Origin of the sequence: Nonomuraea sp. NPDC047529 (assembly GCF_040642995.1) — a bacterium.
Lineage (GTDB): Bacteria > Actinomycetota > Actinomycetes > Streptosporangiales > Streptosporangiaceae > Nonomuraea.
This window is the reverse complement of record NZ_JBEYTJ010000026.1, coordinates 55,867-111,268: the sequence shown is the minus strand read 5'-3', so window position 1 is coordinate 111,268 and position 55,402 is coordinate 55,867. Positions and strand designations below refer to the sequence as shown.

Sequence of the window (55,402 nt, the reverse complement as noted above, 5' to 3'; positions counted from 1 at the left end):
CGGGCAGCACTTCGAGGGCCGCCAGCCGCCCGTCGGCGAGCTCCTGCTCGACGCAGTGCTCGGACACCAGCGAGACGCCGAGCCCGGCGGCGACCGCCTGTTTGATCGTCTCGGGGCCCCAGATCTCGCTGCGGCCGGCCTCTTCGAGCCCCCACGTCTCCAGCGCCTGTTCCTGCAGCTCGCGGGTGGAGGAGCCGGGCTCGCGGATGAGGAAGAACTCGCCGGTCAGGTCGGCGGGCTCGGCTCGGCCCCTGCTGGCCAGCCGGTGGCCCGGCCGGGTGATGACGACGAGCCGGTCCTCCAGGATGGGCTCGCTGACGAGCTGCGCCGCGCCGGGCTCGCCGGCCAGCACCGCGACGCCGATCTCGCCGTCCACGAGCCCGCGTTCGACTCGCTGGCCGTTGCCGACCTGGATGCCGATCTCGATGCCCGGGTGACGGTCGCGGAAGGCCGCCAGCAACGGCGGCAGGAGGTACGTGCCGACGGTGGTGGTGCCTCCCGCGACCAGCTTGCCGGTCTGCAGCCCGGAGACCTGCCGGATCGCGGCCACGGCCTCGTCGGCCAGCAGGAACACGCGCCTGGCGTACTCCAGCATCACCTCGCCCTCGGGGGTGAGCCTGATGCGGGCGCCGCTGCGGTCGATCAGCGTGGCGCGCAGCGACTGCTCAAGCTGCCTGACCTGGTGTGACACGGACGGTTGGCTGAGGTAGAGCTTCTGCGCCGCGGCCGAGAAGCCGCCGCACTCCACGACCGTCATGAAGATCCAGAGCCGGTGCAGGTTGAGCTGCATGTCGTCGTTAACCCCTAGCTGCCTCGATCGACTCTCGGAGCGCGTCCTCGAGCTGTTCCAGCCGGTGCCAGGGGATCTCGCCCATCGTGCAGATCCTGAAGAAGTCCGCCGAAAGTTGCCCCTGACCGGCGTAGATAACGTAACCGCGCTTTTTGAGCTCATCATGAAGCGCCGCATAAGTTACGTTTTCGGGGAGATGAAGCATTGTTACGGTGTTTGACCTGAATTGTTCATCAACGAGGATTTTTAGGCCCAGACGGGTGAACTGGCCGCGGACCAGGTCGGCCCGCTCGCGGTACAGCCGGGTGCGCGCCGCGAACCCGCCCGCCTCCTCGTACTCCTTGATCGCCTCGTCGAGGGAGTAGCAGACCTGCACGGCCGGGGTGAACGGCACGTCGCCCTTGCGCTGGCCGGCCAGGTAGCTGGCGGCGTTGAGGTACAGGCTGCGCGCGGGCGCCTCCTGGATCCGCTCGATCGCCGCCTCGCTGCACAGGATGAACGACATGCCGGGCAGCCCGTGCAGGCCCTTGTTGGCGGTGCCGCAGACGACGTCGGCCTTGACCTCGGCCAGGTCCTGGTCCTCGATCGCGGTGCCGCTGATCGCGTCGATCACGAACAGGGCGCCGTGCTCGGCCACGACCTCGCCGATCTCCTTGATCGGGTTGATCAGGCCGGTCGTGGTCTCGTGGTGCACGCAGACCACGGCGTCCACGTCGTCGCGCCCGGCCAGCGCCGCCCGGACGGCCTCGGGGTCGGCCGGGACCGTCCAGTCGCTCCTGACCTCGTGGAACGGGATGCCGTGCGCCTTCGCGATCTTGATCATCCGGTCGCCGTAGACGCCGTTGTTCACGACGAGCACGCCACGTCCCGCGCGGACGGAGCTGATGACCGCCATCTCCATGGCCGCGGTTCCCGACCCGGTGACCAGCAGCGCCTCGTGCGTGCCGCCGAGGTTCAGGCACCGGGGCAGGGCCTCACGGATCCTGAACAGCAACTCCGTGAACTCGGGCTCGCGGTGGCAGAGGTCGCCGCGAAGCAGGGCGTCCTTGACCCGCTTCGACGTACATGCGGGCCCGGGATTCAACAGAATGAGTTCTTCGTCCATCAATCCACTCGATCTTGGGTAGTTATCGGGCATTACGGACGCTATCCGGGGTGGCGCCGCATGGGACAGCCGCCTTTCCCCTATGGGGGCCATAAGGGAAACGGGCTTGTCCGTGCTGAACAGCGCCGACTGGGATGGAGCACGTGCCGTTGGAGACCGTCGTACTGATCGGGGTCGCGGGGCTGTTCGCCGTCGTGTCCGGGATCAACGACGGCGGGGCGCTGCTGGCGACCGGGCTCAAGCTGCCGGTGATCCGGCCGGCCGTCGGCATCCTGACGCTGGTGCTGCTCGTCACGGTGATCCCGTTGATCACGCACCGGGTGGCGCTGACGTTCGTGAACCGGCTGGCGGCCTTCCACGCCCCCGGCGGTCAGGCCGCGATGACCGTCGCCGTGCTCTGCTCACTGGCCGTGGTGTTCACGCTCAGCGCCAAGGGGCGGCCGACCAGCCTCACGCTGGCCGTGGTGGGCGGGCTCACCGGGGCGGGGCTGGGGTGGGGGCTGCCGGTGTCGGGCGGCTCGGTGGCGCTCGTGCTGGCCTTCGGGCTGGCCGCGCCGTTCGCGGGGGCGCTGCTGTCGTGGCTGCTCATCCGGCTGCTCGTACGGGTGACCGACGCGCCCGGCCTGGCCCGCTGGCACTGGGCCGGGTTCCTGCTCCAGACGCTCGCCTACGCGGCCAACGACGGGCAGAAGATGCTGGCCGTCTTCATGATCGCACTCGGTTTCCAGGGCGCGCCCCTGGCCTGCACCTCGCTGGTGGCGATGTTGTTCGGGCTCGGCGCGCTGTACGGGCTGCCCAGGGCGGGCCGCACGCTGAGCCGCGAGATCATCGTCTCCCGTCCCGCGCACGGCGTCGCCGCCGAACTGGCCGCGGGCACCGCGGTGATCGCCTGCGCCGCCGTGGGTATGCCCGTGAGCATGACCCAGGCCGTGGCCGGCGGGCTGGTCGGCGCGGGGGTCGCGCAGGGCGGCGGCCGGGTCCGCTGGTACGCCGCCGTCAAGATCGTCGTGGCCTGGCTGCTGACGCTCCCGCTGAGCGGGCTCTTGGCCGCGACCGCGGCGTTCGTCCTGAAGGGGCTGAGGGGGACGTGGTGAAGCGATGGCGCCGGATCCGGGACCTCATGACCGGCCGCATGGACGGCGCGCTCAGCGGGGCCCTGCTCGGCCAGCTCAAGGCCACCAAGCAGGGCGCCTGGCTGGCGATGGCCATGATCGGCGGCGAGGTCGGCAGGACCGGCGCGCACGAGCAGATGCGCGCCATCGAGCACCTCGGCGACGAGGAGCGCGCCCGCCTGGTCGAGGAGCTCAAGACGGCGCTGGTCACGCCCATCGACCCCGAGGACCTGTTCCGCCTGTCACGCTCGATCGACGACGTGCTGGACTCGCTGCGGGACTTCGTGCGCGAGTCGCACCTGTACCGGGTGCCCGACCAGATCCGTTTCACGCCGCTGCTCGACCAGGTCATCGTGGGCATCGACGCCCTGGAGAGCGCCGTACGCGGCCTGGCCTCGCGGCCCTCGGCGGTGGTGCAGGACGCCCTGGAGGCCAAGAAGGCCGGCGGCGCGATCCGGCGCATGTACCAGTACGAGATCTCCCGGATCTTCTCGGCCGAGGTCACCTCGGACGCCCTCAAGCAGCGCGAACTGGTACGCCGCCTGGAGATCGTGGGCATGGCCATCGGCGACGCCGCGGACGCCATCGCCGACGGCGCCATGAAACGCTGACCGTCAGCCCGGTGAGACCCCGCCTCTCAGTACCGCGCGACGCCGCCGCCCCTCAGGACCGCGCGGCGAAGGCGTCGACACCGGTCAGCTCGGCCGACAGCCGCCACAGGCGCGCGGCCTGCTCGGGGTCGGTCGCGTAGGAGTGGACGCCGCCCCCGGCTGCACCGGCCTGCTCGGCGATCTCGCAGTCTTCGCAGTAGACGCCGCCCATGTCGTCGAGCTGCGGCGAGGTGGCCGCCCACACCTGGGTGGCCGCGCCCTGCTCCGGCGTCTTGAAGCTGGTGTTGAGCTGGTTGCCCTGCTCGTCGATCCAGCCGGCCTCGACCATCTCCTGCCTGGTCAGGTGGCGCTGGAGCGGGGTGAGGATGCCGCCGGGATGCACCGCGAACGCGCGCACCCCCGCGTCCTTGGCCAGGGCGTCGAGGTGCACGGCGAACAGCACGTTGGCCGTCTTCGCCTGGCCGTACGCCTGCCACTTGTCGTAGCCGTGCTCGAACATCACGTCGTCCCAGCGCATGCCGGAGCGCCGGTGGCCGGCGGAGGAGACGGCCACGACCCGGCCGCCGCCGCGCTCGACGGCCGGCCACAGGCGGTTGACCAGGGCGTAGTGGCCGAGGTGGTTGGTGGCGAACTGGGCCTCCCAGCCGGGGCCGACCCGCGTCTCGGGGCAGGCCATGATGCCCGCGTTGTTGATCACGAGGTGCAGGTCGCGGCCGGTCGCCAGGAACCCGTCGGCGAAGCGGCGCACGCTGTCGAGGTCGCCGAGGTCGAGCTCGCCCACCTCGACGCGGTCGATGCCGGCCAGGGCCTCCTCGGCCGCACCGGGACGCCGGGCCGGGACGATGACATGGGCCCCGGCCCTGCTGAGCGCGCGCGTGGTCTGCAGGCCCAGGCCGGAGTAGCCGCCGGTGACCAGCGCGATCCTGCCGGTGAGGTCGATGCCCTGGAGCACCTCGTCCGCCGTGCTTCTGGCGCCGAAACCCGAACCGATCTTGTGCTGAGGCGTTGTCATGGGACCGACGTTACGAATTGAAGTGCGCTCTAAGTCAAACCGACCCGCCGGGGCCCGCCCCTCGATCAGAGGCCGAGGGCCGGCGCCAGGCGCTGGAGCTGCTTCAGGGCGTCGTCGAGGTCGGGGGCGCCCGGCGAGAGCGGCTGGACGGCCACGTGGTCGGCCCCCGCGTCGAGGTGGGCCCGCAGCCGCGCGGCGACCCGCTCCTCGTCGCCCCAGGCCACGATGGCGTCGGCCAGCCGGTCGCTGCCGCCGCCCGCGAAGTCGTCGTCGGTGAAGCCGAGGGCGCGCAGGTTGCCCAGGTAGTTGGGCAGGGTCAGGTAGTAGGCCAGGTGGGCGCGGGCGATCTCGCGGGCCCTGACCGGGTCGGCCTCCAGCACCACGGCCTGCTCGGGCACCAGCAGCCTGTCGGCGCCGAGGACGCGGCGGGCCTGCTCGGTGTGCTCGGGCGGCACGAAGTAGGTGTGGGCGCCGTCGGCCCGGTCTCGGGACAGCTCCAGCATCCGGGGACGCAGCGCCGCCAGCAGCCGGGGGGCGCGCGCCTCGGGCAGGCCCTCCTCGGCGGCGTCCATGCCGTCGAGGTAGGCGCGCATCGCGCTCAGCGGCTTGTCGTAGGCGTGGCCGCGGCTGCCGACCAGCGGGCCGTGGCTGACCCCGATGCCCAGCAGGAAGCGGCCCGGAAAGGCGTCGGCCAGCGTCTTCGTGCCCGCCGTCATGCCCGTCGCGTCGCGGCCCCAGATGCTGGCGATGCCGGTCGCGACCGCGACGCGGGTGGTGGCGGCCAGCAGGACGGCCGCCGTGGTGAGCGGCTCCTTGCTCTGCCGGCCCTCGTTGATCCACACGGAGCCGTAGCCCAGCCGCTCGATCTCGGCCGCCGCCCGCCGCGCCTGCTCGGCGGGGGCCTTGCCGATCAGCGGGTGCCACACTCCGAAGTGCCCGGTCTCCATGACCGCTCCCTCGACTAGGATGTTCGATCGAGATGGAACACTACACCAATGTTCGACCGGCATCGAACAGGACGCGCGGCCTGACCCACGCCTCTCCCGCCGAGGTGTCGTTGCAGGCCGCCCTCGACGCGCTCGGCGACCCGGTCCGCCGCCGCATCGTCCGCGAGCTGGCCGGTGAGCCCGACTGGGCCCGCGCCTGCGGCACGTTCGCCCACCTGCGGGTGGCCAAGTCCACGCTCAGCCACCACTTCGGGGTGCTGCGCCAGGTCGGCCTGCTGGAGCAGCGCGACGAGGGCGCCCGCCGGCTCAACCGGCTGCGCCGCGAGGAGTTCGACGAACGTTTCCCCGGCCTGCTCACCCTCGTGGTCGAGGAACCCGAGGGCGCCTAGGGCATGCGGCGGCACTGGCGGGTAGGGGCAGGCCCATGCAGATGCGCCCGTTCGCCCGTAACCTCCTCGCCACCACGGCCGCGGTCACCGTCACGGCCACGCTCGGCAGCCTGGCCACCTCCTCCGGCTCGGCCTGGTACCGCCGGCTGCGCAAGCCGCGCTGGCAGCCGCCCACGCGGGCGTTCGGCCTGGTCTGGACCCCGATCTACGGCCTGATCGCCTACGCCGGCGCCCGCGCGCTGACCTCGGGCGACGACCGGGCGGGCCTGACCCGCGCGCTGGGCGCCAACCTCGCGCTCAACGCCGCCTGGACGCCGCTGTTCTTCGGCGCCCGCTCCCCCCGCCTGGCCCTGGCCGACATCGTGGCGCTCGACGCGGCCAACCTGGTGCTCCTGCGCCGCTTCCTGCGCGCCGACCGCCGCGCCGGGCTGGCCCTGCTGCCCTACGTCGGCTGGACGGCCTTCGCGACAGCGCTCAACGCCTCCATCGCCGCCCGCAACCCCTGACCGGGAGCCCCGTCCCAGGACGAGGCTCCCGGCCGCACCCGGCCGCACGGTCAGGAGACGCGCAGGTCGTCCACCGCCCAGTACCAGTTGTTGGTCGCGTCGAAGTAGTGGAACTTGACCCTCATCGACGTAACCCCGGCCGGCACGGTCACCCTGAGCGACTCGTTCCTGGCGATCGCGTCGGCCGTGTAGTTCTTCACCAGCGTGTCCGCGCCGCCGTCGAACGAGACGAGCACCTGCGCCTTCTGGGCGCCGTCCACCCGGTAGTGGGTGGCGTAGGCGAGGGTGACGGACGCGCGGCCGGTCACGGTGTAGGCGGGCGAGACGAGCGTCGAGTCGAACGTCCCGGTCCCGTGGGACTTGTCGTCCCATTCGTCGGAGTCGGCCACCGCGAAGACGCCCCTGGACCGGACGTTCAGCTCCCGCTGCTGGTCACGGGCCGCCCGCGACCAGAACTCGTCCGTGGTGAACGCCCAGCCGCGCCACTCCTGGACGCCCCCGGACGGCATCCTGGACGCGTCCGCCGACCAGCCCGAGGGCGGCGTGTGCGAGTAGCCGAGCACGCCGGCCGGGATGCCGGTCTCGTCGGTCCTGCCGGACAGCGTCACGCCCTCGAACGGGTCGCCGGTCCTGGTGTCGACGCGCCTGCCGTCGATCCCGCCCGGCACGGCCAGCCGCAGCCCGGTGAAGACCGCGGCCGTCACGTCCACCAGGCGCGTGTCGGCCGGCCGCGCCCCGGCGGCGAGGCCGGGCCCGGAGGCCAGGACGAACGTGCGGCGCTCCTCGATCGAGGACCCGCCGTGCCCGCCCGCGTCCGTGTGACCATGGTCGGTGGCCACGACCACGGTCCAGCGCTCGCTCGCGTACGACGGCCTGGCCCTGACCGCGGCCAGCAGCCGGCCGATCCGGGCGTCGGCGTCGTGGATCGCGGTCAGGTAGGCGGCCGAGCCGGCGCCGCTGCCGTGCCCGGCGATGTCGATCGCGCCCAGGTAGACGAAGGAGGCGTCCGGATTCCTGGTGCGCAGGACGGTCTCGCTGACCTGGGTGACGCGCTCGTCCTCGGCCGGGTAGCCGTCGGCGTCGCCGTCCAGGGCCACTCTGGCGTCGATCCGGGGGCCGAACGTGCCCTGGTCGGCGAGCGGCTTCCAGTCGAGCGCGGCGTAGGTGGAGTAGGCGGCGTTCGTGTTCTCCAGCCTGGTCAGGAAGTCGGGGTACTGGTCGTAGTGCTTGCCGGCGAAGGTGTTGTCCTTCACGCCGTGCAGGTCGGGCCAGACGCCGGTGGCGATCGTGGACCAGCCGGGGCCGCTGGAGGTGGCGGCCATCGGGCTGGTGTAGAGCAGGCTGGTGCCGAACGTGCCGCCGCTGATCAGGGCGTCGAGGTTCGGGGCGTCGGCGGGGGCGATGCGGTCGTGGCGTAACCCGTCCAGGCCGATGACCAGGACCTTGTCGGCGCTGATGCCGTTCGGGACGTCGGGGACGGGCACGGGCGCGGCCAGGGTGGTCGCGCCGTTGAGGACCTTGCCCTCTGGGGCTGGTGCGGGATCGGCCACGGGATCGGCCACGGGATCGGCCAGGGCGGCGGGGGCGGGGACCGACACGGCCGCGGCCACGAGAGCGGGCAGGATGCGCCATCGTTGCATGGACGTACTCCTCGCTGAGTGCTGGGATGATCCGGCTGAAGGATCTCCAGCGTCAGGCGGGTGCGTGAATAGCGTCTTTCCGATGGTCGCCATAGAGGAAAAAGGGGGCCCAAATGGGCAGTAGCCAACGTCCTGCCGCCCGCGTCGTCTGCCTCGACCGCGACGGACGCGTCCTGCTCATGCACTGGTACGACCCGATCAGCGGCAGGGACGTCTGGGAGCCGCCGGGCGGCGGCCTCGACCCGGGCGAGACGCCGCTGGAGGCCGCCAGGCGCGAACTGGCCGAGGAGACCGGGCTGCCCGGGTCGGCGGTGCGCGATCACTCGGTGGACGTCGAGCGCGACTTCACCTGGCTGGGCGTGCGCTACGTGAAGACCGAGCCGTTCTTCCTGGCCACCTTCGACGAGGCGCGCCCGCGGGTGACCCCCGCCGCGCTCACCGAGGAGGAGCTCGGCGTCTACCGCGGTCACACGTGGGCCGAGGAGATGCCGTACGGCGTCGAGCCGCCGGAGCTCGCCGCCGTGGTGACCGCCCTGCGCACGCCCCCGCCACGCTGAGCCCGGTGCGTCACACCTCGATCGTGAGGCCCGCCGTGGCCACCGCGAGGTCGCCCGCGTAGGACCTGGCCGCCGCGTCGAGCGCCGGCTCGGGCCGGGTGCCCGGCCACAGGTGGGTGAGCAGCAGCCGGGCGGCCCCGGCCGCGGCGGCGGTGCGGCCCGCGTCGAGGGCGCTGGACAGGTAGGGCGCGTCCTCGTCGGGCACCCGCTCGGGGTAGGTGGCCTCGGCCACCAGCAGGTCGGCGTCGGCGGCCAGCGTGACGAGGTCCGCGGACGGCCCGGTGTCGCCCGTGTAGGCGATCGCCCGGCCGCCCGCGCTCAGCCGCAGCCCGGCGTTGGGCACGTGGTGCGGCAGCGAGAAGGCGTCGAGCCGGAACGGGCCGATCTCGCGCGGCGTGCCCGGCTCCAGGTCGTGCAGCTCGAAGCTGCCGGCCAGCATGCCGCGCCGGTCGAGCGCCAGCACGGCGTCGAGCGCGCCGGGCGGCGCGTGCACGGGCAGCGCGGCCGGCGGCGCGTCGCCCAGGGCGCGGGCGCGCAGCAGCGGGTTGAGGTCGGAGCAGTGGTCGGGATGGCCGTGGCTGACCAGGACGGCGTCGACCCGCTCGGCCGGCGTGCTTTCGAGCAGCCGCGGCAGCGTGGCGTAGCCGGGGTCGACGAGCACGCGGAACCCATCGTGCTCGACGAGGTAGCCGCTGCACGCCTGGCCTGCCGCCGGCCAGGCCCCGCATCCGCCGAGCACCGTGATCCGCATGATCCCCGACTCTAGCGGGGCCGGTGGCCCAGCTCGGCCAGCGTGGTGGACATGAGACCGCGCAGCAGCGACCCGGCCAGGCCCTCGTGCACGGACTCGACCGGAAACCCCTGGGCGATGCGGGCGTGGTACGCCTCGCGGTCGCGCTCACCGGTGTAGGGCAGCGCGGTCATCGCCACGACCACGGTCGCCCGGGTGCCGCCGCGAGGCAGGACGGCGACGGCGTGGGTGCGCAGGCAGGTCTCGTCGGGGGCGCCGTACCAGCCGCACTTGATCCCGGCGTCGGGCGAGCCGAGCGCCTCGCGGGCGCCGAACGTCTGCTCCCCCGCCACCTGCCGCATCCACTCCAGGACGGTGGCCGCCACCGGGTCGCCCGCCGCCGCGGCCTGCGCGAACACGGTGTAGGCGGCGGCGACCTCGTCGGCCGACACCTCCACCGAGCCGAAGCGCGACGGGTCGCCGCCCGGCTGGGCCCACCGCACGCCGGTGCGCCGGTAGAGGTCCTCCAGCAGGACGCGCGGGCCGATGGACAACCACAGGCTCAGCGTGTCGGCGTTGGAGGAGAGGACCACGGCGGGCTCGGCGTGGCGGCGCCAGCGCTCGGCGTCGTCGATGTGGTCGGCGGCCACCCAGGCGTAGAGGGGCTTGAGCAGCGAGGCGCAGCGCAGCCGGGCCGGGCCCGAGCGCACGCTCATCGTCCGGGCGGGCGGGCCGCCGTAGCCGCGTCTGATGCCCGCGGCCTGCGCTCCGGCGCTGTGGTCGAGGTCTTTCAGCAGGTCATTGAAGGCCACCGTCCCACCGTAGACCTACGGGGCGGTCCGCCAGCGCCCTTCGTACCACTCCGTGCTCGGCGGATCACCGGGCAGCGGGGTCGTGCCGGGGGCGCGCAGGCCGTCGAGCGTGACGGCCAGCAGGCGCTGTTTGACCCGCTGGTGCTCCTCGCCGGGCGGGCCGGGGGCCGGCCTGCTGAACTGCTCGATGAGCAGCGAGACGTCGAGCGTGGTGACGTCGGGTCTGAGCGCGCCGGCCTCGCGGGCCTTCGTGACGAGCTCGTCGGCCAGCTCGGTGGCCCGCCGGGAGGTGCGCCACATCTCGTCGGTGACCTCGATCGTGCCCGCCACCGGGGCCAGCGCGCCGGAGCGGCCCTCCACGCAGGCCCGCACGTACGCCTCCAGCCCGGTCCACGGGTCGGGTTCGGCCAGGGCCGACTCCAGGGCGTCGACCACGCGTTCCATGGCGATCAGGCACAACCGCTGGAGCAGCTCCTCCTTCGTGCGGTAGCGGCGGTAGAGGCTGCCCATGCCCACGCCCGCCTGCTTGGCGATGGCCGACACCGGCGCGTCGAACCCCTGTGTCGTGAACACCTCGTGGGCCGCCTGGAGCAGGCGCAGATCGTTCCGCGCCGCCTCGGCCTGTCTGCCGCGTCCTGCCATGCCGTACAGGATATTGCGGAGCGGAGCGCTCCGATATACCGTACTTAGTCGGAGCGCAGCGCTCCGACTAAGGAGGATTGTCATGCGTGCGGTGGTGCTGCGGCGGTTCGGTGGTCCCGGGTCGCTGGTCGTGGAGGAGGTGCCCGATCCCGTCGCGGGGCCGGGGCAGGTGCTGGTCGAGGTGGCGGTCGCGGGCATCACGTTCGTGGAGACGCAGGTGCGCGCCGATCGGGGGCCGCGACGGGCCGAGCTGCCCGCGATCCTGGGGAACGGGGTGGCGGGCACCGTCCTGGCGGTGGGCGAAGGCGTGGACGCGGCGCTGGTGGGAACGCGGGTGGTCACCACGCTCGGCGGCCGGGGCGGCTACGCCGAGCTGGCGGTGGCCGCCGCCGACGACCTGATCCCGCTGCCCCCGGGCCTGTCGGCGCTGGACGCCGTGGCGCTGCTGGCCGACGGGCGCACCGCCGTGGGGCTGACCCTCGCCGCCGCGCCGCGGCCCGGCGAATGGGTGCTGGTGGAGGCCGCCGGAGGCGGGGTGGGCAGCCTGCTGGTGCAGCTCGCGCGCGCCGCGGGGGCACGCGTGGTGGGCGCGGCGAGCAGTGCCGCCAAGCGCGACCTGGCCGCGCGCCTCGGGGCCGAGCTGACGGTCGACTACACCGTCCCGGGCTGGGCCGACGAGGTACGCGCCGCGACCGGCGGCCTGGACGTCGTCTTCGACGGCGTGGGCGGCGAGGTCGGCGCCCAGGCGCAGGCGCTGTTGAAGGACGGCGGGCGGCTCAGCGCGTACGGCATGGCCGGCGGCCCGATGACCACCCCCGACCCCCGCGTGACCGCAGTGGCCTGGCCCTCGGCCGACCCGCGTGAGCTGGCCCGCGAGGCCCTGGAGCTGGCCGCCGCCGGCCGCCTGCGTCCCACGGTCGGCAACGTGCTGCCCCTGGAGTCGGCGGCCGAGGCGCACGCCGCCGTCGAGGCCCGCAAGGTCACCGGGAAGTCGCTGCTGCTGCCCGCCCGTGCCAGGACGATCCTGGTCACCGGCGCCACCGGCAACCAGGGCGGCGCGGTGGCCCGGACGCTCCTGGACCGCGGCTGGACGGTCCGCGCCCTGGTCAGGGACCCGGCCTCGCCCGCCGCCCGCGCCCTGTCCGCGCTCGGCGCCACCCTGGCGAAGGGCGACCTGGACGACCCCGCCTCCCTGCGGGCCGCCATGACGGGCGTGCACGGCGTGTTCAGCGTGCAGGCCCTCGCCCTGACCGAGGAGGAGCTGGCCCGCGAGGTGCGCCAGGGCGTCGCGGTCGCCGACCTGGCCGCCGGGCTGGGCCTGGCCCACCTGGTCTACAGCTCGGTCGGCGGCGCCGAGCGCGACACCGGCATCGAGCACTTCGCGAGCAAGTGGGCGATCGAGCGGCACCTCGCGGAGCTGGGCCTGCGGGTCACCGTCCTGCGGCCGGTGTTCTTCATGACGAACCTGCTGTACTACGCCGAGCCCGCCGGGGAGGAGCGGGTCATCGCGCTGCCGTTCCGGCGCATGCAGCTCGTCGCGCCCGAGGACATCGGCCACTTCGCCGCGGAGGCGTTCGAGCATCCCGACGAGTACGCCGGCCGGGCGCTGGAGCTGGCGGGCGACGAACTCACCGGCCCGGAGCTCGCCGAGATCTACCAGCGCGTCACCGGCACCCCCACCCGGTTCGAGCAGACCCCGACCGGCGGGGAGCGCATGTACGAGTGGTTCCTGGAAGGCGGCTACCAGGCCGACGTCGCCGCCCTCCGCGCCCGCCACCCCGGCCTGCGCACGTTCGAGGGCTTCCTGCGCGACCGCCTGGCCCGCTGAGTCCCGGTCAGTCCCGTCAGCCGAGCGCCGCCTCGAAGCGGGCCCGCAGGTCCGACAGGCGCCCGACCGGCTCGGCGCTGTAGACGAGGCGGACGTACCGGGGGGCGACGCTCTCGCCCCAGGCCGTCATGGGGGTGGCCGCGACGCGCCCGCGTTCCAGCAGGCGGGCCGACAGGTCGGCGGCGGTCAGCCCCATGGCCTCGGCGTCCACCAGGACGGACCAGCCGCCGCCCGCCCGGACCACCGGCAGCCCGTCGAGCTGCGCGACCACGGTGTCGTGGCGGGCCTGGTACTCGGCCGCCGCCTCCGCCACCCCCGCGCCGGCCGGGTCGGTGAGCGCGGCGGCGGCGCCGTACTGGTGGTAGCCGCTGGCCACGGTGGTGTTGTAGATGGTCGCGACCATGATCCGGGACATGATGTCGGCCGGGCCGGCGACCCAGCCGATCCGCCAGCCGATCATCCGGTACTCCTTCGACATGGACCCGATGATGATCGTGCGCTCGGCCAGGCCGTCCACCTGGCACGGGTTGACGCGCGGGTGGCCGTCGAAGACGATGCGCTCCATGGCGGCGTCGTAGATCAGGTACGCGCCCGTACGCTCGCAGACCCGCGCGACCGCCTCCCAGTCCTCCCGGTCGAACACCACGCCCGACGGCATCGACGGGCTCATCAGCAGCAGCGCCGCCGCCGCGGGCACCCGGCCGAGCGCCTCGCGGTCCAGCCGCCAGCGGCCGCCCTCCACCCGCAGCGGCACCAGGTGCGGACGCGCGCCCGACAGCCGCACCCGCTGGAGCAGCCCGGCGTAGGTGGGGTCGGTGAGCACCACGGGCTCGCCCGGCTCGGTCGTGGCCAGCAGCACCGGCATCACCGCCGACGTGCCGCCCGAGGTGATGCACACCTGCCGCAACGGGTCGTAGTCGACCCCGGTACGCGCCCGCAGCTCGGCGGCGACCGCCTGGCACAACACCGGCAGGCCGGTGAACGGCAGCCAGCTGTTGCCCGTCCTCTCCTCCAGGGACCGCCTGGTCGCGGCCACCGCGACCGGCGGCGGCGGGACGTCGGTGTCCAGGTTCTCCAGGCGCAGGACGTCGGGGTCGGCCCCGGCGGCGGACGCCACCTTGTCGATGTCGAACGGCTGCACCTGCGCGAACCGGGAGTTGGGCCGCATGACTGCACCTCCACGCTTGTTCCGTATACGGAACACCACCTTGAACCTGGAGAACACGGGTGTCAAGGGTCGGCGCGGAGGTGCCGGCGGCGGTCCGGCCGGTGATCCGGCCGGTGGTCAGGCCAGGGCGCGGTCGGCCGGGCCGTCGTAGTGGTCCGGGCCCTGCATCGACAGGTCCAGCGGCTGGACCATGTCGGAGTTGGTGGAGGCCCGCCAGCCCTTCTCCCTGGTCATCTCCTCGATCGAGTGCGCGCACAACGACAACGACCTGCACACGATGAACATGGCCTTGAGCTGCAACGGCTCGTACCCCATGTCGAGGCCGACGCAGCCCATCGAGCCGGGGCCGTTGATCCAGATCCGGCGGCCGAAGACGTCCTCGGTGGCGTCCTCCATCGCGCGGGCGATGCGGACGTACCGGCCGGTGACGCCCAGTTCGTCCGACAGCTCCAGCAGGCGGGCGGTACGCGGGTCGCGGATGTGCTGGGCGTGGTGGAACCCGGGCATGCGCTCGCGGCGTTCGCGCATCTCGGCCACGACCTTGGCGGCGGCCTCCTGGTCGCTCAGCCCGTCGCGCTCGGCCCGCTGCCCGACCGCGAGGAACAGCTCGGCGGGCCGGTCGGCGGTGCCGTGCAGGCGGCCGATGCCGGCGACGCCCGCCGCGACGGCCGCGTTCAGCTCGGCGCCGCCGGAGGTGGCGAAGCGCACGGTGGCCGAGGACGGCGACATGGCGTGCTCGGCCATGTTCACCAGGATCGCCTCGGTCATCCGGCCCACCTCGGGGGTCGGCAGCTCGCCGCGCAGCACCAGGTGGAAGTGCTCGGCGAAGGAGATGTTGCCGGTCAGCTCGTTCACGTCGTACCCGCGCACGACGATCCGGTCCTTGTTCTTCCAGGCGATCGCCGTCTCCCAGGCGAACGGCTTCTTGTCGGTCAACGGGCTTTCCTTTCAGGGAAGTACACGCACGCCGGGTCGATCTCCTCGCGCAGCAGGCAGAGGTCCTCGGGGTCCGGCGGCACCACAATTTCCAACGAATCCCGAAATTTCGGGGTAAAGCCGGTGTTTTCTAGTACGTCCGCAACACTCGCCCCCGGCATGAGGGCCGTCACGGTCAGCGCCGAGTCCTCGGCCTCCATCACGCACAGGTCGGTGACGACCTTGACGCGCAACGGCCCGAGCCCGGCCTTGGCCCGCTCCCCCGGCCCGCCCAGGAACCCCGGGCTGGTGACGTAGTCGCAGCGGGCGGGGAAGCGCCGCCTCTCGTGGTCGGTCAGGATCACCACCTGCCGGCAGTGGCTGGCGATGTCGTTGGCCCCGCCGCTGCCGGGCAGGCGCACCCGCGAGCCGTCCGGTCTCGGGACCCAGGTGGAGTTGATGTTGGCGTACTCGTCCACCTGGGCCCCGCCGAGGAAGCCCGTACGGACCAGCCCGCGCTGGACCAGCCCGCCCAGTGCCTCGAACAACGACCCGTGCCGCGCGGCGCCGTGCATCAGCCGCGGATCGACCACGGACACCGGCGTCGGCACGACCTTCGGGAACATCACCCCCGACTCGATGACGAGCTTGGCCTCCGGCGCGTGGGTGCGCTGGGCGAGCGTGGCGGCCAGCAGCGGCAGGCCGGTGCCGACGATCACCAGGTCGCCGTCGCGGATCTGCCGGGCGCCCTCGACGACCAGCAGCTCCCTCGGCAGGGCGGCCCACTCCCCGGACGCGCTCACACCAGCCTCCTCATCTGCTCGGTCAGCCCGTCCCGGAGCGTGCCCGCCGGGTCGCGGGCCTGGAGATGATCGTCGAAGGACGCGCCCAGGTTGGCCCCGATCCACTCGCGCAGCTCGGCGTCCCCGGCCCGGCCCAGCGCCTGGTACTCCTTGATCTCCGGCTCGGCGAAGTCGTACTCGCGGTAGACGGAGGTCGGGAAGGCGCCGAAGGGCTGGTGGACGACCGCGGTCACGTACGCCTCCGGGATCGTGACCCGCTCGGGCCGGTCGGCGAACGCCCCGGCGGGCAGCACCTCCTCGGCCGACACGATCGTGGCGCGGGCCGCCCGGACCATGTCCACCTCATGGGAGGTAACCCCCTCGATCACGACATTTCCGGATAGGTCGGCGCGGTTCGCGTGGATGATCGCCACGTCCGGCGTCATCGCCCGCAGCAGCACCACCGGCTGCCCCGTCCACGGATCGGCCGACTCCACCGCCACGCCCTCCGACACCAGGTCGGCGAGCAGGTCGGTGCCGAGCAGGCTGCGCGTCGGCAGGAAGGGCACCCCGATGGCCCCCGCCGCGAAGCGGGTGGCCATCGCCAGGTGCGAATGGTCGCCGACGCCGACCTCGCCGCGCTCGACGGCCCGGCGCCAGGCGAACAGCGTGCCGTAGCGCTCCAGGTTGCCGGTGCCCTGCTCGGTGCGGACCACCAGGCCCGCCGCGACCAGCATGTCGAGCGGCAGCGACAGGTTGCAGCCGACCACGGTCAGCCCGCCGATCCCCTGCCTGATCACCTCGTGCACCAGCGCCATCGGGCAGCGGTTGATGTTCTGGCCGCCCATCCCGACGACGGCCCCGGCGGGGACGTGCCGGGCGACGGCCTCGGCCGCCGTCAGTAACTTATGCACGCCGACCGCCACTCGGTGTAGAAGTCCCAGACCTGCGGCGAGCACTCGGGCGGGCCGAACTGCGACAACTTGGCGCCCATGTGGGGCAGGTGCGCGTACGCGCCGACGCCGGGCCGGTTGACGTGCAGCATGCCCGCCTCGAAGCGGTCCAGGGCCTCGAAGATGGTCGCCGGGTCCTGAGTGAAGATCGTGCCGCTCATGCCGTACCGGACCGAGTTGGAGATGCGCATGGCGTCGTCGAAGCCGTCGCAGTCCACCACGGACAACACCGGGCCGAAGATCTCCTCCTGGGCGATCTCGCTGTCCCAGGGCACGTCGCGCAGCACGGTCGGCTGCACGTAGCAGCCCTCGGGCACGCCCTCGGTGTGCCGCTCGCCGCCGATGGCGACCTTGGCGCCGGACTCCTGCGCGGCCTTGACCGCGTCCAGGCAGGCGCGCATGCGGGCCTCGTTCACGACCGGGCCGATCGTGGCCTCGTCCGACAGGCCGGGGCCCACCTTGAGCCCGGCCACCTCGGCGACCAGCCGCGACAGGAACTCCTCCTTGACGGAACGGTCGACGATCACCCTGGACGTGGCGCTGCACCGCTGTCCCGACTGCCCGAACGCGCCGAACACGGTGGCCTTGACCGCCTTGTCCAGGTCCGCGTCCGCGAGCACCAGGACCGCGTTCTTGCCGCCCAGTTCGAGCTGCGTGCGCAGCAGCCGGGGCGCCCCGGCCTGGTGGATGGCCAGGCCCACGGGCAGCGAGCCGGTGAAGCTGATCCCGGCCACGCGCGGGTGCGTCACCAGCGCCTCGCCCGCCGCGATGTCGCCCTGCACGAGGTTGAGCACCCCGGCGGGCACGCCCGCGTCCACGAACGCCTCCACCAGCAGCGCGGAGGTCAGCGGCGTGAACGGCGACGGCTTGAGCACCGCCGCGCACCCGGCCAGCAGCGCGGGCGCGACCTTCCACATGGGGATGGCGAGGGGGAAGTTCCACGGCGTCACCAGGCCGACCACGCCGATCGGCGCTCGGAAGGTGTAGGAGAACGTGCGCGGCTCCTCGGCGGGCAGCGTCTCGCCCTTCAGCCTGCGCCCCTCGCCCGCGGTGAAGTCGAGGATGGCCAGGGCCCGCCTGACCTCGCCGCGCGCCTCCTTGATCAGCTTGCCCTGCTCGCGGGTGATCGCCTGGGCGAAGTCCTCGGCCCGCTCCTCGATCAGGCGTTCGGCGGCGCGCAGGAACTCGGCGCGCTTGATCGGCCCGAGCCCCTTCCACTCCGGCATCGCCGCGGCGGCGGCCTCCACGGCCAGCTCGACGTCCGCGCCACCGGACTCGGCGAAGTCCCCGATGTGGTCGGAGAGGTCGCCGGGGTTGATGTTCGGCCGGGTCTGCCCGCTCTCGGGGGCACGCCATTCGCCGCCGATGTGGTTGAGCAGGTAGCGACTCGGGATCGTCGCCATCGGGTTCCTTTCCGGTCAACTTCTAGTAGGGCAAAGCCTCATGGCCAGGGATGTTCCGGACAAGGGGGATTAGACCGATGCCCCCGATAGGCAGCCGTTATATGAGTCTGCCTATAGCGGCGATAGGCAAATCACACGTTGGCCGGACCGTTCCGCTGCACTAGACATGCCGGGGAAAAGACCTGCTCACGGCACTTGTCGAATTTACCGGGAATTAACCGAGGGTCCATATGAAGCATCGCACATGGGCGGTAATTGCCGCCTCATCCCTTTTCGCCCTCACCGCGTGCGGCAGTTCGGCCGGCGCCGGTGAATACGACTGGTCCGCCGCCCCGGACACCGGCAAGATCGCCGCCCAGGGCAAGGACCTGCCGACCTACGGCCTGGCCCCCGACTGGGCCAACTACGGCGAGGTCGTCAAGACGTTCTGCGCCAAGTACCAGGGCGCCTGCGCCCACAAGGACACCGACATGTCCTCCTCGGAGGAGATCGTCAAGTTCGACGCCGAGAAGGACAACCCGATCGGCACGGCCAGCGACATCGGCCTGATGTGGGGGCCGGTGGCCGAGGCCAAGGGCGTGGTGCCGGCGTACCTGCCGCCGTCGGCGGGCAAGCTCAAGGACTGGCAGAAGGGCAAGGGCGGCTGGGTCGCCACGTTCGTGGGCGCGCCCGCGTTCGTCGTCAACACCGACAAGGTGAGCATCCCGCCCAAGAGCTGGCAGGACCTGCTCAAGCCCGAGTACAAGGGCCAGATCGCCATCAAGAACCCGGCCTCGTCGGGCACCGGCCAGGCCATGGTCGTCGCCGCCGCGGTCGCCAACGGCGGCTCGGTGGACGACCTGACCCCCGCCTACACCTACTTCAAGAAGCTCAAGGACGCCGGCAACCTCAGCGACGTCAAGATGAGCGAGGAGACCCTGGAGAAGGGCGAGGCCCCCATCCAGATCAACTACGACTTCAACGGCCTGGCCCAGAAGGCCGCCCTGAAGGCCAAGAACGTCAACGTGGACGTGGTCATCCCCTCCGACGGCTCGGTCTGGTCGCCGTCCGGGATGATGATCAACAAGTACAACACCGCCAAGGGCGACTTCCTCAAGGGCCTGCTCGACTACGTGCTCTCCGACGAGGCCCAGACGCTGTTCGCCAAGTTCGGCGCCCGGCCGATCCGCGCGCTCAACGGCGACCTCCAGCTCCCCGCCGACGCCAAGGCCAACTGGCTGCCCGAGGAGTCGTACGCGCCGGTCAAGGAGATCGAGATCACGAAGGTCAATCCGGAGCAGATCGTCGCCGACTGGGAGGCGAAGGTCCTCGCGTGACGTCCCACATCACGGAGTCCGTGGCGGCTCCACCGGCCGCCCGTCGCAGGGCCCCGGGCAAGCTGTTCACCGCCTGGGGCCCGGCCCTGCCGCTGCTGCTGTTCACCCTGGCCACGCTGGTCCTGCCGGCGCTGCGGCTGCTGCACGACACCTTCGCCCTGCCCGACGGGAGCTACGGCTTCGACCACATCGTCAAGGTGGCCGGGAACCCGGTGGACCGCCAGGCCATCGGCGGCTCGCTCGCGCTCGGCCTGACCCAGGCCACGCTGGCCACCGCGCTCGGCGCGCCCGCCGCCTGGCTCATCACCCGGATGCGCCTCGGCGGCCGGGCCTTCTGGCTGTCGCTGATGAACGTCGCCTCGAACTTCGCCGGCATCGGCCTGGCCTTCGGCTTCGTCGCGCTGATCGGCTCGACCGGCATGCTGACGCTCGTGCTCAAGGGCCTGTTCGGGATCGAGGACAACCCGTTCCCCTCGCTCGGCTCCTTCAACGGCATGAACGTCGTCTACCTGTACTTCAACATCCCGATGTTCGTGCTGCTCACCCTGCCCGCGCTGAGCGTGCTCAAGGACGACTGGCAGGAGGCCGCCGCGGTCTGCCACGCCACCAGATGGCAGTTCTGGCGGTACGTCGGCCTGCCCGTACTCTCCCCGTTCGTGATCGCGGGCTGGCTGCTCGTCTTCACCTGGACGATCGGCGTCTACGCCGTCGCGTACGCCATCGGCTCCTCCCCCAGCGCGACCAAGCTCATCACCCTGCAGATCGGCACCACGCTGGAGTCCTCGGTGTTCGGCCTCGGCCGCGCCGCCGTGCTGTCGGTGCTGCTGATGATCCTGGCCATCGGGGCGACCCTGCTCTACCGGCTTTCGCTGAGGCGCGCTGCGAGGTGGCTGTGAGACGCCGCGTCTTCCTCGGCCTGCTCGCCGTCTACTTCGGGCTGCCGCTGCTGGCCGCCCTGCTGTACTCCGTGGCCACCCGCTGGACCGACACGCCGCTGCCCGACGGCTACACCCTGGCCCACTGGACCGGCGTGTTCGCCAAGCCGGACGTCATGGCCGCGCTCGGCCGCTCGCTCGTGCTCTCGGCGGTCGTCGTGGTGATCGAGATCGTGCTCGTCGTGCCGGCCGCGTACTGGTCGGTCGTGCACAACCCGCGCATCGGGTCGATCGTCCAGACGATCTCGGTGATCCCGTTCGCCATCCCGTGGGTGGTCGTCGGCGCGGGCCTCCAGCTCGTCACCAAGTCGGTCGCGCCCGAGCTGTTCGGCACGTTCTGGCTGCTGGCCGCCGCGACCGCGGCGATCGCGTTCCCGTTCATGTACCGGGCGGTGGAGAGCTCGCTGCTGGCGGCGGGGGCCGTGCGGCTCAGCGAGGCCGCCGCCACGTGCGGCGCCGGGCCGGCCGCCACCCTGATCAGGGTGATCCTCCCGGCGATCCGCGGCGGCGTGGTCTCCGGCGCGCTGCTGGTCATCGCGACCGCCATGAACGAGTTCGCGCTCGCCAAGATCCTCACCGGCGTCAGCTACGAGACGCTGCCGCTCTGGTCGGCCAGGCAGTTCGTCTCCCGGACGCTCGGCGACCCCAACGCGCTGGCCGTCGTCACCATCTTCACCTTCGGCCTGCTGTTCGCGCTGTCCGCGCTGGTCGTCTGGCTCGGCCGCGGCCGGGTGAGCGCGTCCATGGCCACCGCTCCGGTCCAGAAGGGCACCACTCCATGAGCCACGTCGTACTCGACCGCATCACCAAGCGCTACGCCGGCCACACCGCGCTCAACGGCGTGAGCGTCAGCGTCGAGCAGGGTGAGATGCTGGCCCTGCTCGGGCCGTCCGGCTGCGGCAAGACCACGCTGCTGCGCTGCATCGCGGGCCTGACCGGGTTCGACGGCGGGCGGCTGACGATCGGCGGCGCCGACATGGCGGGCGTGCCGGTGCGCAAGCGGCCCATCGGCATGGTCTTCCAGTCGTACGCGCTGTTCCCCAACCTCACCGTACGCGGCAACGTCGCCTTTCCCCTGACCGTCAGGAAGCGGCCGAAGGAGGAGGTCAGGGCCCGCGTGGACGAGATGCTCGACCTCGTCGGCCTCGACCACCTCGGCGACCGCCTGCCGAACCAGCTCTCCGGCGGCCAGCAGCAGCGCGTCGCCCTGGCCCGCGCGCTGTCCCCCCGCCCCGAGGTGCTGCTGCTGGACGAACCCCTGTCCGCCCTGGACGCCCAGGTACGCCACCGCCTGCGCGACGAGGTCCGCCGCATCCAGCACCAGGTCGGCATCACCACCGTCTTCGTCACCCACGACCAGGCCGAGGCGCTGGCGATCTCCGACCGGGTCGCGGTGATGAACGCCGGCGACATCGAGCAGTGCGGGCCGCCCGCCGAGATCTACACCGCCCCCTCCACCCGTTTCGCCGCCGGCTTCGTCGGCAACCGCAACACCCTCGAACTCGACGCGGTGGAGGGCCGGGTCACCGCGGGCGGCGCGTTCGACGTCGAGGCGCCCGCCCCCCGTGTCCTGTGCATGTTCCGCCCCGAGGACGTCGAGCTGGCCAAGGACGGCCCGGGGGCGCGGGCGGTCGTGGACGTGACGGTGTTCCTGGGCGCGACCACCCGCGTGTACGCCCAGGCGGGCCCTTCGGTGATCTTCGCCGACCTGCCGTCCAGGGCCGCCGCCGGCCTGTCCCCCGGCGACGAGGTGCACCTGCGGGTCGCCGCCGACCACGTCCAGGTGTTCCCCGCCTGACCACTCCCAGTCGTCAGCCGCCGAGGCCGAACCAGAGCACGGCGAACACGCCGCACGGCAGGGCGGCCAGGGTCAGCGCGATCAGCACCCGCCAGCGCGGCGCGACCCCCGGCCCGGTCACGAACGCCGCGACGGCTCCCGCCCCGGCGAAGACGACCGCGGCGCCCACGGCGTGCGCGGCGGTGGACGGCCACGACGGCAGCAGCTTCCCGGTGGCCCAGAACGCCACCGCCGCCCCGGCGGCCACCAGGGCCGCCCGCCGCGCGGGCCGCACGTCCACGCGGTCCAGCACGTACGCGGCCCCGGCCAGCATGACCAGGCTGATCGCCAGGAGGAGGCCGAGGGCCGGGGCCAGGCAGTCCCAGTCGGCGCAGCCGACGCCCGCCCACGTCAGCCGGGCGGTGGCCCACCACAACACCCCCAGCGCCCCGCACACCCCCGCAGCTCGCCCAATACGCCCCGTCATACATCAATCGTCCCACCGCCAGAAGGAACAGACCGCTGCCAGGTGAAACGGGCCGCTTGCCAGGTGAACCGGCCGCCCTCAGGAGGAACGGGCCAGGCGAGCGGCCGTGGTCAGGAGGAACGCGTCGCTGCCAGGCGAAGCGGCCGTGGTCAGGAGGAGCGGGTCGCGCGGAGCTCGTCGGCTTCGGCCTCGGCGGTTCTGCCCAGGGCGCGCAGGGCGACGGCGCGGTTGGCGTACAGGTCGGGCTGCCGGTCCAGCTCGACGGCTCTGCTCAGATCCGCGACCGCGCCCTCGGCGTCGCCCGCGGCGTAACGCAGCACGCCCCGGTTCCCCCAGGCGGCGGCCAGCTCGGGAGCGCGTTCCAGGGCCAGGTCGAGGGCCGCCGCGGCCTCCTCGAAGCGGCCCGCCGCCGTCTCCAGCTGACCGAGCACGGTGAGCAGGTGCGGGTTCTCCGGCGCGCGGGCGAGCCCGGCCGTGACGTCGGCCCTGGCCTCCTCGTCCCGGTCCGCCGCCGCCAGCAGCCCGGCGCGGTTGACGTAGGCGTCCAGGTAGGCGGGGTCCAGCTCGATCACCGTGCCCAGGTCCGCCAGCGCCCCCGCCACGTCACCCCGCACGGTACGCAGCTCCGCCCGGTTGTAGTACGCCTCCGGCAGCGGCGGCCCGGCCCGCATGGCCCGTTCGTAGTCGGCCAGCGCCTCCTCGGTCAGCCCCAGCCCGAACAGCAGGTTCCCGCGCTCCAGATAGGTGTCGGGGAAGGCCGGGTCGATGGCGATGGCGGCGGTGTAGTCCTCCAGGGCCTCCTTGGGGTGGCCGAGCGCGGCGAGGAGCTGGGCCCGGTTGGCCAGCAGCACCATCCGGTGCACGGGGTGCCGGTCGCCCAGCTCGGCGGCCAGCTCGATGGCCGACTCCACCAGCGACAGCGCGGCTTGCGGCCGTCCGTTCCGCAGCTCGATCAGCGCCAGGCCGTTGCGGTCGAAGCCGAGTTTGAAGGCCCGTTCCAGGGGGTCGGGCAGCAGCCCCGCGATGGCGATGGCCTCGTTGATCCAGCGCCGGGCCCGGCCCAGGTCGCGCCGCGCGGGGTCGGGGTGGCGGGCGTCGAGCATGGCCGTCCCGTACGCGGCGGCGGCGTGCACGACCGGGTCCTGGCTGGCCGCGCGTACGTGGTCCCACAGCGCCCGCGCCTCCTGGACGCGGCCGAGGCCGCCGAGCGCGGTGGCGGTGCGCTGGGCGAAGCGCCACCACCGGGCCTCCCCCGGCTCCGTACGATCCAGGCCCCGCTCGCCCAGCTCGGCCGCGGCGTGCAGGAAGCCCTCGCGCATGCAACGGTCCACCAGGGGCCACAGCTCGTCGGCGGCACGCTCGTCGGGGGGCGGCTCGGGCCCGTCGGCGTACACCAGGACGGTGAGCGTGCCGGCCGGGACGCGCCGGGTCAGGACGTCCAGGAGCTCGGTGTCGGTCGGGTCGGCGTGCGCGCCGTTGCACACCGCGAGCGTCGAGCCCGGCGGCACGGCGGCCCGGACGAACTCGGCGATCCCGTTGGCCAGCCTCAGCGTCCGGCGGGGCGCCGGCACCAGGATGCGCTCCTCGTCGGGCAGCCCCGCGTCGATGGTCATGCGCCGGGCGGGCACCTGAGCGGCCAGCTCGGGTGCGGCCGCCCGGATCTCGATGTCGTACGCCGCGACCAGCTCGGGCGGCGCGCCCGGCACCAGACGGCGCAGCAGGGCGGCGCCCACGGTGTAGGGGCCGCGCGGCCGGCGATGCGCGTCCATCACCGGCATCAGCAGCCGTACGGCCCCCCATCGGGCAGGTGGCCCGCCCTGGACGCTGAGGTGGGACCTGTCCCCGGTCACCCCTTGTGGATGACGCCTGCGGTCCCTGCGAGCCTCGCGGTGCCTGGCTTACGGACGACGATGCGCTTCATGACGTGCCTCTCCGATGGGTGTGATTTCCCATTATTCGGACACTCAACCGGATATCAAGATTTATAGGGAATAGGTGGTGGTTTAACGAATAAGTAGCACCTGGCTTTTGTGCGCGTCCCGCAGCCTATTGAGACCGAAACCAATGTTCGACCGCCGCGACCCGCGTCTGTTCCGATTCCTCCATCAACGTGCACAGGCACCGCCCGACCAGCGTGACGGACTGGCAGCAGCCGGGCCCCGGCAACTTCTTGGCGCGGACGATCGCGGTCGCCCGCTCGATCAGCCGCTCCAGGCTCGGCTCGCCGCCGCCCTTCAGCGCGTGCGCGTTCCACGGGCACGACTCGACGTCCCCGCACGCGCTCTTGGCGATGAACGGCGCCGGCCCCGGCTCCAAAGGCAGCCGTTCCTCACGCTTGATCCGCAGGTCGGCCAGCACCAGTGCGGCACGGCGGGAGACCGCCAGCAGGTCGCGCCTGCCCGGCTGGTCCACTTTTCCCTTGGCGGCCCTCTCGGGCAGGGCCAGCAGCATGGCCGCGGCCATGAGCCCGCCGCCCATCACCATGCTCCAGCCCACCTGCTCGTGGAACCAGATGACCGCGATGGCGGCCACCCAGAGGGGCTGCGAGGACATCATGATCGCGCTGGGCACCGCCGGCACGTGCTTCTGCCCGTACGAGCGGGCCAGGAAGCCCAGGGCGCACGACACCACGGCCAGATGGGCGAGGATCGCCCAGTCGGGCAGGCTGGACGGCAGCGTGATCCCGCCGCGCAACGCGAAGCCCCCTGTGAGCAGCCCGATGGTGAAGAGCTGGATCGTGGTCAGCGCGTACGCCTGGAAGCGCTCGCCCTTCTTGGACAGCTCGGCGAGCATGAGCGTGTGGGCCGAGTAGAGCGCCGCGGCCGAGAGCGTGACGCCGAGCGCGAGCAGCGAGACCTCGTGGTCCTCGACCCCGCGCAGCAGCGTGAACACGGTCATCCCGGCCATGGCGAGCACCACGCCCGCCCACACCCGCCGCGGCGCCCGGCTCCTGAACATCACCAGGGCCAGGACGGGCGTGATCACCACGCTGCACCCCACGGCGAACCCTGACACCGCGGAGGGCAGGCTGTGCAGCGCGAGCGCCTGAGCGGTCTGTCCGACACCGAACAGCAGCCCCAGCACGAGCCCGTTGACCCACGTCCTGCGCGACAGCCCCCGAAGGCAGCGAGGCCGGATGAGCAGCAGCGTCAGCGCCGCGACGAGGTACCGCTCGGCCAGCAGGTCCTCGACAGGTAACCGGAGAATGAGGTCCTTCATCAGCGGGAACGCCGACCCCCAAGCGGCGCTGACGAACAACAGAAGCACGGCTCCCAAGAGGGGTCGGGGAGCGGGCACGACTGCCATGGAGCAGAGCATGCCACTACTAAGAGCATTCGCCAGGGCACGTGACGAAGCCGGTGAGGCTCCTGTTCCACTCGGAGTTAAGAGCCTCACTCGCAGGCCCGAAACATCCATACCGGCGTCGGCGAAAACTGTTCTTTCCTGCGGTTACTACCTAGTAAGGCGAGGTTCTCACCATTCGCACGATGTGCCGGCGCGTACGCGGACCGTGCGGGCGAACCGATGCCGCACCCCGGGGCCGTCACTCTCCGCGAGCGCCGCGAGGCGGGATGGACACGCCTGAGCGTAAAAGCTCGCAGGAGCCCTGCGGGGACGGAAAGGGAGAACGAGCCAGGGCAAGCCAGGGCCCCAGGAGGGGATGGGGCGTGCCGCCGGGTCCGGAAGCGTCGGACCCTCGACGTGTGGGAGCTAGAGCTCCATGGCCGGCGCGCGCGCCAGCCGTTTCTCGCCGTAGATGACGACGAGGTCGCCCACCTGGCAGCGGGAGAGCTCACGCCAGCCCTGACGGGCGTAGAGCGCGAGGGCCGCCCCCTGGTTGAGCGTGGTGTCGCCGCGCAGGCTGCTGAAGCCGAGCTCCAAGGCGCGGTCTTCGAGGGCCGAGAGCATGGCGCCGCCGTAGCCGCGCCGCTGGAACTCGGGATGCACCCTGAGCCTGCACACCTCGGCGGTCTCCCGGTCGACGGGTTTCAGGCCGCCCATGGCGACCACCCGTGAGCCGGTCTCGCCGACGATGAAGTCACCTCCGCAGGCCAGGTAGATCTCCTGGATGCGGGGGAAGTCGTCGTCGTAGTAGACGCCGTCGCCGGGGTGGAGGCCCACCTCGGCGAGGCAGATCCGGTGTAGCGCGAGGATGGTGTCGAGATCGGACCAGCGGTACCGCCGGATCTTCAACGTCATCCACCGCTCCCTTCCTTCTGGGCCGACCTTCGACGCAACTCGGCGCTGAATTCGGCCAGCATGTGATGTTTGTCGACCTTTTTCATGATCGCCTGCTCCAGAGCGAGCGCCGGGCGGATGATGAGGTCCGTAAGGTATTCATCCCCCAAAGCGCGCAAGGCTTTCGTGCCGATTTGAAGGGCTTCGTCGACGTCGCCCTCCAGGAGGCGGCACTGGGCCTGGTCGAGCCTGATCAGGGTCTGGTCGAGGATGTGGTCCTCGTACTTGCCGAGCGCCTGGTCGAGCACCACCTCGGCCTCGATGGTCTGGCCGAGCTTGGTGAGCACGTCGCCCTGGTAGAAGTAGAGCTGTTTCTCGGTGTAGCCGAAGGCCATGTCCTCCTGCTCCTCGCTCTTCATGTGCGCGAAAGCGCTCCTGGCCCTGGCCAGCGCCCGTTTGGCCTGGTCGACCACCTCTTTCTTGCTGTCGGTGCCCGAGAGCATGGCCAGGGCCCGCGCCTCGACGACCGGCGCCATCGCCTGGGCCACGCACGGAACGGTGCCCGCCAGGTCACGGCTCTTCTTGGCGAGGTTGAGGGCTTCGCGGGCGTCGCCGTAGTAGAGGGGTACGAGCGACTCCCTGGCCGTGATCCACGCCCGCAGCGCACGGTCGCCGGTCTCGTCGGCGGCGATGCGGCCGGTGCGGAAGAACGACCGGGCCAGCCGGTGGTCGCCGAGATTGATCATCACCATGCCGCTCAGGCCGGCCAGCTGCGCGGCCATGCGGCACAGCCGGTCCTGGAGGTCGATCGGCTGCCGCTGGGACAGCGCCGTACGGACCGCGCTCAGCTCCAGCAGCACGTCGCACAGCAACCGCAACGGGGGCGTCGTGGTGTACTGGCGGCCGAAGGCGAGCGTCGCCTCCTCCCACTGGTCGAGCATCCCGCCCGAGACGGTGGCCGAGACCAGCGTCTGGTCCATCCGCCGCCGGATGCCCTCGCACGCGCCCAGCATCGCCCCGTCGAACTGCTGCTTGAACGAGACGTCGGTGTCGAGCAGATTTAACAACGTGCGCCGCAGGATGTTCTCGTCCTCCTGGGCGTCGGCCTCGACGGTCACCGGTTGCAGGACCAGGTCGCGAGGGAGCGACGCCGACCCCATGCGCTGGGTGATCTCGGCGAGCGCGCCCGGCATGCGGTGGCCGTGGCCGCAGATGCAGGGGCCGTCGAAGCCGAGCTCGATGGGCTCGACCCGGTAGACCGTGCACAGGTAGTGCAGGTATTCGGGACCCGGGCGCTTGAGCCCGCTCTCGTACGCCGACAGCAACGTCTCGCCGATGCCCGGCGGCGCCTTGGCGTCGCGCTCGAACAACGCGCGCACCTGTTCGATCACGTCCGCGAGTGCGATGCCGTAGGACAGGCGGTGCGCTTTGATGCGGGTCGTGCTGAACTGTGGTGAGCACGCTTCGTGGATCTCTTCAGCTATCTGGGCGGAGGTGCGCCCGGTGGCAAGGCCCTTGGCCCTGACCCGCCGGGCTATCTCCGTTTCCCTGTGCTGCCTGCCGGACATCCCGGCCCCTCTCCCGATGTCTCGACCCATCAAGACTGGTGACTCAGCGTAGCCCTCAGGTAGCTCTTCGCCTAGAGATGACTATGAGGCAGTGAGGACCGTTTGAAAACGTGCTCATCAAGCCTACGGTTAAGGATCGTCCTCCGAGGGGTCGTTTCTTACAACCCACGAGGGAATAGCCACTCCCTGTGATCACCACAGTGGCGTTGCGTGTGCTGTTGACTTGAGCCATGTTTGGCCCACCAGCAACGATTCCCAGGGAGGACGAGAAGGTGACGGACGACAAGAACGGACATCTGCAGCGCCTCGTATCCGAGCTCGGCGCTCGCGGTCTGCTCGCACGAGTGGTCCAGACCCAGAGCGGCCGGCAGTTCGTACGCGTCATCAACCCGAAGGCGACGAGCCTGTCCGAGAACGTCACCTGCCGCCCGGCGAACGCCTCGGACCTTCCCGACTGGTGGTACTGCTGGTCCTGGGGCGAACCCATGCACACGGCCGACGACCCGGCCGGTGCCGCGACCAAGGTCGCACGCGTGCTCGCCGCGGTGGGAGAGTGACGACGCGGTGATCCGGGTGGAGCGCAGCCACCACGGGTCACCGTCCCCACGGCGGCCTCGCGGGGCCGGCGGGACGATCGGTGCGGAGGGCGTCCGGGTTCCCGGGCCCCTGATCGTCCCGCCGGTTCCGGCCCTTTCGCGCGGGCGGGTGCCCGTGCGCGCAGGACAGCCCGGCGGGTGCCCCCGCCGGGTGCCGGGGGGATCACCTCCCCCCTTGGAACCGGAACGGGACACGCTTCCGGGTGCGTGGCCCGTCCGAGCCGTCCGTCATCGGAGCGTCCGGTCTCTCCCTCCGCGGCCCAGAGACCTGGCGACCCCGTCTTCCCCGGCGTGATGTGACGGCGGCCGGTTCGGTCAGCGGTATTTTTAGATCCAATTGGACTGATTTGCCGCTGACCGAACCGCTTCCTGAGGGGGAATCCACCCAGTGTTCCTGTTGGTGACATCGGGGCCATCACCGACGCCCGCGCCGACGGAGTCGTCGCTCGTGCAGGACTTGGACAAAGTGAGCTCGCAGATGGCGCAAGCCTGTCAAGGTGACACAGTGATCTGTGGTCCCCTGGTCGACTGGCTGGGCAACGTATCGTGGGCGCCGTTGCTGGCGAGCTTGATCACCATCGTCCTGATCCTGATCTTCGGGTTCGTCGTGCGGAACATCTCGCACCGTGTGATCACGAAGGTGGTGACCCGGGCGGCCACCGGCGGCTCGCTCGCCAACAGGTTCCGCCGCAACGCCGCCACCGACGGCATCGACGCGCTGCTGCACGAGCGCCGCAAGCAGCGGGCCGAGACCATGGGCTCGGTGCTCAAGCACATCGCCTCCATCGTCGTCCTCGGCACCGCCATCCTGACCGTGCTCGACCGGCTGACGATCCCCATCGCTCCCCTGCTGACCAGCGTCGGCATCCTGGGCGTCGCGATCGGCTTCGGCGCCCAGGAGCTGGTGAAGGACTTCATCGCCGGCATGTTCATGCTGCTGGAGGACCAGTACGGCGTGGGCGACGTGATCGACGCGGGCGCCGCCGTCGGCACCGTCGAGGCGGTCACCCTGCGCGTCACCCGGCTGCGCGACGCCGACGGCCGCGTCTGGTACGTGCGCAACGGCACGATCACCCGCGTCGGCAACGAGTCGCAGGGCTGGTCGCGGGCCTACTTCGACGTCCCGGTGGCCTACGACGCCGACATCACCGCCGTGCGCGCGGCGCTGGAGATCGTGGCCGAGGAGATCTGGGCCGACCCCGAGTTCCGCGAGAGCGTGATCGTGGAGCAGCCTCAGGTGTACGGCGTGGAGCAGCTCTCCGACAGCGCCCTGGTGTTCCGCATCACCGCCAAGACGCTGCCCTCCCACCAGGCCGAGGTCGCCCGGGAGATCCGGCTCAGGGTGAAGTCCGCCCTCGACTCGGCCGGCATCCCCATGGTCGCCCACGCATAGGCGCCGCCCCTGCCACCTGCGGTTGGCCGCCGAACGCGGCCGACCGTAGGCTGAGAGCGTGACTGAGACCTCCTTCTACGACGCCGTAGGCGGCGAGGAGACCTTCCGCCGCCTTGTCCACCGTTTCTACGAAGGTGTCGCGGAAGACCCGCTGCTGCGGCCGCTCTACCCCGAGCCCGACCTGACGGGCGCCGAAGACCGGCTGCGTGGATTCCTGATCCAGTATTGGGGCGGCCCCAACACCTACAGCCAGGAGCGCGGCCATCCCCGGCTGCGCATGCGCCATGTGCCGTTCGTGATCGGGGAGGCCGAGCGCGACGCCTGGCTGCGGCACATGCGTGACGCGGTCGACTCGCTCGACCTGTCCGAGGAGCAGGCGACCCGACTTTGGGACTATCTGGTGTACGCGGCCCAGAGCTTGGTGAACTCGCCGACATAACGGGCATGACGCCCACATGGATATCCCCTGGTGGCGCGATGCCGTCGTCTACGAGATCTACGTTCGCAGCTTCGCCGACGCCTCCGGAGACGGCGTCGGCGACCTGGCCGGGGTACGGGAACGGATTCCGTACCTGAGGAGGCTGGGGGTCGACGCCATCTGGCTGACGCCGTTCTACCTGTCCCCGATGGCCGACGGCGGTTACGACGTGGCGGACTACCGCGGCGTCGATCCGCTGTTCGGCACGCTGGCCGACTTCGACGCGCTGGTGGCCGAGGCCCACGGGCACGGGCTGAAGGTGCTCGTGGATGTCGTCCCCAACCACAGCTCCTCCGAGCATCCCTGGTTCCAGGCCGCGCTGCGGGGCGAGGGCCGCGACCGTTACCTCTTCCGCGACACGATCAACAACTGGCAGTCCACGTTCGGCGGCCCGGCGTGGACCCAGACCCCCGACGGGCAGTGGTACCTGCACCTGTTCGCCCCCGCCCAGCCCGACTTCAACTGGCGCAACCCCGAGGTGCACGCGGAGTTCCTCGACGTCCTGCGGTTCTGGCTGGACAAGGGCGTCGACGGGTTCCGTATCGACGTCGCGATGGGCCTGTACAAGGCCGAGGGGCTGCCGGACGTCGGCGACCAGTCGTTCAAGTCGGTCTCGCCGGTCTGGGGGCAGCCCGAGGTGCACGGCGTCTACCGCGACTGGCGCAAGGTGCTCGACGGCTACCCGGGCGAGCGCATGGCCGTCGGCGAGGTCTGGACCGACAGCGCCGAGGACCTCGCCCTCTACGTGCGGCCCGACGAGCTGCACCAGAGCTTCAACTTCGCCTGGCTCCAGGCGCCCTGGTCGCCGACCGCGTTCAAGAAGGTGATCGACGACACCCTGGCCTCGGTGCCGTACGCCACCTGGGTGCTGTCCAACCACGACGTCGTACGCCATCGCACCCGCTACGGGACCGCCGATCCCGGCACGGGGCTGGCGCGGGCCAGGGCGGCGCTGCTCACGATGCTGGCGCTGCCCGGCTCGGCCTACCTCTACCAGGGCGAGGAACTGGGCCTGCCCGAGGTGACCGACCTGCCGGACGAGGCCAGGCAGGACCCGGTGTTCGTCCAGTCGGAGGGCAAGCTGCCCGGCCGCGACGGCTGCCGGGTGCCGCTGCCGTGGTCGGCGGAGTCCCCCTCCTACGGGTTCTCGCCGCCCGGCGTGCGGCCGTGGCTGCCGCAGCCGTCCTCCTTCGCCGAGCTGACGGCCGAGAAGCAGGAGGGCGACGCGGACTCGACGCTGGAGTTCTACCGCCGCGCCCTGGCCTGCCGCCGCGAGCTGGCGGGGGACATTCCTTACACCTTGGAGTGGCTGGATTCCCCCGAAGGAGCACTTTTCTTCTCCCGGGGCCCGCTGATCTGCGCGATCAACTGCGGCACGGAGGCCGTACGGCTGCCGGCGCACGACACGGTGCTGCTGTCCAGCGCCCCGGTCCAGGCGGGGACGCTGCCGCCGGACACCGCCGTGTGGCTGCGCCGGGAGTCATGAGCGAAGGCCGGCCCGCTGCTCGCCGCGGACGGGGATGACGGGCAGCGAGAGCAGCGCGCAGGCCAGGCCCGCCGCGTACGCCGCCCAGTACCCCGTCCCGGTGATCAGCGCTCCGGCCAGCGGGGTCACCGCCAGGGCGACGACGTTCTGGACGGTGTTGTGGGTGCCGAGCACCTTGCCCGCCCAGGCGGGTCCGGCCAGCTCGCCCGCCCTCAGGTAGGCCAGCCCGTTGCCGGACACGGTGAGCACCGACGCCGTCGCGAGCGCCGCCGGGCCGAGCAGGCTGTCCGTCGCCGTGCCCACGACCAGCAGGGCGAGCACGGCCAGGCAGGCGCAGGTGAGCAGCAGCAGGGGACGCATCCGCAGGCCGACCCGGTCCGACCAGCGGCCCACGGCCACGCGGACCACGGCCCCGGCCACGGCCGACAGGCCGAAGAGCTGGCCCGCCGCCACGGCGTCCCAGCCGTACAGGCCGACGAGGCAGGTGACGCCGTACGTGCTGACCACGATCTGCGGGACCGCGTGCAGCCCGCTGGTCGCGTGCACCCGCCAGAGCGCCGGCTGCCGGTACGGCGAGCGCGCCTGCTCAGCGCTCCCCCCGGAGATCGAGTGCGGCGGCTCGGCCAGGAACAGCGCGGCCAGGACGGCGGCCAGCAGGCTCACGGCGGAGCAGACCAGCAGCACGCCGGGCAGCCCGTGCGCCCGCGCGACCGGCGGCAGCACGAACGCCGCGACGGCCATGCCGAGGGTGTAGGAGACCTGCCGCAGGCCCATGGCGACCCCGCGCTCGGGCGGCTGGAACCAGCGGAGCACGATCCGGCCGCCGCCGACCATGGCCGCCGAGCCGGCCGCGCCCGCCAGCGCCAGCAGCGCGATCACCGCCCAGGCCGGCCCGGCGAAGGCCACGGCGGCGAGCAGCACGGCCGCCAGGCTCACGCCGATGCCGAGCACGAGACGCTCGCCGTGCCGGTCGGCCAGCGCACCCCAGGCGACGAGCGCGATCAGAACCCCGATTCCCGGAGCGTTCCCAATGATTCCGGCCACTGCCAGCGGAACCCCGAAATGTCGCTCGATTTCCGGCATGACGAGCGGCAGGCCGAAGAGTCCTAAGGTGACGCTCGCGTGGGCGTTGACGCCCAACGCGAGCATCAACCAGCGCTTCCTGCCGGGGCCGGCGGGCGGCTGCGGTTCCAGGGCGGTCAGCCCTCGGCCGCGTAGCGCTTGAGCACGACCAGCTCGTCCTCGGTGAGCCGGCGCGGCGCGGCCCGTTCGACGTCGTAGGCCACGATCACCGAGGTGGCGGTCACGTAGATCTCGTCGTCGTCGCGGATCTCGTAGGACAGGGTGAAGCGGACCGGTCTGATCCCGGTGACCCAGGTCTCGACCCTGACCGGGTCGGGGCGCAGGCCGAGCGGCCGCCGGTAGTCGATCTCGTGGCGGGTCACCACGAGCCCTCCGAAGGGCGCCTCGCCCGCCCGCACCGGATCGATCGCGAACATGCCGAAGCGGGCGTCCTCCAGGTAGTCGAGGAAGCGCACGTTGTTCACATGCCCTTGGGAGTCGATGTCGGCGAATCTGACCATGCGGGGGAAGACGTGCCGGTGCGCCGAGGAGGGTTCTGCCACGTCCGCCACGGTACCCGTACCGTCCGGTCCGCCGGTCACCGGGCCTTGCGGCGGGCCAGGCAGGCCAGCACGGTCAGCACCGAGATCGAGGCCATGCAGGTGAGCGCCCAGCGGTAGCCGGTCACCAGCTCGCCGACCGCCTCCCCGGAGACCTGCGAGAGCGTCCCGGCGAAGACGCGCTGGTGCAGCGCGGCGGGGAGGGGCGCGGTGATGATCGACAGCACCAGGCCGGTGCCGACCACGTTGCCGGTGTTCTGGAGCATGAGGCGCATGGCGTTGACGATGCCGAGGCGGTCAGAGGGCAGGCCGTCCAGGATGGCGGTGGTGTTGGAGGGCAGGAAGACGCCCGAGCCGAGCCCGATGAGCACCAGCCCGGCGGTCACCGCCGCGTACGGCGTGCTCGCCGACATCGTGGCCAGCAGCACCAGCAGCCCGCAGGTCGTGGTGGCGGCCCCGGCCACCGCCAGGGTGCGCGCGCTGGTCAGCCGCTGGAGGAACCCCGACGCCACCGACGCGGCCATGGCCGCCACCGCCAGCGGCAGCACCTTCAACCCGGCCTGTACGGGATCGTCCCCCCGCACGGCCTGGAAGTAGAGCGCGACGAGGAAGACCATGCCCATGCGCGCCACGGCGTTGAGGAAGGAGGCGAGCGTGCCGAAGGCGAAGGCGCGGTCGTGGAACAGCCGCAGGTCCACGACGGGATGGGCGGCCCGCCGCTCCCTGGCCACGAACAGCGGCAGCCCCACGGCGAACGCGCCGAGCCCGGCCAGGACCGCCGGATGCCCCCAGCCCAGCCTGCCGAACTCCGACAACGCCAGCAGCAGCCCGCCCAGCGTGACCAGCACGAGCACGCTGCCCGGCAGGTCGAGCCCGCGCTCGCGCCCGGCCGGCTCGGTCCGCCGCAGCGTGACCGCGCCCCACACCAGGCAGATCACGCCGATGGGCACGTTGAACCAGAACACCCAGCGCCAGCCCAGGTTCGAGGCGAGCACACCGCCGAGCGTCGGGCCGATCAGCCCGGCGATGGAGAAGGAGGCCACGTAGACGCCCATGCCCTCGCCCAGCCGCTCGCGCGGGAAGGCGTCGCTGACCAGGGCGGCGCTGTTGGTGAGCAACATCGCGGCGCCGACGGCCTGCACGACCCGCATGGCCACGATCACCCACGCGCCGGGCGCGAACCCGGCGAGCAGGGCGGCCGCGGTGTAGACGGCCAGCCCGAGCAGGTACATCCTGCGCCTGCCGAACATGTCGGCCAGACGACCGAATACCACCATGAGAACGGTCGTGGTCAACTGGAAGCCCAGCAGGATCCAGCCCGCGGCCGTGGCGTCGGCCCCGGTGTGCCGGGCGATCTCGGGCAGCGCGACGTTGATCGAGCTGCCGCCTAACCCGGTCAGCACGCTGGCCAGGCTCACGACCGAGAGCGTGCGCCAGGCGTGGCCGACGGATTCGGTGGTCGTCGTCACCAAGGGCCTGTCCTTTCTAGATTTTAATACTAGAATCCAGTTCAAGTCGTCGGCAGGTCAAGGATCGAGGTGTCGGATGAGCGGGATCGTCGAAGGTCGCGTGGTGATCGTCACGGGTGCGGCCAGGGGCATCGGGCGCGGGCACGCGCTGGAGTTCGCCAGGCAGGGTGCGAAGGTCGTGGTCAACGACCTGGGCGCGGAGGTGGACGGCACCGGTTCGTCCGGGGCCGCCGCCGAGGTCGTGGCCGAGATCGAGGCCATGGGCGGCCAGGCGATCGTCAACGGCGAGGACGTCTCCGACTTCGAGGGCGCCGAGCGCCTGATCAGATCGGCCGTCGAGCATTTCGGCGACCTGCACGCGCTGGTCAACAACGCCGGAATCCTGCGCGACCGCATGCTGGTCAACATGACCGCCGACGAGTGGGACGCGGTGATCAGGGTGCACCTGCGCGGCACGTTCGCACCCCTGCGGCATGCCGCCGCCTACTGGAGGGCCAAGGCGAAGTCCGGCGAACGCCTCGATGCCCGGATCATCAACACGACGTCGTCCTCCGGCATCTACGGCAACCCGGGCCAGGGCAACTACGGCGCCGCCAAGGCGGGCATCGCGGGGCTGACCGTGATCGCCGCCAGGGAGCTGGAGCGCTACGGCGTGACCGTCAACGCCGTCGCCCCCGCCGCGCTCACCCGCATGACGGAGAACCTGATCCCGGCCGGGGCGACCGGCGCCGACCCCGACGACATCGCGCCGCTGGTGGTCTGGCTGGCCAGTGCCGAGGCGCGGGCCGTCACCGGACGGGTGTTCAACGTGCGCGGCGGCATGATCAGCGTGGCCGAGGGCTGGCACGCCGGGCCCGGCGTGGACAAGGGCTCCCGCTGGGACCCGGCCGAGCTGGGCGCGGTCATCCCCGCCCTGGTGGACAAGGCCGCCCCCAACGCCCTGACCAACGGCCGCGTCCCCGGACGGGAGGACTGACATGCCGCTCGACCACTCGCTGATCGGCGTCGAGGGCCCGGCACACGAGCGTACGTGGACGGCCAAGGACACCATGCTGTACGCGCTCGGCGTCGGCTCCGGCCTCGACGAGCTGGAGTTCGCCACCGAGAAGGGGCAGCGGGTGCTGCCGACGTTCGCGGTGCTGGCCGCACAGTCGCCGGGGCGGCGGCTGGGCGACTTCGACCCGGCCCTGCTGGTCCACGCCGAGCAGGGCTTCGAGCTGCGCCGAGAGCTGCCGGCCGCGGGCGGCGTGCGGACGACGTCGAAGGTGACGGGCATCTACGACAAGGGCTCGGGCGCGCTGGTGACCACCGAGGCCAGGGCCGTGGACCTGGAGACCGGCGAGCTGGTGATCGCCTCCCACAGCTCGGTGTTCATCCGGGGCGAGGGCGGCTTCGGCGGCGACCGTGGGCCCCGCGACGAGTGGACGGTCCCGGACCGGGCGCCCGACCACAAGGTGACCTGCCCGACCCGGCCGGACCAGGCGCTGATCTACCGGCTGTCGGGCGACCTCAACCCGCTGCACAGCGATCCGGACTTCGCCGCCAGGGCCGGGTTCGACCGGCCGATCCTGCACGGGCTGTGCACGTACGGGGTGACCGGGCGGGCGTTGCTGCACACGCTCGCCGGGTCGGACCCGTCGCGGTTCGGGGCGATGTCGGGCCGGTTCAGCAGCCCGGTCTTCCCCGGCGAGTCACTGACCGTCTCCATCTGGGCCGACGGCGACGACGTGCTGTTCAGGACCGCCAAGGACGACGGGACGGTGGTGATCGACCGCGGACGGGCGACGATCAGTCGTCGCCGAGCCCTCTGAGGGGATCGAGGCGGTGGATGAGCTTCATCGCCGCCTCGATGATCTCCCTGGCCTCCTCCTCGGTGTCGGACGTGGCCACCTCGCGGGCGGCCTCGCCGATGATGCTGGTCAGCACCGCCACGGTGAACCGGTCGAGCGGGTCTCCCCCGGCGCCGAGCAGGACGGCGTTCTGGCGCACCCACTCGCGCCCGCGGGTGCGGCGGATCAGCTCGAAGCCGGGCGGGCCGTCGCCGTCGATGAAGAGCCTGACCAGGTCGCGCCGGTCCCAGGCGCCGTCGAGATAGGCGCGGGCCCCGGCGATCAGCAGCTCGACGGGGTCGCTGACGCCCGCCTTCTTGGCCTTGGCGACGCTGGCGGCCGAGGCCTGCTCGTGGGCCGCCTGGTGGTCCTCGTAGAGGGCGAGGAACAGCTCGGTCTTGCCGCCGAAGTGGTGGTAGAGGCTGCCGACGCTGGAGCCGGCGCGAGCCACCACCTCCGAGACGTTGGAGTCGGCGAAGCCGTGCTCGCTGAAGACCTCACGGGCCGCCTGCAACATGCTCTTGCGCGTCTGAGCCGTGCGGCTCCACTCCCACGAGGACTTGCGTGCCATGCCGCACATTCTAGCCCGGTAAATTCTAGAATCTGATTCTTGACCAGGGCGGCACGGGAGCTAGAATCCAGTACTAGAGAATGATTCTAGAAATTCAGGAGGCGGCTGTGGACTTCTCGCTCAGCCCGGAGGAACGCCAGATCCGCGACACCGTACGTTCCTTCGTCGAGAAGGAGGTCATGCCGCTGGAGCCCGAGGTCCTGCGCAACGAGCGCGAGGGCCGTCCGGGGCTCGATCCCGAGGTCGTGCGCGACCTGCGCGCCAAGGCCAGGAAGTCCGGTTTCTGGGGCATCAACACCCCCGAGGAGTACGGCGGCGCGGCGCTCGGCCCGATCATGTCCGCGATCATCGCCATGGAGATGGGCCGCACGTTCGTGCCCTTCTCCTTCGGCGGCAGCGCCGACAACATCCTGTACGCCGGCACCGACGAGCAGAAGCGCCGCTACCTCGTCCCCACCATCGAGGGCGAGCGGCGGTCCTGCTTCGCGATCACCGAGCCCGGCGCCGGCTCCGACGCCCGCAACATCCGCACCCGCGCCACCCGCGACGGCGCCGAGTGGGTGATCAACGGCGAGAAGACGTTCATCACCGGCGGCAGCGAGGCCGACTTCGTCATGGTGTTCGCGGTGGCCGAGGGCCACGGCGTGACGTGCTTCCTGGTCGACCGGGACATGGGCTGGAAGTCCGAGCCCATCCCGACCATGGGCGAGTGGGGCCCGGCGGCGCTGGTGTTCGAGGACGTACGGGTGCCCGAGGAGAACATCCTGGGCGAGCTCGGCAAGGGCTTCGAGCTTGCCATGCAGTGGATCGGGCAGGGACGCTACATGATCCCGGCCCGTGCCATCGGCTCCGCCGAGCGCATGCTCCAGATGGCCGTCGACTACGCCAAGATCCGCAAGTCGATGGGCCAGGCCATCTCGGAGTACCAGGCCATCCAGTGGATGATCGCCGACTCCCAGGTGGAGATCGAGGCGGCCAAGTGGCTCACCCTCTACGCGGCCTGGCAGGTGCAGCAGGGCATGGACGCCCGGCACGCCTCCTCCATCGCCAAGCTCAACGGCGCCGTGATGGCCAACCAGGTCGTGGACCGGGTGCTGCAGATCCACGGCGGCATGGGATACACCAAGGAGCTGCCGATCGAGCGGTGGTACCGGGAGCTGCGCCTGCTGCGCATCTTCGAGGGCACCGACGAGATCCAGCGCCGCACGATCGCCCGAAACCTCATCAAGGGCCACGCCAGGCTCGGCCTGATCGGAGAGTAGCCCCATGTCGGTCGAGGCACTGTTCAACCCGCGCTCGATCGCCCTGGTGGGGGCCACGGACAAGTCGGGCTGGTCGGTCAGCACGCTGCTGAACCTGCGTACCCACGGCTTCTCCGGGCCCGTCCACCTGGTCAATCCCAGGGGCGGGGTGGTGCACGGATCGCCGGCCTTCCGCAGCCTGACCGAGATCCCCTCCCCGGTCGACCTGGTCTACGTCATGGTGCCGACCGCGGCCGTGCTCGGCGTGCTGAAGGAGGGCGCCAAGCTGGGCATCGGCTGTTACGTGATCCTCACGGCGGGGTTCGGGGAGGCGGGCGCGGAGGGCGCTCGCCTGGAGGCCGAGATCGCCGGGTTCGCCCGCGAGCACGGCCTGACGATCCTCGGGCCGAACGGCAACGGCTACATCAACGCCGCCGCCGGCGTGACCCCGTACGGGCTGCCCATCCCCGAGCCGCTGCTGCGCGGGTCGGTCGGCGTGGTGTTGCAGAGCGGCGCGCTGGCCAGCTCGGTGCTCGGCTTCGCCCAGGCCCGCAACGTCGGCATCAGCCTGCTGACCTCGATGGGCAACGAGTCGGTCGTCACAGTCACCGACGTCGTCGACCACCTCGTGGACGACCCGGCGACCAAGGTCGTCGCCCTGTTCCTGGAGACGATCAGGAACCCGGCCGAGTTCTCCCGGGTCGCGCGCCGGGCGCTCGTCGCGGGCAAGCCGATCGTCGCGCTCAAGATCGGCCGCAGCGGGCTGGCCTCGCACACGGCGCAGGCCCACACGGGCGCGCTCGTGGGCGACGACGACGTCATCGACGCCGCGATGCGCCAGCTCGGCGTGATCAGGGTGCGCTCGCTGGAGGACCTCATCATCACCGCCGGGCTGCTGGCCGCCACCGGGCCGCTGCCCGGCCGCCGGATGGGCGTCGTGACGCCGTCCGGCGGCGCGTCCGAGATCATCGCCGACCGGGCCGAGGACGAGGGCCTGGAGCTGCCGCCGTTCGCCCCGGCGACGGTCGAGCGCCTGGCCGGGATCGTGCCGTCGTTCGGCACCGTGCAGAACCCGCTCGACGTCACCGGTTACGTGCTCGTCGACCGCACCCTGCTCGGCCGCGCCCTGCAGACGGTGACCGCCGATCCCGGCATCGACCTGGTCATGCTGCTGTCCGAACCGCCCAGGACCGCCCCGCCGGACCCGGCCCCCGTGCTCGCGATGTACGAGGCCAGCTCGCGGCGCATCGCCGAGTCGCCGGTGCCCGTCGTGGTGGTGAGCAACGTGCTGACCGACGTCACGGAGTTCGGGCGGCGGGTGCAGAAGGAGACCGGGTTCCCGTACGTCATGGGCGGGATCGAGCACGGGCTGACCGCGATCGGCGCGGCGGTGCGCTGGTCGGAGGCGCACCGCAGGGCGCTCACCAGCGCCCCGGCCGGGCGCACGGCGGTCACCGGCGCGCCGGAGGGCGCGAGCGGCGTGTGGGCCGAGCACCGGGCCGCCGCCCTGCTCGCCGCCGCCGGGCTGCCCGTGGTGCCGTCCGAGACCGCGGCGGACGAGGCGGCGGCGGTCGCGGCGGCCGAACGTTTCGGCTACCCGGTCGTGCTCAAGGCCGCCGCCGAAGGGCTTGGGCACAAGAGCGACATCGGCGGCGTACGGCTCGGGCTGTCCGGGCCCGAGGAGGTGCGGCAGGCCTACCGGGAGGTGGTGGCCGCGGCGCGGGCGCACGCCCCGGACGCGGGCGCCCTCATCCAGCCGCAGCGCGGCGGCGGGGTCGAGCTGCTGGTGGGCGTGGTGCGCGACCCGGCCTGGGGGCTCACCCTCGCGGTCGGGCTCGGCGGCGTCTGGGTGGAGGTGCTGCGCGACGCGGCCCTGCGCGTGCTGCCGGTGGACGCAGTCGAGGTCCGCCGGGCCCTGTCCGAGCTGCGCGGCGCGGCCCTGCTGGACGGCGCCAGGGGCACCGAGCCGGCCGACCTGGACGCGGTGGCCGACGTGGTGACCCGGATCGCCGTCTTCGCCGAGAGCCTGGGCGACGCCCTGGAGTCCCTGGAGATCAACCCGCTCCTGGTCACCGGCTCCCGCGTCGAGGCCCTGGACGCCCTCATCACCTGGCGCCCACCGGCCCCCTGACCTCGGCCGCCCCGGGCGGGACCGCCACGCGCGGCCCCGCTCAGTGCCCGAGGCTCTTCAGCAGGATCATCACGGCCCCCAGAGCCCCCGCACCGGCACCGCAGAGCAACCGGACCCAGAGCCGGTCGGTCTTCGGCGCCGCCGCGAAGAAGCCCAGCACGGTGAGCAGGACGACCGACACGACGATCTCCAGGTACACCGACGCGTCCACGGACATCGCCCCGGTCATCGCCACGCACAGGATCACCGTGAGCGGCACCAGCCCCCACAACATGCCGGTGGACCGCATCACCGCGCCTCTCACCGCCTGGCGCACGTCCGGCGACCGGTCGCCGACGATCTCCGCGAACGCGTGCGCGATCCAGAACACGATGACCGTGCCGATCGCGGTCACCAGCAGTTCGTCGGCGTCGCTGATGAAGTGCGAGAGCCCGGACACGACGCCGGCCGTCAGGATGGTCCCGTAGACCGACTCGCCGTTGACGAACCGCCCCACCCCGCGCGCGGCTCCCGTTCCCACCCGACGAATCTAGTACGGCCCCCGCCCCCGTCCCGGCACCCGACGCGCCCCGCCTGCCCGGATTCTCTGGGTCCATGGCGCCCCGGTCCCGGATTCACAAGGTCCGGGGCGCCGCGGTGACGGACGTCCGCGTCCGCAGCAGCGCGGTCGTCGTCACCGGTCCGGCGGTCACCCCTGTGGCTACTCGACCTCGATCGGCAGCTCGTAGATTTCCGTCGTGGGATGGCCGGCCTTCTCGTGCACCCGCATCACCGCGTCCTTCGACGGCCCCGAGGACAGGCAGAACACCTTGCCCGAGTCGGGGTCGAGCCAGGCGCGCTCGAAGTGCACGCCCTCGGCGTCCTCGACCGCCAGGTCCCGCTCGTGGGCCTCGCGCAACTGCTCCTCGGTGACACCGACGAAACCACTGTGCACGTCCATGAACTTCGGCATCGCCGTCTCCTCTTCTCATGGTCTTCCGCTTCCGATGGAGAGGCGTTCCATCCCGTTCCATGCCGTTCCATCGGCCGTCCGGGCTCGCCTGCCCGGAGGGCCGACCGGCGAACCTAGGGCAGCCGGGACGCCAGGACGAGGGTCGCGGCCGAGGCGAACATGCCGCCGTTGCCCAGCACCACGCTCACCTCCACGTCCGGCACCTGCGCCGCCGCCTCCCCCCGGAGCTGCCGCACCGACTCCTGGATGGCGAACATGCCGTACATGCCGGTGTGGGTGTAGGACAGTCCGCCGCCGTTGGTGTTCATCGGCAGCCGGCCGCCGGGCGAGGTGTGCCCCTCGGCGACGAACGCCCCCGCCTCGCCCCGGCCGACGAAGCCCAGGTCCTCCAGCCCGTAGACGGGCACGTGGGCGAAGGCGTCGTACACCATCAGGTGGTCGACGTCGTCGTGCGAGATCTTGGCCTCGGCGAAGGCGGCCTCGCCGGACAGGCGGAAGCCCTTGGAGGTGGTGAAGTCCTCCATCTGCGAGACCATCGGCGCGTCCATGGCCTCGCCGGAGCCCAGCAGGTACACCGGCGAGCGGCGCGACAGCTCCTCGGAGGTGACGACCAGCGCGCCGCCGCCGTCCGTCACCAGGCAGCATTCCAGCAGGTGGAAGGGGTAGGCGACCATCTTCGATTCGAGCACGTCCTCGACCGTGATGAGGTCGCGGTACATCGCCCGCGGGTTGCGGGAGGACCAGCGGCGCTGCGCGACCGCCACCTCGGCCAGTTGCTCGTGGGTGAGGCCGGTCTCCTTCATGTGGCGCAGCGCCGTGACGGTGAACGACGTCGGCGGCCCGGCCACCCCGTACGGCAGCTCGAACTGCCCCAAAAGCGAGTCCGCGCCCAGCCCCCACCGGCCCGCGCCGACGCGCGACCTTCCCGACTCGCCGTGGGTGATCAGCACGGTACGGCACAGCCCGGCCCGGATGGCGGCGGCGGCGTGCCGTACGTGGAACAGGAACGACGACCCGCCCACCCCCGTGCCGTCGAGCCAGGAGGGCGTGATGCCGAGGGCGTGGGCGATCTGGATCGGGCCGGGCGTGCCGACCGTGGCGATGCCGTCGATGTCATGTTTCGTCATGCCCGCGTCGGCGAGGGCGTTGCGCGCGGCCTCCAGGTGGAGCTGGAAGGTGGAGCGGTCCGGCAGGCGGCCGACCTCGTCGGTCTCGGCCGCCCCGGCGATCACGATGTTCATCGGGCGCCTCCGGCGGGCTCGAAGAGCGGCACGTGCACGTCGCCGCGCCGCTCGAACACCACCCGCAGCTCCATGTCCAGCGGCAGGTTCTCGGGGGTGCTGGGCACGCCCACGATGTTCGTCATCATCCGCACGCCCTCCTCCAGCTCCACGACGGCGATGGCATACGGTCCGTCGGCCTCGAAACCGGGCGCGGGCCTGTGGTTGATGACGTACGAGTACAGGGTGGCGCGGCCCGTCGCGCGCACCCACTCCACGTCGTCGCCGCCGCAGTGGGGGCAGCTCGGCCGGGGGTAGAAGTAGTGCCGCGCGCACGTCTGGCAGCGCTGGATCCTGAGCTCTCCCGCGGCCGTGCCGTCCCAGAACGGTTGGGTCTCGGGCGTGGGCTTCGGTGCCGGTTTCATCGGCCTCCCCAATCTGGTTCTAGAATCCCACTCTAGATCTAGGTTCAGTTCCGAGGGAAGGCTCAGGATTTCAGTGACGCGGGAACCTCAGGGGTGGATCTTGGGGACCCGGGGCCTCAGGGGCGGGGGCCGGTCAGGGGCTGGGGATGCCGTCGCCGTTGCGGCCGCGTCCGGCCAGCACCTCCTCCAGCGTCGGACGGGTCTCGTCCGGCTCACGGAACCCCGGGCAGGCGAGCTGGATCAGCACCCCGTGCGCCTCCTTGGGGTGCAGGAACACCTCCTGCCAGCGGACGTCGGCCAGGTTGAGCCCGTGCAGCCGGTAGCCGCGCTCGGTGAGCCGGGCGACGGCCGCGTCCATGTCGCCGACGTGGAAGTTCAGATGGTGGACGCCACCCCGCCCCCGCGTCAGCCCGAAGAAGCTGTCGAAGAACGTGGACCCGGCCAGCGGCTCCATGAGCTCGATCTTGCTCCCGTTCTGGTACGTGAGCTGCAGCGTGCGGTACCCGTTGACCCGGTTGTCACCCCCGCCCCCCAGGTGGCGGCCCCCGAGCAGGTCGCGATAGATCGGCAGCAGGTCCCTGATCCGGGGAGCGGCCACGGCCGTGTGGTCGAAGGTCACGTCGAGGCCGTCAAGTTCCAGGTCCACGCACGGCTCCTCACTACGAGCGAATCCTAGAATTTGATTCTAATCACCTCATACCGGGTACGCACTCTTGACGTCCGCCGATGCGAGGAGCAGCATCTCAGAAATGGATTCTAGAGCTAGCTTCTAGAACTCATGACGGGGGGCCTAGGCTCGACAGAAAGGCTTGTCATGAGGCTGTCCTACGTCCGCGAGCTCGACGAGTACCCGACCGGCGCCCGCCGGATGAAGATCCTCACCATGGCCGTGCTGGCCATCCTCATCGGCTCCTACGAAGGGCAGATCGCGCCCGTCGTACCCCTCCTGCTCAAAGACCTGAACATGTCCCTGGCCACGTACGGCGCGGTCTCGGGGGCCGCGGCGGTGGCCGGGGCGATCGCCTCCATCCTGGGCGGCAGGCTCACCGACCGGGTCGGCCGGGTGCGCCTGCTCATCCCGCTCATGGCCCTCACCGCCGTGTGCTGCTTCGCCATGACGCTCGTGCACAGCCCGCGCGACCTGCTGATCGCCCGCATCCTGCTGGCCTTCGTGGACGGCGTGGCCATGGCCTCCACCGCGCCGCTGATCCGCGACTTCTCGCCCCGGCTCGGGCGGGCGCAGGCGTTCGGATTCTGGACGTGGGGCCCGGTGGGCGCGAACTTCCTGGCCGCCGCCGTCGCCGGCTGGACGCTGCCGATCTTCGACGAGTCGTGGCGGTCGCAGTTCGTCATCATGGGCTGCTTCTCGCTGGTGATCTCGGCGGTCATCGCGTTCAACATCGCCGACCTGTCCCCCGAGCTGCGCGCCAGGATCCAGCACACGGAACGGGCCGCCGAGGAGGTCGTCGACCTGCGGCGCCCGCCCACCATCCGGTCGCTGTTCGCGCGCCGCAACATCTGGGCCCACGTCGTCGGCATCTCGCTCTGGCTGGTGCTCTACATCACGCTGTCGCTGTTCGGCCAGACGATGCTGGTGGGCTCGCTCGGCATCAGCAGCGCGCAGGCGTCCACGATCATGGCCGCGTTCTGGAGCCTCAACCTCATCACGCTGATCGTCACCGGACGCCTGTCGGACCGTCTGCAACTGCGCAAGCCGTTCTCGCTCGCCGGCACGATCGCCGCGGTCCTGGTCACCGCCTACCTCGCCGTAGCACTCGGCCAGGAAGGCGTCTCCACCGGCACGCTCATGGTGGCCGGCGCCCTGCTCGGCGGCTCGCTCGGCGTCGCGTACGCCCCCTGGATGGCCAACTACTCCGAGGACGCCGAGGACGCCGACCCGCGCCTGCAGGGCACGGCCTGGGGGCTGTTCGGCTTCCTGAGCAAGGCGATCGCGGTGGTCGGGCTGCTGGTCATCCCGCACGTCGTGGCGGCCACGAGCTGGCAGACCTGGCTGTTCGTGGCGCTGGGCTGCCTGGTGCTGTTCATCCCCGCGATCCTGCTGTTCAACGGCCCCTGGCGACGCACCACCCCGGCCCCCGTACCGATCGCCCTCACCGAAGCCGAAGGCTGATCCCCCGTCGTACAAGGCCCATCTGGACCCTCCCACATGGCGCTCCGGCCCCTCACAACACGCGAAAAGCGGCGAGCCCCTGGAAAGGGGCCCGCCGCTCGTCGGCTCGGGACGTCAGTCCCGGTGCAGCTTCCGGTACGTCACCCGGTGCGGACGAGCCGCGTCGGCACCGAGACGCTCGATCTTGTTCTTCTCGTAGTCGGCGAAGTTGCCCTCGAACCAGAACCAGTTCGAGCCTTCCTCCCACGCGAGGATGTGGGTGGCGATGCGGTCGAGGAACCACCGGTCGTGCGAGGTGATCACGGCGCAGCCCGGGAAGTCGAGCAGCGCGTTCTCCAGCGACGACAGCGTCTCGGTGTCGAGGTCGTTGGTCGGCTCGTCCAGCAGCAGCACGTTGCCGCCCTGCTTGAGGGTGAGCGCCAGGTTGAGCCGGTTACGCTCGCCGCCCGACAGCACGCCGGCCTTCTTCTGCTGGTCGGGCCCCTTGAACCCGAACGCCGCGATGTAGGCCCGCGACGGCATCTCGACGTTGCCGACCTTGATGTGGTCGAGCCCGTCGGAGACGACCTCCCAGACGTTCTTGTTCGGGTCGATGCCGCCCCGGCTCTGGTCGGCGTAGGAGATCTTCACGGTCTCGCCGACCGTGATCGACCCCGTGTCCGGCGTCTCCCCACCCGTGATCATGCGGAACAGCGTGGTCTTGCCGACGCCGTTGGGGCCGATGACGCCGACGATGCCGTTACGCGGCAGGTCGAACGTCAGGCTCTCCATCAGCAGGCGGTCGCCGAAGCCCTTGGTGAGCTCGTCGGACCTGATCACCGTGGTGCCCAGACGCGGGCCCGGCGGGATCTGGATCTCCTCGAAGTCCAGCTTGCGGAACTTGTCGGCCTCGGCCGCCATCTCCTCGTACCGCTGGAGACGGGCCTTGCTCTTGGTCTGGCGGGCCTTGGGGTTGGAGCGCACCCACTCCAGCTCGTCCTCCAGGCGCTTCTTGCGCTTGGCGTCCTTCTGGCCCTCGACCCTGAGACGCTGGGCCTTCATGTCGAGGTAGGTGGAGTAGTTGCCCTCGTAGGGGTAGCAGCGACCGCGGTCGAGCTCCAGGATCCAGGTGGCCACGTTGTCCAGGAAGTACCGGTCGTGGGTGACGGCCAGCACCGTGCCGGGGTACTTCTCCAGGTGCGACTCCAGCCACTGCACGCTCTCGGCGTCGAGGTGGTTGGTGGGCTCGTCGAGCAGCAGCAGGTCGGGGGCCTCAAGCAGCAGCTTGCACAGCGCCACGCGGCGGCGCTCACCACCGGACAGCTTGCTCACCTCGGCGTCGGGCGGCGGGCAGCGCAGGGCGTCCATCGCCTGCTCCAGCTGGCTGTCGAGGTCCCACGCGTTGCGGTGCTCCAGCTGGTCCTGGAGCTTGCCCATCTCCGCCAGCAGTTCGTCGCTGTAGTCGGTGGCCATCTGCTCGGCGATCTGGTTGTAGCGCTCGAGCATCGCCATCGTCTCGGCGACACCCTCCTGCACATTGCCCAGAACGGTCTTTTCCTCGTTGAGCGGCGGCTCCTGCTGGAGCATGCCGACCGTGAAGCCCGGCATCAGCTTGGCGTCGCCATTGGACGGCTGCTCCAGGCCGGCCATCATCCGGAGCAGCGTCGACTTACCGGTGCCGTTCGGCCCCAGGACACCGATCTTGGCTCCGGGCAGGAACGACAGCGTGACGTCGTCAAGGACAACCTTGTCGCCGTGCGCCTTGCGCACGCGCTGCAGCGTGTAGATGTACTCCGGCATGCTCCCTAGCTTAGGGGCTGCACGCCCAGGCTTCCGCCGCCCAGCCCCATTCCCCTCCGCCCTTCCCTCCCCTCGCCACCCCCCAGCCCCTCGACGCCACAGTCCTCACGGGGTCTTCCGGCCGGGCAGAACCCCCTGCCGCCGCAGCCGAACGCCCCCCTCGGCAGGACACCGATCAGCCCGTCAGCACCAATGACGATGCCCGATCAACACCGCCACCGGCCGGCGAAGCCGACCCGGTGACGAACCGGTGGTCCGCACCTGCGCGCTCCGAGCACCCGACGATTCGACGTCAGCGGACCGCGTCCTCCCTGACCGCCCCCGCACCGTCCGTCGTCGCGCCCTCCCCGGCGGCGAGAAGCGCGGCGGCCGCGGCCCGCGCTCGCAGCGCCGGGCGGATCGAACGTTCGCGTACCGCCGTGACGATGGCCCCGTCCACCAGCAGCACGAACAGGTGCGCCAGCTCGACGGCGTCGGGCCGCCCGTCCCACTCGATCAACTCCGCCACGTAGGCCCGCACGCGCTCCTTGTGCTCGGCCGCCACCCGGTGGGCCGCGCTGTCCGGATCCGCCGTCTCGATCATGGTGTTGATGAAGGCGCAACCACGGAAATCCGCTCTCGCGAACCGCTCGGCCAGGGCGTCGAAGACGTTCAGCGCATGTCCGCCCAGAGCCTCCACCCGTTCGGCCAGCCACGCCCGCCACCGCTCGTCCCGCCGCCGCAGCACCGCGACGACCAGGTCGTCCTTGCTCGGAAAGTGCCGGTAGAAGGAGGCACGCCCCACGCCCGACACACTCAGGATCCGCTCGACCCCGACGGCTCTGATCCCCTCCGCGTAGAAGAGGTCCTCGGCGGCGTCGAGCAGTCGTTCGCGGGCGCGGGTGGGCATGCCTCCAAGCTATCCCGAACTTTCCTAAAACGGAACCATTCGGTATCGTCTCGCCGAGACGGAACCGATCAGTACCGTTTTGGAGACATCATGCCCCGCCTTCCGCAACTGACCGAAGACCACGACGGTCTGCTCGAACAGACCCGCCGCCAACTCGGCAAGGTCCCCAACCTGTACGCCGCCCTCGCCAACGGCCCCGCCGCCCTGGCCGGCTACCTCGCGATGCGGGAGCACCTCAGCTCGGGCGTCCTCACGCCCAGGCTGAGGGAGCAGATCGCCCTGCTCGTCGCCCAGGAGAACCACTGCACCTACTGCGTGAGCGCCCACACCATGCGCGGTCACCGCATGGGCATGTCCGACGAGGAGCTGATCAAGACCCGCCAGGGCGCCGACGACGAGCCGCACGCGGCAGCCGTCCTGGCGATCACCCGGGCGATCATGCACACGGGCGGCGCGGTGAGCGACGACGACCTGGACGCCGCACGGGCCGCCGGCGTCTCGGACGCGGAGCTCGCCGAGATCGTGGGCCACGTCGCCCTCAACACCTTGTCCAACTACTTCAACCATCTCGCCCAGCCCGAGCTGGACTTCCCGGAGGTGCAGGCGTGAACCCCACCTGGAGAAACGGCACCGTCGAACTCCTCGACGGCTACACGCTGACGGACTCCGAGGGCCGCCGCCTGTCGAAGGTGGAAGGAGTACGGTTCGCCATCGAAGGCGGGTACCTCAACGTCGAGGTCCCGGGTGTACCGCACATCCAGATCGTCTCGGCGCCCGCCGTCCGCCTCGTCACCTGCGACAGCGTCACCACGTCCTGACATCCCGGCCGGCTTCCCCGGACCGGCACCGGCAGGGGTAGGCCCCTGACCCGCACCTCCCTCAGACGCCTGCCCCCAGCTCCTCCGAGAGCCCTCGGCGGAGGCGGCCGACCGCCGCCCTGCAGATCCGCAGCCGACCGACAGCCCCACGGTCGGGAGACCGACGCACGCGCCCGGCCCCGCGCGCCTCGTCGCACGAAGCGAGATCACACGGCTTGCTCCTCGGGCGACGGCGGTTGCGGCGGCTGGACGACGGGGATGCAGACACGGTCCCGTCCCAGCTCCTTGGCTCGATAGAGCGCCAGGTCAGCGGCGGCCAGCAGATCGATCAGATCGTCACCGTGCACGGTCATCAGCGCGACCCCGACCGAGATCGTGATCCGGATCAACGCGTCGTCCACCGGGGTCGCCATGTGCCCGATGTGCGTACGAAGACGTTCGGCGACCTGCCGAGCCTCGTCGACATCCGCGCCCGGCAGCAGGACGACGAACTCCTCACCTCCGAACCGCCCCACCACGTCGGAGTCCCGCAGCTCCCTGCGCAACATGGCCGCCACCCCGGCGAGGACCTCGTCGCCGACCAGGTGGCCGTGCGCGTCGTTCACGCGCTTGAAGTGGTCGATGTCGATGATCAGCAGGGCCAGCGTCTCGCCGCTGCGACGCGCCCGCAGGATCTCGGTGTCGGCCTCCCGCTGCCAGGCGGCCGCGTTGAGCAGCCCCGTCTTCGAGTCGGTACGCGCGGCGGCCTGCAACTGCGCGTGCAACAGGCTGCGTTGCAGCAGGACGACCGGCGGCAACGCGAGAACCAGCAGAACGAGGTTGAGCCCGCACCCGATCGAGACCGTGACCCCGAGGCACAGCTCGACGATGTCCAGCAGCACGCTCTCCCTGTTCCACAGCACCTCCTGCCACGACCCCTCGGGGTCGGACGTATGCGCCGCGACCGCGATGAGACCGATGTTGAGCAAGGAGAAGAGCACGGCGGCCGTCACCGCGTAGGCGATCGGCGGCCCGCTCCCCTGCGTCAGCACCCAGGGATCCGGGACGACCCAGTGGAAGGCCACCGACGCCGTACACCCGGCCAGACCGATGGCCGCCGAGCTGAACACCCGACGGTAGAGAACTGTGGCGCGGACGCGCACCTGGAGCAGGATCTGCAGCACGATCGGCGCGAAGAGGGCGTAGACCGGCGGCAGGAGCAGTGCGACCGGCAGCCACCAGGCCGACAACAGGTCGCGCGAGACTCCGGCGGGCATGCCCAGACGCCTGCTGGCCTCGATGCAGACCGCGCCGCATGCCATGAGCGCGGCAAAGGTCAGCAAATCCGGCCACTGGAAATCGGTAGATCTCGTGAACAAGGTAATCGCGACGGCATCGAGGGCGACAATGGCGCACAGATACGCCACAAGCGGGCGCCGTTGCCCGAGCAATGGCCAGCGACCGGCCAGTCTTGACACACCGTCGCGAGACTTGATCGTGGCGTGACTGGTCGCCGCCATCTCGTCTCCTCCCTGACTAACGATGTGTAACACAATAATTGCGGAGTGTGCGTTATGCGATGGGAACCGCTACGTTGAAACGACCACGCCCGCTCACTCCGCGAGCGGGCTGCCGGAAAGGAGCAACCATGGTGCGGGGCGTGACCTGGACATGACCCATGCTCTAGGTATCTGACGCGGACAAACACCCCATCGGCCCCCCTTCGGGGTGGCATCGGGGCCATCGGCCGATGCCCCTCCCCCTCCCCTTAGGCCGTCCTCTGCGCGGGGGCGCCGACAATCGGCTGCTGCCCTCCGCCCCGATCGCTTCCCACCCCGTCCGCCGGCCGGTGATCGACCGCGAATCGGGATTCACACCGCCAAGGTGCGCATCACACCAACAACCGGATGTCTCATCTCGCCCGCCGGCCGGGCCTCGCGTCAGCCGGCGCACCGTCTCACCCCCATGAGACACACGCCGGTTCCTCACGACGTCCCCTCTGCCGACGTCTGCACGCGCCCGGCCGCAGACACCGGCGGCGGGCAGGAGCACCGCGCGTCCGTACGTGCGCGCTCCCGAGTCGGGTGTGCGCAAGCGAAGGTGACCAAGCAGCCTCCCAGGGGCCACTCCGAAAGTGCAGCGGACGACCACGCACCGCACTTGGCGGGCCGCCCCATCCACCCACCCACGCAGGTGACCAGGCACCCCAACACAGGCGAGTAGACGCTCCGAAGCTGCGGCGAACGACCGCCCACCGCAACTTGGTGAGCCAACCGCCCCATGCAGGTGAGCAGGCAACCCAACGGGGTGAGTATGCGACCCACGAAGGCGAGGGACCACCCGACCTAGGCGAGGGACGACCCAACCTAGGCCAGGGCCGACCCGACATGGGCCAGGGCCGACCCGACGCAGATGCGTGGGCGCCATGAAGGACAAACCCAAGGCGGCGGACAGCCGCGCCGGTGGACGAGCGCCTTCTCAGGTTGGGCCTCCCCGCAGGCTGGAGGTCGCCGCCTTTGTGAGCGGCGCCGTGTGCGCGTACTCCTGTCGGCGAGCGGTCGCTCGCGGTGCGGGGAGGCGCGTGTCTTGCTGGTGGCCTGAGCAAGGCACCGGCACACACGCGCCTCCACCGACAGCGGCCACCCTCACGGCACGAGCATCCACCGACGTCAGCGCCTAGCCGTACAGATGCCTAGCCGTGCAGAAGCTCTAACCCTGTAGAGCCCTAGCCATGCAGATCCCTGGCCGTGTGACGCCTGGCTGTGTGGATGCCCGGCTGTGTGGATGCCTGGCCGTGGGGTGGTGCTGGTGTCAGGCGGCGGCCTTTTCCGGGATCTGTGTCTTCGTCCGGGGCCGGGCGGTCGGGCCCAGGGTGCGGACTGTGCCGGTCTTCGTTGCCGAGCCGCGCACCCGGTGCTCTCGGGTGCCCGTGTCGGCGTCGACGTGGTCTCCCGAGGCGGGAGCGTCTTCCGAGGCGGGGTCGGCGGGGGTCTCAGGGACGGGCACAGGGGGTGTGGCCGGCTTCAGGGTGGTGGCGTCGGGGTCGGTGGCCGCGATGGCCATCGGCGCATGGTCGTCTTCCGGCCTGGCGTCCTCGTCGTGAGGCTGGGCGGGGACGGTTCCGGCAGTGTCGGCGGTCAGGGAGACCGACGGGTCGGCGGTGGGGCGGGACGGCGGGCGGACGGGCCTGGTGCCCATGGCCCAGTCCTGGGTCTCCTCGTCGAGGCGTTCGCGCATCTCCTTGGTCATGGAGCCGAGGCCGCCCCCGCGCTCCGGCTTGGTGAAGGCGCCGGTGCCCCAGCGCAGGTCGTGCCCGACCGCGCTGGCCTCGATCTCCGGCATGAAGCGGCGGTCGCCCTCCGCGCCGAACTCGCGGATGCGCAGCTTGCCGGACACGACGACGGGTTGCCCCGCCCGTACGCAGTCGGCGACGTTGTCGCCCAGCGCCCGCCAGCAGCGGACGGTGAAGCAGACGCGCTCACCGTCGGTCCACTGCCCCGTCTTCCTGTCGAAGTAGCGGTGCGAGGTGAACACCTTCAGCGATGTGACCCTGGTGCCGTCGTCGAAGCTGTACTGCCGTGGCTCTGCTGCGACGTTTCCGGTGAGCGTGATGTAGATGTCGTTCATCCGTGCCTCCCATGATGCGGGCCTGCTGCCCGCGACCTGGGAATACGGTGCCTGAAGGGGGCCGGGTGGGGTGGAGGCGAACGCCGTTCTGTGGATGAGGGGACGGGAAGGGAACGAGCCTGTGGATGACGGCCGTACGAAAGACGGGGATCAGCTGGAGAGGTCGCGAAGGGCCGTGTAGAAGGCGTGGTGACGGCCGAGTTCGCGTTCGACCGGCTCCACCACCATCGTCGCCGACACCGCCGCCACCCGGCGGCGCATCTCCCGCTCCAGCCGTTCCCGCTCGCGTGAGGCCCCCAGCTCGACGAAGTTGCGCGAGGCGATGCCGGACAGGGCGCCCAGCCCGAGCACAGAGGCGATCATGAGCGCCACCCACGGCAGCGCGGCGCCGTCGCCGACCAGTTGCAGGGTCGCGGGCAGCTGCCTGGGCACGGTCAGCCCGGCCACCAGCCAGACCACGCCGGCCACGAACGCCACCACCAGCAGGTACTGCCACACCTTGAGCAGCCGCCACCAGCCGGGCACCCGGTCGAGGCGCGGCGCCACCTCCGTGAGCTCCTCGGTCAGCGCCTTCGGCAGCTGGGACGCGTGCGAGCGCGCCGCCTGTTGCACTGCGGTCCGCCACACCGGGTCCATCCCGGACGACAGCCCGTCGGTGAGCGCCTGCACGGCGTTGGCCACCTCGGCGGACTGCGCGCTCACCGAGCCGGTCGTGATGCCGCGGATCTCGTCGCCGACGTCCTGGAGACGCAGGCTCTTCAACGGATCCGGACGGAACTTGGCGAACCACCGCGGATACGGCCAGCCGACCCACTGGCTGGACCGCTCGGCGTAGACGTTCTCCATGGCCTCCCCGACGGCGGGGACGCCGATCGCGTCGCAGAGCGCGTCGGTGAGCCCCATCCTGCGCGCCTCGTCGACCGACGACGGCACGAGCAGCGCGTCGCCGAGCGGCATGGCCTCGCCGAGCCGCTGTTCCATGCGCTGGAGGTCGGCCTCCAACTTCTGGATGGCGGCGCGGCGGCGGCCGACGGCGGTCGCGATCACGCTCTTGAGGCTCTCGACCCCGCGCCCGGTGACGGCCGAGGTGGGGACGACGCTGGGATGCTCCACGCCTTCCCTGCGCAGCAGGTCGTTGAGGTCGATGACCAGCTCGGCCAGCTCCGCGGCGGAGAGCTTGTCGGCCTGGTTGAGCGCGAACACGGTCACCGCGTCGTGCCCGGCCAGCTCGGTGACGTAGCGGCGATGCGTGGAGGCGTCGGCGTACTTCTGCGGGTCGAGCACCCACACCACCAGGTCGGCCAGCCCGATGAGCCGGTCGGCCTCGTTGTCGCTGAGCGCCCGGATCGAGTCGTGGTCGGGCAGGTCGAGCAGGATCAGCCCGTGGAGCTGGCTGTCGCCCTTGTCGAGCGCGCTGGTACGGGAGAAGCGGTGGCGCTGCTGGATCCGCAGCCAGTCGAGCAGCGGCGCCGAGCCTTCCAGCCCCCACACACAGGCGTGGGTACGGGCGGTCGTCGGGCGGCGTACGCCCGTGGGCGACAGCTCAAGCCCCGAAATGGCGTTGAACAGGGACGACTTTCCGCTGCCCGTGCCGCCCGCGAGAGCGACCACGGTGTGCTCGGACGACAGCTTGAGCCGGTCGCCCGCGTGCATCAGCAGCGCTCCGGCCTCGGTGAGCAGCTTCTGGTCGAGCCGTCCGGGGCCGAGCTCCACCACCTTGTTGAGCGCGGCCAACCTCGGCGCGAGCCCCGCCCTCGGGGGCGTGGTCGTCGTCATCGGGCGACCTCAAGGTTGTAGGTCGCCTGGAAGAGGCGGGTCGCGACCGACTCGTCCGGGATGCCCGCGGAGTCGAGAGCGTGTACGTAACGCATGGATTCCTCGTCGAACAGCATGCCTATCCTGGCTCGCAGGTCACTGAGCGCCTTGGAGCCGATGCCGCGTAGCGACTCCGCTCCGAGCAGCGCGTTCACGAGCCGGTGCGGGACGCCCGACCCGTCGCCGCCGCTGAACATGGCGACCGTGAAGATCAGGGAGAGCGCGTCGGGATCGAACGAGACGAGCTTGGACACCGAGCGCTTGGTCACGCCCTCGGTCCGTACGAGCTCGTTCAGGTGATCCTGCCAGGACGCGATGGCGCGCCCGGCGTGCCGCAGAAGGTTGTCCGACGGGCGGTCCAGCCCTTCGACGAGCTTGGCGCCCAGCTCCGAGCGGTGCCGCCAGCGAGCGACCACCTCCTCGGCGGCGCGGTTGGCCGCGGCGACGATCATCGACTCCAGCCCGGCCCGGATCGCCGCCTTGAACGCCAGCACCCGCTCGGGCGTCTGTCTGCCCGCCTTGCCGCCCCTGCCGAACTGCAGCGAGCGCATGAGGTCGCCGGAACCCGCGAAGTCCTGCCAGCGGGCCAGCACCTCGCCGTGCAGCAGCGAGCCGTTCTTGGACGCCTTGTCGATCTCGGCCAGCGCGCCCAGGTAGGCGGCCTCCACGTCGCTGCGCAGCTCGGCCCGGAACACCGCCTGACCCTCCAGGTGCCTGGCCAGCGCGGGCACGCGGGTGCGGAAGCTGTTGAGCACCCCGTTCAGGGTCTCCTGCACGGCCTGCGCGC

Annotated in this window: 54 protein-coding genes (2 of these 54 running past the window's edge); 21 read left to right on the top strand and 33 right to left on the bottom strand. The window is 71.4% G+C overall.

The window, feature by feature from the left end; genetic code table 11:
• Both ABZ815_RS33715 and ABZ815_RS33710 read right to left on the bottom strand, forming a co-directional pair.
• A protein-coding gene (locus ABZ815_RS33715; RefSeq protein ID WP_357705194.1) for a LysR family transcriptional regulator crosses the window boundary here: on the bottom strand, nucleotides 1-790 show its 5' portion. The gene continues 134 nt to the left of window position 1, outside the view; only the first 790 of its 924 coding nucleotides appear in the window; it begins with the start codon at nucleotides 788-790; its stop codon lies off the left edge, out of view.
• 7 nt (nucleotides 791-797) lie between these two features.
• Nucleotides 798-1,895: an aminotransferase class V-fold PLP-dependent enzyme gene (locus ABZ815_RS33710; RefSeq protein ID WP_357705192.1), complete on the bottom strand. Its 1,098-nt coding sequence runs from the start codon at nucleotides 1,893-1,895 to the stop codon at nucleotides 798-800.
• Between the two features lie 149 nt (nucleotides 1,896-2,044).
• On the opposite strand from ABZ815_RS33710, the gene ABZ815_RS33705 reads away from it, so the two are divergent.
• Both ABZ815_RS33705 and ABZ815_RS33700 read left to right on the top strand, forming a co-directional pair.
• Nucleotides 2,045-2,989: an inorganic phosphate transporter gene (locus tag ABZ815_RS33705; protein ID WP_357705190.1), complete on the top strand. Its 945-nt coding sequence runs from the start codon at nucleotides 2,045-2,047 to the stop codon at nucleotides 2,987-2,989.
• Nucleotides 2,986-3,618: a DUF47 family protein gene (locus ABZ815_RS33700; protein ID WP_357705188.1), complete on the top strand. Its 633-nt coding sequence runs from the start codon at nucleotides 2,986-2,988 to the stop codon at nucleotides 3,616-3,618. Before ABZ815_RS33705 ends, ABZ815_RS33700 begins: the two co-directional genes overlap by 4 nt.
• Nucleotides 3,619-3,670: 52 nt before the next feature.
• Here ABZ815_RS33700 and ABZ815_RS33695 read toward each other — a convergent pair whose 3' ends face one another.
• Nucleotides 3,671-4,630, bottom strand: a complete 960-nt coding sequence (locus ABZ815_RS33695) for an SDR family NAD(P)-dependent oxidoreductase (protein ID WP_357705186.1) — start codon at nucleotides 4,628-4,630, stop codon at nucleotides 3,671-3,673.
• Between the two features lie 65 nt (nucleotides 4,631-4,695).
• Complete coding sequence (locus ABZ815_RS33690; RefSeq protein WP_357705184.1) at nucleotides 4,696-5,577, bottom strand: TIGR03620 family F420-dependent LLM class oxidoreductase; 882 nt, start codon at nucleotides 5,575-5,577, stop codon at nucleotides 4,696-4,698.
• A gap of 32 nt (nucleotides 5,578-5,609) precedes the next feature.
• Here ABZ815_RS33690 and ABZ815_RS33685 point away from each other — a divergent pair, with 32 nt between their 5' ends.
• Entirely contained in the window at nucleotides 5,610-5,966 is a 357-nt protein-coding gene (locus ABZ815_RS33685) for a helix-turn-helix domain-containing protein (protein WP_357705182.1), read from the top strand.
• A gap of 35 nt (nucleotides 5,967-6,001) precedes the next feature.
• Nucleotides 6,002-6,472 carry a TspO/MBR family protein gene (locus tag ABZ815_RS33680; RefSeq protein WP_357705180.1) on the top strand — a complete coding sequence of 157 codons (471 nt, stop codon included), beginning with the start codon at nucleotides 6,002-6,004 and terminating at the stop codon, nucleotides 6,470-6,472.
• Nucleotides 6,473-6,522: 50 nt separating this feature from the next.
• Here ABZ815_RS33680 and ABZ815_RS33675 read toward each other — a convergent pair whose 3' ends face one another.
• On the bottom strand, nucleotides 6,523-8,112 hold the full coding sequence (locus tag ABZ815_RS33675) for an alkaline phosphatase family protein (RefSeq protein WP_357705179.1): 1,590 nt from the start codon (nucleotides 8,110-8,112) through the stop codon (nucleotides 6,523-6,525).
• Nucleotides 8,113-8,225: 113 nt separating this feature from the next.
• Between ABZ815_RS33675 and ABZ815_RS33670 the strand changes: the two genes are divergently transcribed.
• Entirely contained in the window at nucleotides 8,226-8,669 is a 444-nt protein-coding gene (locus ABZ815_RS33670) for an NUDIX domain-containing protein (RefSeq protein ID WP_357705175.1), read from the top strand.
• A 10-nt stretch (nucleotides 8,670-8,679) separates the two neighbouring features.
• Here the strand turns inward: ABZ815_RS33670 and ABZ815_RS33665 are convergent, their stop codons facing one another.
• Genes ABZ815_RS33665 through ABZ815_RS33655 form a run of 3 tightly spaced genes read right to left on the bottom strand, consistent with a single transcriptional unit; the run spans nucleotide 8,680 to nucleotide 10,853 of the window.
• Entirely contained in the window at nucleotides 8,680-9,420 is a 741-nt protein-coding gene (locus tag ABZ815_RS33665; protein ID WP_357705174.1) for an MBL fold metallo-hydrolase, read from the bottom strand.
• Nucleotides 9,421-9,431: 11 nt separating this feature from the next.
• Nucleotides 9,432-10,211, bottom strand: a complete 780-nt coding sequence (locus tag ABZ815_RS33660; RefSeq protein WP_357705172.1) for a hypothetical protein — start codon at nucleotides 10,209-10,211, stop codon at nucleotides 9,432-9,434.
• Between the two features lie 15 nt (nucleotides 10,212-10,226).
• The gene (locus tag ABZ815_RS33655) at nucleotides 10,227-10,853 is read right to left on the bottom strand and encodes a helix-turn-helix domain-containing protein (RefSeq protein ID WP_357705170.1); all 627 of its coding nucleotides are present in this window, start codon (nucleotides 10,851-10,853) and stop codon (nucleotides 10,227-10,229) included.
• A gap of 82 nt (nucleotides 10,854-10,935) precedes the next feature.
• Here ABZ815_RS33655 and ABZ815_RS33650 point away from each other — a divergent pair, with 82 nt between their 5' ends.
• Nucleotides 10,936-12,681, top strand: a complete 1,746-nt coding sequence (locus ABZ815_RS33650; protein ID WP_357705167.1) for an NmrA family NAD(P)-binding protein — start codon at nucleotides 10,936-10,938, stop codon at nucleotides 12,679-12,681.
• A gap of 16 nt (nucleotides 12,682-12,697) precedes the next feature.
• Here the strand turns inward: ABZ815_RS33650 and ABZ815_RS33645 are convergent, their stop codons facing one another.
• From ABZ815_RS33645 to ABZ815_RS33625, 5 genes are all read right to left on the bottom strand, one after another.
• Complete coding sequence (locus ABZ815_RS33645; RefSeq protein ID WP_357705165.1) at nucleotides 12,698-13,849, bottom strand: pyridoxal phosphate-dependent aminotransferase; 1,152 nt, start codon at nucleotides 13,847-13,849, stop codon at nucleotides 12,698-12,700.
• A 117-nt stretch (nucleotides 13,850-13,966) separates the two neighbouring features.
• Complete coding sequence (locus tag ABZ815_RS33640; RefSeq protein WP_357705163.1) at nucleotides 13,967-14,785, bottom strand: citrate/2-methylcitrate synthase; 819 nt, start codon at nucleotides 14,783-14,785, stop codon at nucleotides 13,967-13,969.
• Nucleotides 14,782-15,567, bottom strand: a complete 786-nt coding sequence (locus ABZ815_RS33635; RefSeq protein ID WP_357705161.1) for a CoA-transferase — start codon at nucleotides 15,565-15,567, stop codon at nucleotides 14,782-14,784. Before ABZ815_RS33635 ends, ABZ815_RS33640 begins: the two co-directional genes overlap by 4 nt.
• Nucleotides 15,564-16,460, bottom strand: a complete 897-nt coding sequence (locus ABZ815_RS33630; protein WP_357705159.1) for a CoA-transferase — start codon at nucleotides 16,458-16,460, stop codon at nucleotides 15,564-15,566. The genes ABZ815_RS33635 and ABZ815_RS33630 overlap by 4 nt, the downstream gene beginning before the upstream one ends.
• Entirely contained in the window at nucleotides 16,445-17,902 is a 1,458-nt protein-coding gene (locus ABZ815_RS33625) for an aldehyde dehydrogenase family protein (RefSeq protein WP_357705157.1), read from the bottom strand. Before ABZ815_RS33625 ends, ABZ815_RS33630 begins: the two co-directional genes overlap by 16 nt.
• 230 nt (nucleotides 17,903-18,132) lie before the next feature.
• Between ABZ815_RS33625 and ABZ815_RS33620 the strand changes: the two genes are divergently transcribed.
• From ABZ815_RS33620 to ABZ815_RS33605, 4 genes are read left to right on the top strand one after another with little or no spacing between them, the layout of a single operon-like run.
• Nucleotides 18,133-19,218, top strand: coding sequence for an extracellular solute-binding protein (locus ABZ815_RS33620; RefSeq protein ID WP_357705155.1), 1,086 nt, complete (start codon nucleotides 18,133-18,135; stop codon nucleotides 19,216-19,218).
• Entirely contained in the window at nucleotides 19,215-20,114 is a 900-nt protein-coding gene (locus tag ABZ815_RS33615; protein WP_357705153.1) for an ABC transporter permease subunit, read from the top strand. The genes ABZ815_RS33620 and ABZ815_RS33615 overlap by 4 nt, the downstream gene beginning before the upstream one ends.
• A complete protein-coding gene (locus ABZ815_RS33610; RefSeq protein ID WP_357705151.1) occupies nucleotides 20,111-20,935 on the top strand; it encodes an ABC transporter permease subunit in 825 nt (274 codons plus the stop codon). The genes ABZ815_RS33615 and ABZ815_RS33610 overlap by 4 nt, the downstream gene beginning before the upstream one ends.
• Nucleotides 20,932-21,951 (top strand): ABC transporter ATP-binding protein, encoded by a 1,020-nt coding sequence (locus tag ABZ815_RS33605; RefSeq protein WP_357705149.1) that lies wholly within the window; start codon nucleotides 20,932-20,934, stop codon nucleotides 21,949-21,951. The genes ABZ815_RS33610 and ABZ815_RS33605 overlap by 4 nt, the downstream gene beginning before the upstream one ends.
• Before the next feature lie 13 nt (nucleotides 21,952-21,964).
• On the opposite strand, the gene ABZ815_RS33600 is transcribed toward ABZ815_RS33605, so the two are convergent.
• The 5 genes from ABZ815_RS33600 to ABZ815_RS33580 all read right to left on the bottom strand — a co-directional run bounded on the left by ABZ815_RS33600 (nucleotide 21,965) and on the right by ABZ815_RS33580 (nucleotide 27,987).
• The gene (locus ABZ815_RS33600; RefSeq protein WP_357705147.1) at nucleotides 21,965-22,417 is read right to left on the bottom strand and encodes a hypothetical protein; all 453 of its coding nucleotides are present in this window, start codon (nucleotides 22,415-22,417) and stop codon (nucleotides 21,965-21,967) included.
• Nucleotides 22,418-22,566: 149 nt separating this feature from the next.
• Complete coding sequence (locus ABZ815_RS33595; RefSeq protein ID WP_357705145.1) at nucleotides 22,567-24,267, bottom strand: tetratricopeptide repeat protein; 1,701 nt, start codon at nucleotides 24,265-24,267, stop codon at nucleotides 22,567-22,569.
• Nucleotides 24,268-24,463: 196 nt separating this feature from the next.
• Entirely contained in the window at nucleotides 24,464-25,684 is a 1,221-nt protein-coding gene (locus ABZ815_RS33590) for a DMT family transporter (protein WP_357705143.1), read from the bottom strand.
• 444 nt (nucleotides 25,685-26,128) lie between these two features.
• On the bottom strand, nucleotides 26,129-26,617 hold the full coding sequence (locus tag ABZ815_RS33585) for a GNAT family N-acetyltransferase (protein WP_357705141.1): 489 nt from the start codon (nucleotides 26,615-26,617) through the stop codon (nucleotides 26,129-26,131).
• Nucleotides 26,614-27,987: an XRE family transcriptional regulator gene (locus tag ABZ815_RS33580; protein WP_357705139.1), complete on the bottom strand. Its 1,374-nt coding sequence runs from the start codon at nucleotides 27,985-27,987 to the stop codon at nucleotides 26,614-26,616. Before ABZ815_RS33580 ends, ABZ815_RS33585 begins: the two co-directional genes overlap by 4 nt.
• A 449-nt stretch (nucleotides 27,988-28,436) precedes the next feature.
• Between ABZ815_RS33580 and ABZ815_RS33575 the strand changes: the two genes are divergently transcribed.
• The 4 genes from ABZ815_RS33575 (at nucleotide 28,437) to ABZ815_RS33560 (ending at nucleotide 32,117) form a co-directional block, all read left to right on the top strand.
• Nucleotides 28,437-28,721: a hypothetical protein gene (locus tag ABZ815_RS33575; RefSeq protein ID WP_357705137.1), complete on the top strand. Its 285-nt coding sequence runs from the start codon at nucleotides 28,437-28,439 to the stop codon at nucleotides 28,719-28,721.
• Between the two features lie 544 nt (nucleotides 28,722-29,265).
• Nucleotides 29,266-30,153, top strand: a complete 888-nt coding sequence (locus ABZ815_RS33570) for a mechanosensitive ion channel family protein (protein WP_357705135.1) — start codon at nucleotides 29,266-29,268, stop codon at nucleotides 30,151-30,153.
• Nucleotides 30,154-30,211: 58 nt separating this feature from the next.
• Complete coding sequence (locus ABZ815_RS33565) at nucleotides 30,212-30,592, top strand: globin (protein WP_357705133.1); 381 nt, start codon at nucleotides 30,212-30,214, stop codon at nucleotides 30,590-30,592.
• A gap of 16 nt (nucleotides 30,593-30,608) precedes the next feature.
• Nucleotides 30,609-32,117, top strand: a complete 1,509-nt coding sequence (locus tag ABZ815_RS33560; RefSeq protein ID WP_357705131.1) for an alpha-amylase family glycosyl hydrolase — start codon at nucleotides 30,609-30,611, stop codon at nucleotides 32,115-32,117.
• Here the strand turns inward: ABZ815_RS33560 and ABZ815_RS33555 are convergent.
• The 3 genes from ABZ815_RS33555 to ABZ815_RS33545 form a co-directional block, all read right to left on the bottom strand.
• The gene (locus ABZ815_RS33555; RefSeq protein WP_357705280.1) at nucleotides 32,112-33,266 is read right to left on the bottom strand and encodes an MFS transporter; all 1,155 of its coding nucleotides are present in this window, start codon (nucleotides 33,264-33,266) and stop codon (nucleotides 32,112-32,114) included. The genes ABZ815_RS33560 and ABZ815_RS33555 overlap by 6 nt on opposite strands.
• A 50-nt stretch (nucleotides 33,267-33,316) precedes the next feature.
• Entirely contained in the window at nucleotides 33,317-33,700 is a 384-nt protein-coding gene (locus ABZ815_RS33550; RefSeq protein WP_357705278.1) for a thioesterase family protein, read from the bottom strand.
• Nucleotides 33,701-33,777: 77 nt separating this feature from the next.
• Entirely contained in the window at nucleotides 33,778-35,208 is a 1,431-nt protein-coding gene (locus ABZ815_RS33545; RefSeq protein WP_357705129.1) for an MFS transporter, read from the bottom strand.
• Between the two features lie 76 nt (nucleotides 35,209-35,284).
• On the opposite strand from ABZ815_RS33545, the gene ABZ815_RS33540 reads away from it, so the two are divergent.
• Together ABZ815_RS33540 and ABZ815_RS33535 are read left to right on the top strand one after the other, a co-directional pair.
• On the top strand, nucleotides 35,285-36,184 hold the full coding sequence (locus ABZ815_RS33540) for an SDR family oxidoreductase (RefSeq protein WP_357705126.1): 900 nt from the start codon (nucleotides 35,285-35,287) through the stop codon (nucleotides 36,182-36,184).
• A 1-nt stretch (nucleotide 36,185) separates the two neighbouring features.
• Nucleotides 36,186-37,019 carry a MaoC/PaaZ C-terminal domain-containing protein gene (locus ABZ815_RS33535; protein WP_357705124.1) on the top strand — a complete coding sequence of 278 codons (834 nt, stop codon included), beginning with the start codon at nucleotides 36,186-36,188 and terminating at the stop codon, nucleotides 37,017-37,019.
• Here the strand turns inward: ABZ815_RS33535 and ABZ815_RS33530 are convergent.
• On the bottom strand, nucleotides 36,997-37,608 hold the full coding sequence (locus ABZ815_RS33530) for a TetR/AcrR family transcriptional regulator (protein ID WP_357705121.1): 612 nt from the start codon (nucleotides 37,606-37,608) through the stop codon (nucleotides 36,997-36,999). The genes ABZ815_RS33535 and ABZ815_RS33530 overlap by 23 nt on opposite strands.
• Before the next feature lie 80 nt (nucleotides 37,609-37,688).
• Between ABZ815_RS33530 and ABZ815_RS33525 the strand changes: the two genes are divergently transcribed.
• Together ABZ815_RS33525 and ABZ815_RS33520 are read left to right on the top strand one after the other, a co-directional pair.
• Entirely contained in the window at nucleotides 37,689-38,870 is a 1,182-nt protein-coding gene (locus ABZ815_RS33525; RefSeq protein WP_357705118.1) for an acyl-CoA dehydrogenase family protein, read from the top strand.
• Between the two features lie 4 nt (nucleotides 38,871-38,874).
• Entirely contained in the window at nucleotides 38,875-40,980 is a 2,106-nt protein-coding gene (locus tag ABZ815_RS33520; RefSeq protein WP_357705116.1) for an acetate--CoA ligase family protein, read from the top strand.
• Nucleotides 40,981-41,020: 40 nt separating this feature from the next.
• On the opposite strand, the gene ABZ815_RS33515 is transcribed toward ABZ815_RS33520, so the two are convergent.
• The 5 genes from ABZ815_RS33515 to ABZ815_RS33495 all read right to left on the bottom strand — a co-directional run bounded on the left by ABZ815_RS33515 (nucleotide 41,021) and on the right by ABZ815_RS33495 (nucleotide 44,223).
• Nucleotides 41,021-41,500 (bottom strand): hypothetical protein, encoded by a 480-nt coding sequence (locus ABZ815_RS33515; protein ID WP_357705113.1) that lies wholly within the window; start codon nucleotides 41,498-41,500, stop codon nucleotides 41,021-41,023.
• 180 nt (nucleotides 41,501-41,680) lie between these two features.
• Nucleotides 41,681-41,932: an SCO4226 family nickel-binding protein gene (locus ABZ815_RS33510; protein ID WP_357705111.1), complete on the bottom strand. Its 252-nt coding sequence runs from the start codon at nucleotides 41,930-41,932 to the stop codon at nucleotides 41,681-41,683.
• A gap of 113 nt (nucleotides 41,933-42,045) precedes the next feature.
• Nucleotides 42,046-43,173: a thiolase gene (locus ABZ815_RS33505; RefSeq protein ID WP_357705108.1), complete on the bottom strand. Its 1,128-nt coding sequence runs from the start codon at nucleotides 43,171-43,173 to the stop codon at nucleotides 42,046-42,048.
• Nucleotides 43,170-43,577, bottom strand: coding sequence for a Zn-ribbon domain-containing OB-fold protein (locus ABZ815_RS33500; protein WP_357705105.1), 408 nt, complete (start codon nucleotides 43,575-43,577; stop codon nucleotides 43,170-43,172). Before ABZ815_RS33500 ends, ABZ815_RS33505 begins: the two co-directional genes overlap by 4 nt.
• A gap of 133 nt (nucleotides 43,578-43,710) precedes the next feature.
• Entirely contained in the window at nucleotides 43,711-44,223 is a 513-nt protein-coding gene (locus ABZ815_RS33495; protein ID WP_357705103.1) for a VOC family protein, read from the bottom strand.
• Between the two features lie 168 nt (nucleotides 44,224-44,391).
• Here ABZ815_RS33495 and ABZ815_RS33490 point away from each other — a divergent pair, with 168 nt between their 5' ends.
• Nucleotides 44,392-45,708: an MFS transporter gene (locus ABZ815_RS33490; protein ID WP_357705100.1), complete on the top strand. Its 1,317-nt coding sequence runs from the start codon at nucleotides 44,392-44,394 to the stop codon at nucleotides 45,706-45,708.
• Between the two features lie 114 nt (nucleotides 45,709-45,822).
• Here the strand turns inward: ABZ815_RS33490 and ettA are convergent, their stop codons facing one another.
• Nucleotides 45,823-47,487 (bottom strand): energy-dependent translational throttle protein EttA, encoded by a 1,665-nt coding sequence (ettA, locus tag ABZ815_RS33485; protein WP_357705098.1) that lies wholly within the window; start codon nucleotides 47,485-47,487, stop codon nucleotides 45,823-45,825.
• A 292-nt stretch (nucleotides 47,488-47,779) separates the two neighbouring features.
• The gene (locus ABZ815_RS33480) at nucleotides 47,780-48,376 is read right to left on the bottom strand and encodes a TetR family transcriptional regulator (protein WP_357705096.1); all 597 of its coding nucleotides are present in this window, start codon (nucleotides 48,374-48,376) and stop codon (nucleotides 47,780-47,782) included.
• Nucleotides 48,377-48,466: 90 nt separating this feature from the next.
• Between ABZ815_RS33480 and ABZ815_RS33475 the strand changes: the two genes are divergently transcribed.
• Nucleotides 48,467-48,985, top strand: a complete 519-nt coding sequence (locus tag ABZ815_RS33475; protein ID WP_357705094.1) for a carboxymuconolactone decarboxylase family protein — start codon at nucleotides 48,467-48,469, stop codon at nucleotides 48,983-48,985.
• The gene (locus ABZ815_RS33470) at nucleotides 48,982-49,194 is read left to right on the top strand and encodes a hypothetical protein (RefSeq protein ID WP_357705091.1); all 213 of its coding nucleotides are present in this window, start codon (nucleotides 48,982-48,984) and stop codon (nucleotides 49,192-49,194) included. Before ABZ815_RS33475 ends, ABZ815_RS33470 begins: the two co-directional genes overlap by 4 nt.
• Before the next feature lie 206 nt (nucleotides 49,195-49,400).
• Here ABZ815_RS33470 and ABZ815_RS33465 read toward each other — a convergent pair whose 3' ends face one another.
• The 4 genes from ABZ815_RS33465 to ABZ815_RS33450 form a co-directional block, all read right to left on the bottom strand.
• The gene (locus ABZ815_RS33465) at nucleotides 49,401-50,693 is read right to left on the bottom strand and encodes a GGDEF domain-containing protein (protein ID WP_357705089.1); all 1,293 of its coding nucleotides are present in this window, start codon (nucleotides 50,691-50,693) and stop codon (nucleotides 49,401-49,403) included.
• A 1,291-nt stretch (nucleotides 50,694-51,984) separates the two neighbouring features.
• The gene (locus tag ABZ815_RS33460; protein WP_357705087.1) at nucleotides 51,985-52,800 is read right to left on the bottom strand and encodes a single-stranded DNA-binding protein; all 816 of its coding nucleotides are present in this window, start codon (nucleotides 52,798-52,800) and stop codon (nucleotides 51,985-51,987) included.
• 150 nt (nucleotides 52,801-52,950) lie between these two features.
• Entirely contained in the window at nucleotides 52,951-54,576 is a 1,626-nt protein-coding gene (locus ABZ815_RS33455; RefSeq protein WP_357705085.1) for a YfjP family GTPase, read from the bottom strand.
• Nucleotides 54,573-55,402, bottom strand: the final stretch of a protein-coding gene (locus ABZ815_RS33450; protein ID WP_357705082.1) for a dynamin family protein. Its footprint extends 1,978 nt past the window's final position; only the last 830 of its 2,808 coding nucleotides appear in the window; the start codon falls outside the window, past its right edge; its stop codon occupies nucleotides 54,573-54,575. The genes ABZ815_RS33455 and ABZ815_RS33450 overlap by 4 nt, the downstream gene beginning before the upstream one ends.

Excerpts from the sequence above, each read along its gene's own strand:
- ABZ815_RS33710 (WP_357705192.1), bottom strand. The coding sequence starts at position 1,895 with ATGGACGAAGAACTCATTCTGTTGAATCCCGGGCCCGCATGTACGTCG.
- ABZ815_RS33695 (WP_357705186.1), bottom strand. The coding sequence starts at position 4,630 with ATGACAACGCCTCAGCACAAGATCGGTTCGGGTTTCGGCGCCAGAAGC.
- ABZ815_RS33690 (WP_357705184.1), bottom strand. The coding sequence starts at position 5,577 with ATGGAGACCGGGCACTTCGGAGTGTGGCACCCGCTGATCGGCAAGGCC.
- ABZ815_RS33685 (WP_357705182.1), top strand. The coding sequence starts at position 5,610 with ATGGAACACTACACCAATGTTCGACCGGCATCGAACAGGACGCGCGGC.
- ABZ815_RS33680 (WP_357705180.1), top strand. The coding sequence starts at position 6,002 with ATGCAGATGCGCCCGTTCGCCCGTAACCTCCTCGCCACCACGGCCGCG.
- ABZ815_RS33675 (WP_357705179.1), bottom strand. The coding sequence starts at position 8,112 with ATGCAACGATGGCGCATCCTGCCCGCTCTCGTGGCCGCGGCCGTGTCG.
- ABZ815_RS33670 (WP_357705175.1), top strand. The coding sequence starts at position 8,226 with ATGGGCAGTAGCCAACGTCCTGCCGCCCGCGTCGTCTGCCTCGACCGC.
- ABZ815_RS33665 (WP_357705174.1), bottom strand. The coding sequence starts at position 9,420 with ATGCGGATCACGGTGCTCGGCGGATGCGGGGCCTGGCCGGCGGCAGGC.
- ABZ815_RS33655 (WP_357705170.1), bottom strand. The coding sequence starts at position 10,853 with ATGGCAGGACGCGGCAGACAGGCCGAGGCGGCGCGGAACGATCTGCGC.
- ABZ815_RS33650 (WP_357705167.1), top strand. The coding sequence starts at position 10,936 with ATGCGTGCGGTGGTGCTGCGGCGGTTCGGTGGTCCCGGGTCGCTGGTC.
- ABZ815_RS33645 (WP_357705165.1), bottom strand. The coding sequence starts at position 13,849 with ATGCGGCCCAACTCCCGGTTCGCGCAGGTGCAGCCGTTCGACATCGAC.
- ABZ815_RS33625 (WP_357705157.1), bottom strand. The coding sequence starts at position 17,902 with ATGGCGACGATCCCGAGTCGCTACCTGCTCAACCACATCGGCGGCGAA.
- ABZ815_RS33620 (WP_357705155.1), top strand. The coding sequence starts at position 18,133 with ATGAAGCATCGCACATGGGCGGTAATTGCCGCCTCATCCCTTTTCGCC.
- ABZ815_RS33605 (WP_357705149.1), top strand. The coding sequence starts at position 20,932 with ATGAGCCACGTCGTACTCGACCGCATCACCAAGCGCTACGCCGGCCAC.
- ABZ815_RS33600 (WP_357705147.1), bottom strand. The coding sequence starts at position 22,417 with ATGACGGGGCGTATTGGGCGAGCTGCGGGGGTGTGCGGGGCGCTGGGG.
- ABZ815_RS33585 (WP_357705141.1), bottom strand. The coding sequence starts at position 26,617 with ATGACGTTGAAGATCCGGCGGTACCGCTGGTCCGATCTCGACACCATC.
- ABZ815_RS33560 (WP_357705131.1), top strand. The coding sequence starts at position 30,609 with ATGGATATCCCCTGGTGGCGCGATGCCGTCGTCTACGAGATCTACGTT.
- ABZ815_RS33555 (WP_357705280.1), bottom strand. The coding sequence starts at position 33,266 with ATGCTCGCGTTGGGCGTCAACGCCCACGCGAGCGTCACCTTAGGACTC.
- ABZ815_RS33550 (WP_357705278.1), bottom strand. The coding sequence starts at position 33,700 with ATGGTCAGATTCGCCGACATCGACTCCCAAGGGCATGTGAACAACGTG.
- ABZ815_RS33540 (WP_357705126.1), top strand. The coding sequence starts at position 35,285 with ATGAGCGGGATCGTCGAAGGTCGCGTGGTGATCGTCACGGGTGCGGCC.
- ABZ815_RS33535 (WP_357705124.1), top strand. The coding sequence starts at position 36,186 with ATGCCGCTCGACCACTCGCTGATCGGCGTCGAGGGCCCGGCACACGAG.
- ABZ815_RS33530 (WP_357705121.1), bottom strand. The coding sequence starts at position 37,608 with ATGGCACGCAAGTCCTCGTGGGAGTGGAGCCGCACGGCTCAGACGCGC.
- ABZ815_RS33525 (WP_357705118.1), top strand. The coding sequence starts at position 37,689 with ATGATTCTAGAAATTCAGGAGGCGGCTGTGGACTTCTCGCTCAGCCCG.
- ABZ815_RS33520 (WP_357705116.1), top strand. The coding sequence starts at position 38,875 with ATGTCGGTCGAGGCACTGTTCAACCCGCGCTCGATCGCCCTGGTGGGG.
- ABZ815_RS33510 (WP_357705111.1), bottom strand. The coding sequence starts at position 41,932 with ATGCCGAAGTTCATGGACGTGCACAGTGGTTTCGTCGGTGTCACCGAG.
- ABZ815_RS33505 (WP_357705108.1), bottom strand. The coding sequence starts at position 43,173 with ATGAACATCGTGATCGCCGGGGCGGCCGAGACCGACGAGGTCGGCCGC.
- ABZ815_RS33500 (WP_357705105.1), bottom strand. The coding sequence starts at position 43,577 with ATGAAACCGGCACCGAAGCCCACGCCCGAGACCCAACCGTTCTGGGAC.
- ABZ815_RS33490 (WP_357705100.1), top strand. The coding sequence starts at position 44,392 with ATGAGGCTGTCCTACGTCCGCGAGCTCGACGAGTACCCGACCGGCGCC.
- ettA (WP_357705098.1), bottom strand. The coding sequence starts at position 47,487 with ATGCCGGAGTACATCTACACGCTGCAGCGCGTGCGCAAGGCGCACGGC.
- ABZ815_RS33480 (WP_357705096.1), bottom strand. The coding sequence starts at position 48,376 with ATGCCCACCCGCGCCCGCGAACGACTGCTCGACGCCGCCGAGGACCTC.
- ABZ815_RS33475 (WP_357705094.1), top strand. The coding sequence starts at position 48,467 with ATGCCCCGCCTTCCGCAACTGACCGAAGACCACGACGGTCTGCTCGAA.
- ABZ815_RS33465 (WP_357705089.1), bottom strand. The coding sequence starts at position 50,693 with ATGGCGGCGACCAGTCACGCCACGATCAAGTCTCGCGACGGTGTGTCA.
- ABZ815_RS33460 (WP_357705087.1), bottom strand. The coding sequence starts at position 52,800 with ATGAACGACATCTACATCACGCTCACCGGAAACGTCGCAGCAGAGCCA.
- ABZ815_RS33455 (WP_357705085.1), bottom strand. The coding sequence starts at position 54,576 with ATGACGACGACCACGCCCCCGAGGGCGGGGCTCGCGCCGAGGTTGGCC.